This is a genomic window from Kribbella sp. NPDC050820, from assembly GCF_040653975.1.
GTDB lineage: Bacteria > Actinomycetota > Actinomycetes > Propionibacteriales > Kribbellaceae > Kribbella.
The window spans coordinates 55068-96527 of the sequence record NZ_JBFAHB010000030.1; the positions used below are offsets into that span (position 1 = coordinate 55068).

Below are 41460 nucleotides of genomic sequence, written 5' to 3' on the forward strand. Positions count from 1 at the left end.
CTGGCCGCGACCGTCGGCTGCGGGTTCACCGCCCAGCTCGGCGCGATGCGGATCAGCGAGGAGATCGACGCCCTCGAGGTGATGGCGATCCCGTCGCTGCCGTTCCTGGTCACCACCCGGATCATCGCCGGCCTGGTCGCGGTGATCCCCCTGTACGTGGTCGGCCTGCTCGCCTCGTACTTCGCCACCCGGCTCACCGTGACCATGTTCTACGGCCAGAGCACCGGCACCTACGACCACTACTTCCATCTCTTCCTGCCACCCGGGGACGTGCTGTGGTCGTTCGGGAAGGTGCTCGTCTTCGCCGTCCTGGTGATCCTGGTGCACTGCTACCACGGCTACCACGCGACCGGCGGCCCGGCCGGTGTGGGTGTCGCCGTCGGCCGCGCCGTACGGACCTCCATCGTCGTGATCAACGTCGTCGATCTGCTGCTGTCGATGGCGATCTGGGGTACGACGACCACCGTCAGGCTGGCGGGGTGACGTCATGACCAGACTGGTGTCCCACAAGGTGCTCGGTGTCGCGTTCATCGGCGTGCTGTGCTTCCTGCTCTGGCTGACGTACGCGTTCTACGCCAAGGTCTTCACCGACACCGTCGAGGTGGAGCTGAAGACCAGCCACATCGGCCTGCAGCTGAACAAGCACGCCGATGTGAAGCTGCGCGGCATCATCGTCGGCGAGGTCCGCAGCGTGTCCACCGACGGCGACGAGGCGACCGTCGAGCTGTCCCTCAAGCCGGAGGAGATCGACGAGATCTCCAGCGCGGTCAGCGCCCGGATCCTGCCGAAGACGCTGTTCGGCGAGAAGTACGTTGCGTTGGTCCCGCCGACCGGCGCGCAGGGCCGGCACATCAAGGCCGGTGACGTGATCGCGCGGGACAAGACCGCGGTCGGCATCGAGATCGAGAAGGTGCTGAACGACGCCCTGCCGCTGCTGCAGGCGGTCGACCCGGCCGACCTGAACGCCACCCTGAACACCCTCGCGACCGCGCTCGAGGGCCGCGGCACCGAGATCGCCGGCACGCTGACCCAGCTGGACGCGTACCTGAAGAAGCTGAACCCGAACGTCCCGAAGCTGATGGCGGCGCTGACCAAGCTCACCCAGGTCTCCCAGCTGTACGGTGACGCCACGCCGGACCTCGTCCGCGCGCTGCGCAACCTGACCGTCACCGGGAACACCGTGGTGGAGAAGCAGGTCCAGCTGCAGCAGTTCTTCGTCGACGTCCAGCGGCTGTCCTCGACCGGGAACACCTTCCTGAAGGAGAACGAGGACCGCGTGATCCGGCTCGGCGAGGTGAGCCGGCCGGTGCTGGACCTGCTGGAGCGGTACTCGCCGGAGTTCCCGTGCTTCCTCGAGGTGATGACCGACACCGCGCCGATCCTGAACGACACGTTCCGGGACGGCAGGCTGAACATCAACCTGGAGATCATCACCAACCAGCCGACGCCGTACGAGCCGAACGAGCTCCCGGCGTACGACGACCACCGGGGGCCGACCTGCGTCGGGAAGAACTACAGCCACCCGGGGGAGAAGCCGGGTCCGTACACCCAGGAGAACCCGGCGCCGTACATCACCGGTGAGGACGGCGTGATCGGCGACCACAACAAGAACCAGCGCTTCCCGCTCAATCTCCAGCTGAACCGCGCGATGCCGGGCTTCGCGATGGACACCCAGGGCGTCGGCACCCCGGCTGAGCAGAAGGTCATCGACTCGGTCGTCGGCCCGGAGCTGGGCGTCGCGCCGGAGGACGTGCCGGACCTGACCACGCTGATGGTCGGGCCCCTGCTGCGCGGAGGCCAGGTGAACCTGAAGTGAAGATCCTGGACCGGAAGACCACCTTCGACACCGTGCGGCTGGCGATCTTCGTCGTCGTCACCACGATCGCGACCGCGCTGCTGGCGGTGACGATCGGGAACATCAGCTTCAACCCGACCACGAAGTACCGGGCCGTGTTCACCGACGCGGTCGGGCTGAACAAGGGCGACGACATCCGGATCGCGGGCGTGAAGGTCGGCCAGGTCGACAAGATCGCCCTCTATCAGGACACCTTGGCGATGGTGACGTTCAGCGTCGACTCCGACCAGGTCCTGGACGCCTCCACGCACGCGACGCTGCGGTACCGGAACCTGGTCGGCAACCGTTACATCGCGCTGACCGACGGCGTCGGCGGCGGTGAGCGGCTGAAGTCGAACGGCGTCATCCCGAAGGAGCGGACCACGCCGGCGCTGGACCTGTCGGTGCTGTTCAACGGGTTCAAGCCGCTGTTCACCGCGCTCACCCCGGCGGATGTGAACCAGTTCGCCTTCGAGGTGATCAAGGTGCTGCAGGGCGAGGGCGGCACGATCGAGTCGCTGCTGGCCAGGACCGCCTCGCTGACCACCACGCTGGCCGACGCCGACCAGGTGATCGGCGACCTGATCACCAACCTGACCTCGACGCTGCAGATCGTCTCGCAACGGCAGCAGAACTTCTCCCAGCTGCTGGTGAACCTGCAGCAGTTCATCACCGGCCTGAGCCAGGACATCAACCCGATCCTGAACTCGGTCGGCTCGATCAACTCGCTGAACACCAAGACGGCCGGCCTGCTGCAGCAGACCCGGGTGCCGCTCAAGGCCGACCTGGACCGGCTCCGCACCGTCGCGTCCACGCTCGACGACACCCAGTCGATCTGGGTGAAGACGCTGCAGAACATGCCGGAGAAGCTGAACACGATGACCCGGACCGCGTCGTACGGCTCCTGGTTCAACTTCTACCTGTGCAACTTCGACGGCAACGTCACGCTGCCGACCGGCACCCGCATCCCGGTTGCCTACGACAACAACTCGGCGAGGTGCCAGAAGCCGTGAAGCCCTTCCGCGAACAGAACCAGGTGACCGTCGGCGTCATCGGCCTGACCGTGCTCGGGCTGATCATGCTGGCCGCGTTCAAGGCGCAGGACCTGCCGCTGATCGGCGGCGGGACCAAGTACTCCGCACAGTTCTCCGAGGCCGGCGGCCTGAAGCCGAACGACGAGATCCGGGTGGCCGGGGTCCGGGTCGGGCAGGTCCGCAAGGTCGAGCTGGAGGGCACGCACGTCCGGGTCGACTTCGTGGTGGACAAGGGCGTCAGGCTCGGCGACCAGACCGGCGCGGAGATGAAGATCAAGACGCTGCTCGGGCAGAAGTACCTCAAGCTGACTCCGGCCGGCGACGGTCAGCTGAAGGCCGGCGCCGAGATCCCGCTGGCCCGGACCATCTCGGCGTACGACGTCGTGGATGCCTTCAGCGACCTCGCGAACACCACCGAGCGGATCGACACCGCCCAGCTGGCCCGGGCCCTGGACACGCTGTCGACGACCTTCCAGAACACACCCGAAGAGGTGCAGGCGTCGCTGACCGGCCTGTCCCGGCTGTCCCGGAACGTGGCCAAGCGCGACGAGCAGCTGAAGCTGCTGCTGCAGCACTCGAACGTGGTCACCAAGGTCCTTGCCGACCGCAACCAGCAGCTGATCAAGCTGATGAAGGACGGCAACACCGTGTTCCAGGCCGTGCAGGCCCGGCGGGCGCTGATCCACCAGCTGCTGGTGTCGACCCAGAAGCTGTCCGCGCAGATCACCGCGCTGGTCCGGGAGAACCGCAACGACCTGGCGCCGACGTTGCAGAAGGTGAACGCCGTACTGGCAGTGCTGCTGAAGAACCAGAACGACCTGGACGCCAGCATCAAGGGCCTGGCGCCGTTCGTCCGGGTCTTCACCAACACGCTCGGCACCGGGCCGTGGTTCGACGTCTACCTGCAGAACCTGGTCCCGGTCCCGGAGATCCCGGCGCCGGCGGTCCCGATTCCCGGGCTGCCGCCGATCCTGGGAGGTGGCGGCTGATGAAGATCCAGTCGTTGTCCCGGCTGGTCGCGATCGCGGTGGTCCTGGTGATCGTCGCGGTCAGCGTGATCTCGCTCTGGCCGAACCCCGAGCGGGTGAGCGCGACGGCGTACTTCCCGCGGGCGGTGTCGGTCTATCCCGGCTCCGACGTGCGGATCCTGGGCATCAAGGTCGGCGAGGTGGAGAGCGTCACCCCGGCCGGGCGGACCGTGCGGGTGAAGTTCTGGTGGGAGGCCAAGCACAAGGTGCCGGCCACCGCGAAGGCCGTGATCGCGGCGCCGTCGATTGTCGCCGACCGGTACCTGCAGCTCACGCCGGCGTACTCCAAGGGCGACGTGATGGCCGACGGCGCGGAGATCCCGATCGACCGGACCGCCGTACCGCTGGAGCTGGACCAGATCTACCAGAGCCTGAACGACCTGTCCGTGGCGCTAGGCCCGAAGGGCGCGAACGACCAGGGCGCACTGTCGCGGCTGCTCGACGTCTCGGCGAAGAACCTGAACGGCCAGGGCGCCAAGCTGAACCAGACCATCACCGACGTGTCCAAGCTGACCGGCACACTGGCGGGCAACTCGCAGAGCCTGTTCGCCACGATCCGCCAGCTGCAGACATTCGTGTCCGCGCTGGCCGCGAACGATCAGTTGGTCCGGCAGTTCAACACCAACTTCGCCGCCACCTCGACCACGCTGGCCGGTGAACGCCAGGACCTGGCCAAGGCGCTGTCGCTGCTGGCGACGGCCCTCGGCGAGGTCGCCACGTTCGTGAAGGACAACCGGGCGCTGCTGAAGACGACGATCTCCAGCGCCACCGACCTGTCGCAGATCCTGGTCAAGGAGAAGGCCGCGATCGCGGAGGTGCTGGACACTGCACCGCTCGGCCTCGGCAACCTGGCCCGGGTCTACAACCCGCAGTACGGGACGCTGGACCAGCGGCTGAACATGGCCCAGCTCGACGACCCGGCGGACTTCATCTGTTCGCTCCTGCGCCAGGTGAACCGGCCGATGTCGACCTGTACGGCGCTGAAGCCGGTCTTCGACGCCCTCGCCAAGCTGCCGTTGCTGAGCCAGCTCAGCGGCGGCGCCCCGGCCAGCGGTGGCCCGGCCGGTACGCCGTGGGCCGCACCGCCGGCCCCGAAGCTGTCGAGCCCAGACCCGGTCGACCCGACCCTGGGAGGCCTGGTCCGATGAGAGGCCGTACGACGCAAGTGCCCCACGCCGGCCGTGCTTCGGCGCTTCTGGCGCCCAGGCACGCACCTCGCGGCAGCGGAGGAAAGGCCACGATGAAACCACATCGAGGCCTCCCCTCCGCCACCGCGATGCACGCACCTGGACACCACAATCGCTCGAACCACGGCCGGCGTGGGGCACTGATCGCCGGACTGCTCGGCATGGCCATGTTGCTGACCGGGTGCGACTTCAGCGTGTACTCGTTGCCGTTGCCGGGTGGCGCCAAGATCAAGGGGCCGTCGTACACGGTCACTGTCGAGTTCGCCGACGTCCTGGACCTGGTGCCGAAGTCGACGGTGAAGGTCGACGACGTCACCGTCGGCATGGTCGAGAAGGTCTGGCTGGACGGGTACGTCGCCAAGGTCCGGATCCGGCTGCCGAAGAGTCTGGAGCTCCCGGACAACGAGCTGGCCACGATCCGGCAGACCAGCCTGCTGGGCGAGAAGTTCGTCTCGCTGTCGCCGCCGACCGGGTCGGAGCAGCCGCGCGGAAAGCTCGACAACGGCGAGGTCATCCCGCTGTCGCGGACCACCAGCAACGTCGAGGTCGAGGAAGTCCTGTCCGCGCTCTCGCTGCTGCTGAACGGCGGCGGCGTGGCCCAGCTCCAGATCATCACCCAGGAGCTGAACAAGGCGCTGACCGGCAACGAGCCGGCCATCCGCAGCGTGCTCACCCAGCTGAACACGTTCGTCGGCACCCTGGACCAGAACAAGCAGCGGATCGTCACCGCGATCGCCGCCGTCGACGCGCTGGCCAAGAAGCTGAACGCGCAGAAGGCGACGCTGGCGACCGCGATCGACTCGCTGCCGAAGTCGATCGCGACCCTGGACAAGCAGCGCGCGGCCCTGGTGAAGACGCTGCAGGCGCTGGCGACCCTGGGCAACACGGCCACCCGGGTGATCACCGCGTCGCAGAAGGACCTGGTGGCCAACCTGCAGTCGCTGTACCCGATCCTGACCAAGCTGGCCCAGGCCGGGGAGGACCTGCCGAAGTCGCTCGAGCTGCTGTTCACCTACCCGTTCCCGGACGCCGCCGCGAAGGCCGTCCAGGGTGACTTCACCAACCTGGGCATCACACTGGACGTCAACACCCAGAAGGCCCTGCAGAGCCTGCTCGGCGTGAACCTGCCGACCGTAGGGCCGACGGCCGTCCCGACTGCCGGGCTGAGCATTCCGCTGCACAACCCGACCACGGGCGGCCTGCCGTCGCTGCCGGTGCCGACGGGCGCGGGGACGACGTGTACGACGGTCCTCGGCCTGCCGGTCTGCACGCCGACACTGAACCGCTCGGGCTTCGATCCCGAGCTGGCCAAGGTGCTGATGCCGGGGGTGGCGAAGTGATCACCAGAACGGTCCGGATCCAGTTGATGGTGTTCCTGCTGATCACCGTGGTCGGCGTCGCCTACGTCGGCGGCAAGTACGCCCAGATCGACAAGCTGCTGTTCGACGACGACTACACCGTCAGCGCCAGCTTCGCCGAGTCCGGCGGCATCTTCTCCGGCGCCGAGGTGACGTACCGCGGCCAGCCGGTCGGCCGGGTCGGGGACCTCGACCTGCTGTCCGACGGCGTTCAGGTGAACCTGCAGATCGACAAGGGCGTGAAGATCCCGAACGACCTGGTCGCAGTGGTCGCGAACCGGTCCGCGATCGGCGAGCAGTACGTCGACCTGCAGCCGCGTCGCGACGGCGGCCCGTACCTGCAGGACAACTCGCGGATCGCCCGCGAGGACACCGCGGTCCCGATCGACACCACCGAGCTGCTGCTGAACCTCGACCAGCTGGTGAACTCGGTCGACAAGGAGAGCCTGCGGACCACGGTGCGCGAGCTCGGCGCGGCGCTCAAGGGCCGCGGCACCGACCTGCAGCGGATCATCGACAACTCCGGCAAGTTGATCGACGACGCGGACGCGAACATCCTGCAGACGATCAAGCTGATCAACGACGGCGACACCGTGCTCGCCACCCAGGTGGCCAGCGGCGACGCGATCAAGACCTGGGCGAAGAACCTCGCCCTGCTGTCCGACACCCTGGTCAGCTCCGACGCGAACCTGCGCCAGGTGATCGACCAGGGCTCCGGCGCGTCGACCCAGGTCACAGCGCTGATCCAGGAGAACCGTGCGGACGTCGCGGTGCTGCTCGGTAACCTCCTGACGGTGAACGAGTTGACCGCGGTCCGGCTGGACGCCGTCGAGCAGCTGCTGGTGGTGTACCCGGCGGTGTCGATGGGCGGGTACGTCGTACCGGCCAAGGACAAGGGGACCGGGCACTACGACGCGCACTTCGGCCTGGTGCTCGGCCTCGACCCGGCCGCCTGCCGGGCCGGGTACGGCGGGACCGACAAGCGGATCCCGCAGGAGACCGCGAACAAGCCGGCCAACACCAAGGCCGCCTGCACCGCGAACCCGTCGTCCGGCGTGAACGTCCGCGGTGCCCAGAACAAGCCGAGCCCGTCCTCCCGCTCGCTGAACCGGACCGGGTACGGCGTCGGGTACGACCCGGCCACCGGAGTCGCGGGCGGCTCCGGCGGAATGCCGGAACTGGTGCTCGGCTCGACCGGCGGCCAGGCCGACCTGCTCGGCAGCGACTCCTGGAAAGCCCTCATCCTCGGACCGGTGACCGGCAAGTGACTGTAAGCAACTCCAAGCGCGGCCCGTTGATCCTGGCCTGGGCGCTCAGTGTCGTGCTGGTGGTCGCGCTGGCCGCCGCCACCCTCTCGATCGTCGCGCTGAACCGGCAGAGCGAGGACAAGACCGAGCGCGAAGGCGCGATGAAGGCGGCCCGGCAGCTGGCGCTCGACTTCACGACGTACGACTACAAGACCTGGGATGCCGACACCAAGCGGGTGCTGGACGACTCCACCGGGCAGTTCAAGCAGGAGTTCCAGGCCGGGCTGAACGTGGTGAAGGCCGAGGTGCAGACCAACAAGGCGACCTCCAAGGGTGACGTGAAGGAGGCCGCGGTGGTCTCGAACGACAAGGACTCCGCCCAGGTCCTGGTGATCGTGGACGCGGTGGTCACGAACACCGCCTCGACCCAGGGCGTGCAGCGCCGGTACCGGATCAAGCTGGACCTGGTCCGCGAGCAGGACCGCTGGCTGACCGCCGACCTGCAGGCGGTGGGCTGATGCCGGACCGTCCTCGCAGCCGCCCGCGCATCGCGGGTCAGCGCCGTACCCCAGCCGTCGAGGCGCCGGCCGTCGAAGCTCCGGCTGAAGTGACAACGAAGGCCCCGGAAACCGTCGAAGAGGAAGTGACCCCGACCACACTCGAGGCCCCAGACGCCCCTGAAGAGGTGGTCGAGGACGCCGTTTCGGCTACGGAAAGTGATGAAGAGAGTCGATCGCTGGGTGGTGCGCTGTCGGCGCTGCTCGGCGTCCTCGTAGTGCTGGTGCTCACCTTCGCGGCGGTGCTCGGCGTGAAGGCGTGGCAGGGCAAGCAGGCCGAGGACGCCCGCGACCAGGCCGCCGCGGCCGGGCGCAAGGCGGCCGAGACCGCGCTCAGCTACGACTACCGTGACCTGGACAAAAGCTTCTCCGCGGCGCGGGCGACGATGACCCCGGAGTTCGCCGGGAAGTTCGACGAGACCGCCAAGGTGGCCGGCGAGTTGGCCACCAAGACCAAGGCGACGGTCCGCGCCGAGGTCCGCGAGGTCGGGGTCCGCGACGGCAACGCCGACCGGGTCACGCTGATCATCTTCGTCAACCAGACAACGACCAGTAGGATCACGGAGGGTAAGCCCCGGGTCGATCTGAACCGGACCCGGTTCACGATGGTCCGAAACGGCGATCAATGGCTGGTCCAGGAGATCGCCGGACTGTAGTCTCTTTGTGACTCCGGACAGGACGTGCCGGGCGGCTCGCGGGCAAGGATCTTCTGCAGACCCGCTGGAGAACCCGGGTCGATCCCTTGACGGAGTGGGTGGTCCGAAGGCATAGTATCGGGCCGCACTGGACAGGCTTGCCCTGATCGGGTAGCCTATTGCTTTGCGCTGCCTTTACCCCACCCTGGCTTCGGGTCTCGACTTGACTGGGGCGGTTCGGCGTGCGCTCCCAGCACCGAAGTGATTCTTTGCGAGCCCGTGGAAGGACGCCCCTTGGTCGCCTCGCGCAACCCCCAGTCCGACAGCATTTCCGACGTTTCCGGCTCCCGCCGCATCTCCTTCGCCAAGATTTCCGAGCCTCTCGAGGTTCCGGATCTGCTTGCGCTGCAGGTGGACAGTTTCGACTGGCTGGTCGGCAACGAAACCTGGCAGGCCCGGGTGGCCGCCGCCGAGGCCGAGGGCCGGTCGGACCTGTCCGGCCCCAGTGGCCTGGAAGAGATCTTCGAGGAGATCTCCCCGATCGAGGACTTCAGCGGCACCATGTCGCTGTCGTTCCGCGACCACCGCTTCGAGCCGCCGAAGAACACGGTCGACGAGTGCAAGGAGCGGGACGTCACCTACTCCGCGCCGCTGTTCGTCACGGCCGAGTTCATGAACAACGAGACCGGCGAGATCAAGAGCCAGACCGTCTTCATGGGTGACTTCCCGCTGATGACGCGCAAGGGCACCTTCGTGATCAACGGCACCGAGCGGGTCGTCGTGTCCCAGCTCGTCCGCTCGCCCGGTGTGTACTTCGAGCGCACGCCGGACAAGACCTCGGACAAGGACATCTTCACCGCCAAGGTGATCCCGTCGCGCGGCGCGTGGCTGGAGTTCGAGGTCGACAAGCGCGACATGGTCGGCGTCCGGCTCGACCGCAAGCGCAAGCAGAACGTCACCGTGCTGCTGAAGGCGCTCGGCTGGACCGACGCCCAGATCCTGGAGGAGTTCGGCGACTACGAGTCGATCCGGCTCACCCTGGAGAAGGACCACACCTCGGGCCAGGACGACGCGCTGCTCGACATCTACCGCAAGCTGCGTCCGGGCGAGCCGCCGACCCGCGAGGCCGCGCAGGCGCTGCTGGACAACTACTACTTCAACGGCAAGCGCTACGACCTGGCCAAGGTCGGCCGGTACAAGATCAACAAGAAGCTCGGCCGCGACGAGGCGCACGACACCGCGGTGCTGACGATCGACGACATCGTCGCCACGATCAAGTACCTGGTCGCGCTGCACGAGGGCAAGACCGAGCTGCCTGCCCCGACCGGTGAGATCGTGGTCGAGGAAGACGACATCGACCACTTCGGCAACCGCCGGCTGCGCACCGTCGGCGAGCTGATCCAGAACCAGCTCCGCACCGGCCTGGCCCGGATGGAGCGGGTGGTCCGGGAGCGGATGACGACCCAGGACGTCGAGGCGATCACGCCGCAGACCCTGATCAACATCCGTCCGGTGGTGGCGGCGCTGAAGGAGTTCTTCGGCACCTCCCAGCTGTCGCAGTTCATGGACCAGACCAACCCGGTCGCGGGCCTGACCCACAAGCGCCGGCTGAACGCGCTCGGCCCGGGTGGTCTGAGCCGCGAGCGGGCCGGCTTCGAGGTCCGCGACGTGCACCCGTCCCACTACGGCCGGATGTGCCCGATCGAGACCCCGGAAGGCCCGAACATCGGCCTGATCGGGTCGCTGGCCAGCTACGGCCGGGTGAACCCGTTCGGTTTCGTCGAGACGCCGTACCGCAAGGTCATCGACGGCCAGGTCACCGACCAGGTCGACTACCTGACCGCGGACGAGGAGGACCGGTTCGTCATCGCGCAGGCGAACGCCGCGCTGAACGACGAGAACCGGTTCGCCGAGGACCGGGTGCTGGTCCGCCGGCGGCACGGTGAGGTCGAGCTCGTGCTGACCGAGGACGTGGACTACATGGACGTCTCGCCGCGCCAGATGGTGTCGGTGGCGACCGCGATGATCCCGTTCCTCGAGCACGACGACGCCAACCGCGCGCTGATGGGCTCCAACATGCAGCGCCAGGCCGTTCCGCTGATCACCGCGGACGCGCCGCTGGTCGGCACCGGCATGGAGTACCGCGGTGCGGTCGACGCCGGTGACGTGGTCGTGGCCGACAAGGCCGGTGTGGTCAAGGAGGTCTCGGCCGACCTGATCGAGATCGCCGCCGACGACGGCACGTACCAGACCTACCGGCTGGCGAAGTTCCGCCGGTCGAACCAGGGCACCTGCATCAACCAGCGCCCGCTGGTCGACGCCGGGCAGCGGGTCGAGGTCAACTCGCCGCTGGCCGACGGTCCCTGCACCGACGAGGGCGAGATGGCGCTCGGCCGCAACCTGCTGGTCGCCTTCATGCCGTGGGAGGGCCACAACTACGAGGACGCGATCATCCTCAGCCAGCGCGTGGTCCAGCAGGACCTGCTGACCTCGATCCACATCGAGGAGCACGAGGTCGACGCCCGGGACACCAAGCTGGGTCCGGAGGAGATCACCCGGGACATCCCGAACGTCTCCGACGAGATGCTGGCCGACCTGGACGAGCGCGGCATCATCCGGATCGGCGCCGAGGTCACCACCGGTGACATCCTGGTCGGCAAGGTCACCCCGAAGGGCGAGACCGAGCTGACCCCGGAGGAGCGGCTGCTGCGCGCGATCTTCGGTGAGAAGGCCCGTGAGGTCCGCGACACCTCGCTGAAGGTTCCGCACGGCGAGAACGGCACCGTCATCGGCGTCCGCGTCTTCGACCGCGACAACGGCGACGAGCTGCCGCCGGGCGTGAACCAGCTGGTCCGCGTGTACGTCGCCCAGAAGCGGAAGATCTCGGTCGGCGACAAGCTGGCCGGCCGGCACGGCAACAAGGGCGTCATCTCCAAGATCCTGCCGGTCGAGGACATGCCGTTCCTCGAGGACGGCACCCAGGTCGACATCATCCTGAACCCGCTGGGCGTGCCCGGCCGGATGAACGTCGGCCAGGTGCTCGAGACCCACCTCGGCTGGGTCGCCAGCCGCGGCTGGGAGATCGACGGGGAGAACCAGGAGGAGTGGGCCCAGCGGCTGATCAAGATCGGCGCCGGCTCCGCCGCCCCAATGACGAATGTCGCCACCCCGGTCTTCGACGGCGCCAAGGAGGAGGAGGTCACCGGCCTGCTCGGCTCCACGCTGCCGAACCGCGACGGCGTCCGGATGGTCGACAGCACCGGCAAGGCCCGGCTGTTCGACGGCCGTTCGGGTGAGCCGTTCCCGGAGCCGATCGGTGTCGGCTACATGTACATGCTGAAGCTGCACCACCTGGTCGACGACAAGATCCACGCGCGTTCGACCGGTCCGTACTCGATGATCACCCAGCAGCCGCTGGGTGGTAAGGCCCAGTTCGGCGGTCAGCGGTTCGGCGAGATGGAGGTGTGGGCCCTGGAGGCCTACGGTGCCGCCTTCGCGCTGCAGGAACTGCTGACGATCAAGTCCGACGACGTGGTCGGCCGGGTCAAGGTGTACGAGGCGATCGTCAAGGGCGAGAACATCCCGGAGCCGGGTATCCCGGAGTCCTTCAAGGTTCTGGTCAAGGAAATGCAGTCCCTGTGTCTGAACGTGGAAGTGCTCTCGTCCGACGGAAGCCGGGTCGAGATGCGCGACAGCGAGGAGGACGTCTTCCGTGCCGCGGAGGAACTGGGCATCGACCTGTCCCGGCGCGAGCCGAACAGCGTTGAAGAGGTCTGAGCGGGTTGCCGCTTGAGATCAACACACAACTCACTCAGACCATCTTTACTATCGGGAGATAACACATCGTGCTCGACGTGAACTTCTTCGACGAGCTTCGGATCGGCCTGGCCACCGCGGACGAGATCCGTCAGTGGTCGCACGGCGAGGTCAAGAAGCCCGAGACGATCAACTACCGGACCCTCAAGCCCGAGCGTGACGGTCTGTTCTGCGAGAAGATCTTCGGTCCCACCCGGGACTGGGAGTGCTACTGCGGTAAGTACAAGCGCGTTCGCTTCAAGGGCATCATCTGCGAGCGGTGTGGCGTCGAGGTCACCCGCTCCAAGGTGCGCCGCGAGCGGATGGGCCACATCGAGCTGGCCGCGCCGGTCACCCACATCTGGTACTTCAAGGGTGTCCCGTCGCGGCTCGGCTACCTGCTCGACCTCGCCCCGAAGGACCTCGAGAAGGTCATCTACTTCGCGGCGTACATGATCACCGACGTCGACGAGGAGGCGCGGCACCGCGACCTGACCTCGCTCGAGGGCCGGGTGGACGTGGAGCGCAAGCAGCTCGAGAACCGTCGTGACAACGACATCGAGCAGCGGATGAAGAAGCTCGAGGAGGACCTGGCGCAGCTCGAGGCCGAGGGCGCCAAGGCCGACGTCCGCCGCAAGGTGAAGGAAGGCGCCGAGCGCGAGGTCAAGCAGCTGCGTGACCGCGCCCAGCGGGAGATCGACCGCCTCGACGAGGTCTGGACCCGGTTCAAGAACCTGAAGGTCCAGGACCTGGAGGGCGACGAGATCCTCTACCGCGCCATGAAGGAGCGGTTCGGCAAGTACTTCGAGGGCGCGATGGGCGCCGCCGCGATCCAGCGCCGGCTGGAGACCTTCGACCTGAAGGCCGAGGCGGACAACCTGCGCGAGACGATCAAGACCGGCAAGGGCCAGCGCAAGACCCGCGCCCTGAAGCGGCTCAAGGTCGTCACCGCGTTCCTGCAGACCAACAACAGCCCGATGGGCATGGTGCTGGACTGCGTCCCGGTGATCCCGCCGGACCTGCGCCCGATGGTCCAGCTCGACGGTGGCCGGTTCGCCACCTCGGACCTGAACGACCTGTACCGCCGGGTGATCAACCGGAACAACCGGCTCAAGCGTCTGCTCGACCTGGGCGCGCCGGAGATCATCGTCAACAACGAGAAGCGGATGCTGCAGGAGGCCGTCGACGCGCTGTTCGACAACGGCCGCCGTGGCCGTCCGGTCACCGGCCCGGGCAACCGGCCGCTGAAGTCGCTGTCCGACATGCTCAAGGGCAAGCAGGGCCGCTTCCGGCAGAACCTGCTCGGCAAGCGCGTCGACTACTCCGGTCGTTCGGTGATCGTCGTCGGCCCGCAGCTGAAGCTGCACCAGTGCGGTCTGCCGAAGGCGATGGCGCTGGAGCTGTTCAAGCCGTTCGTGATGAAGCGGCTGGTCGACCTCAACCACGCGCAGAACATCAAGTCCGCCAAGCGGATGGTCGAGCGCCAGCGCGCCCAGGTCTGGGACGTGCTGGAAGAGGTCATCACCGAGCACCCGGTGCTGCTGAACCGCGCGCCCACCCTGCACCGGCTGGGTATCCAGGCGTTCGAGCCGCAGCTGATCGAGGGCAAGGCGATCCAGATCCACCCGCTCGTCTGCTCCGCGTTCAACGCGGACTTCGACGGTGACCAGATGGCGGTGCACCTGCCGCTGTCGGCCGAGGCGCAGGCCGAGGCCCGGATCCTGATGCTGTCGACGAACAACATCCTGAAGCCGGCCGACGGCCGTCCGGTCACGATGCCGACCCAGGACATGATCATCGGCATCTACTTCCTGACCATGCTGAAGGAGGGCGCGCTGGGCGAGGGCCGGGCGTTCAGCTCGGTGGCCGAGGCGCTGATGGCGTTCGACCGCAACGAGCTGTCGTTGCAGGCCAAGATCACGCTGCGCCTGGACGAGGCCGCGCTGCCGGCCGGTGCGACCGAGCTGGACGGCGGTGGGTTCTCGCTGGAGACCACGCTGGGCCGGGCGCTGTTCAACGAGACGCTGCCGGCGGACTACCCGTTCGTCGACGTCGAGGTGGGCAAGAAGCAGCTGGGCGGGATCGTCAACGACCTGGCCGAGCGGTACTCCAAGGTCCAGGTGGCCAACTGCCTGGACGCGCTGAAGGACCTCGGTTTCCGCTGGGCCACCCGGTCCGGTGTCACCGTGTCGATCGACGACTTCAGCACGCCGCCGTCCAAGCCGGAGATCATGGCCCGGTACGAGTCGCAGGCCGAGAAGGTCCAGAAGCAGTTCGAGCGAGGCCTGATCACCTCGTCCGAGCGGCGGCAGGAGCTGATCGAGATCTGGACCGGCGCCAACGCCGAGGTCGGCAAGGCGATGGAGGAGAACTTCGAGAAGGCCAACCCGATCTGGATGATGGTCCACTCGGGCGCCCGGGGCAACATGATGCAGATCCGGCAGATCGCCGGTATGCGTGGCCTGGTGGCCAACCCGAAGGGTGAGATCATCGCCCGGCCGATCAAGTCCAACTTCCGTGAGGGCCTGTCGGTGGTCGAGTACTTCATCGCCACCCACGGCGCCCGGAAGGGTCTGGCCGACACCGCGCTGCGGACCGCCGACTCGGGGTACCTGACCCGTCGTCTGGTGGACGTCTCGCAGGACGTGATCATCCGCGAGGAGGACTGCGGCACCGAGCGGGGCCTGCCGAAGAAGATCGGCGAGCCCGGTCCGGACGGCAAGGTCGTGCACGCGGAGAACGTCGAGACCAGCGCGTACGCACGGACGCTGGCGACCGACGCGATCGGTCCGGACGGCAACGTCGTACTCGAGGCAGGCAGCGACCTGGGCGACGTCTCGATCGCCGTACTGGTCGAGGCCGGGCTGCAGGAGGTCAAGGTCCGCTCCGTGCTGACCTGCGACGCCAAGACCGGGACCTGCGCGAAGTGCTACGGCCGTTCGCTGGCGACCGGCAAGCCGGTCGACATCGGCGAGGCGGTCGGCATCATCGCGGCCCAGTCCATCGGTGAGCCGGGTACGCAGCTGACCATGCGTACCTTCCACACCGGTGGTGTCGCGGGTGATGACATCACCCACGGTCTGCCGCGTGTCGTCGAGCTGTTCGAGGCCCGGCAGCCCAAGGGCAAGGCGCCGATCTCCGAGGCGGCCGGCCGGATCTCGATCGAGGACACCGACAAGACCCGCAAGCTGGTGCTCACCCCGGACGACGGGTCCGAGGAGGTCGCCTACCCGGTGTCGAAGCGTGGCCGCCTGCTGATCGAGGAAGGTCAGCACGTCGAGGTCGGCCAGCAGCTGACGCAGGGTACGCCGGACCCGCAGGAGGTACTGCGGATCCTCGGTGTGCGCAAGGCGCAGGAGCACCTGGTGGACGAGGTCCAGGAGGTGTACCGGTCGCAGGGTGTGGCCATCCACGACAAGCACATCGAGATCATCGTCCGGCAGATGCTGCGCCGGGTCACGGTGATCGAGTCGGGCGACGCCCAGCTGCTGCCGGGTGAGCTCGCGGACCGCATCATGTTCGAGGCGGAGAACCGCCGGGTGGTCGCCGAGGGCGGCACGCCGGCCTCGGGCCGTCCGGTGCTGATGGGGATCACCAAGGCCTCGCTGGCGACCGAGTCGTGGCTGTCGGCCGCCTCCTTCCAGGAGACGACCCGCGTCCTCACCGAGGCCGCGATCCACGGCAAGTCCGACTCGCTGGTCGGTCTGAAGGAGAACGTCATCATCGGCAAGCTGATCCCGGCAGGCACCGGCATGGACCGGTACCGCAACATCCGGGTGGAGCCCACCGAGGAGGCGAAGGCCGCGATGTACTCGATGGTCGGCTACGAGTCGTACGACTACGACTTCGGCCCGTCCACCGGTCAGTCGGTCCCGCTCGACGACTTCGACCTCGGTTCGTACCAGAACTGATTCGAGTCATTCCGCCAAGGGCGGCACTCCTGCCGGAGTGCCGCCCTTCGGCGTTTCCGGGGCCGGTACGACCGGTGCCGGAAAAGACACTCGGGGTGGCGGCTGAAAGTGTCCCTGTGATGCGCCAAGATTGGTCCATGACGGATCTCCCGGCCCACCTGCGGCCCTTCGTCCTGGGGGTGCTGGACGGCCCCGGCGTCCGGGTCGACCGGCTCGGCGAGATCGACTTCTACCGCCCGGCCGGAACCGCCCGGACCGGCGCGATTCTCTTTGTGCACGGGGGTCCTGGGCCGGCCGGCCTCGAGGTGCTGCCTCGCGAGTGGCCGGTGTACCGGGGTTATGCGACCGCTGCCGCCCGGCGTGGCGTGGTGGCCGCTGTCGTCGACCACAGCCTGATCCACGGCTTCGACCAGCTGGTCACCGCCGCGGACGAGGTGGAGGCTGCGATCGGCGTACTGCGATCCGACCCACGGGTCGACCCCGATCGGGTCGCCCTGTGGTTCTTCTCCGGCGCCGGACTGCTGGCAGGGGAGTGGCTGGACAGCCGCCCCGACTGGCTGCGTTGCGTCGCCCTGACCTATCCCCTGCTCGCCACCCCGCCCGGTGTCGAAGAACTGGTCAACGCCGCCGAAGTGATCGGCAAACACGACCGGGGCGGTGGGGTGGGGAAAGAATTAAGCAGAGACCTGCCGGTGTTGCTTAGCAGAGCTGGACTCGAGCTGGAGGAGCTCGCAGGTCCGGTCGCGGAGTTCGTCTCCGCCGGTGGCACCGCGCTGGACATCATCGACGTACCGAAAGGGCACCACGGGTTCGACATGCTCGACCACACCGAAGAATCACGCGCCGCCGTCACCAAGGCCCTGGACTGGGCGATCGCCCACCTGGGTGAGGAGCCGGACGGCCAGGACAAGCTCCTCGTTCCTCCTCCTCCCGCCAAGCGGACCACCCGGCGTACGACGTCCGCCGCCAAGCCCACCGTGACCGCCAAGGCGGCCAAGGCGCCCGCTGACCCCGCCAGTCAGCCGAAGCCCAGCCCTGCACCGGCCCCGGCAGCCCCCACGGCGGCTCCTGTCGCACCCCCGACTCCCGAGCCCACTCCCAGCCCAGCCGCCGCACCTGCGGCCACACCGCTGGCCAGCGTCGCCGCCGCCACCGTCGCGGCTGCCACGGTGGACACTCCCGCAGCTCGCGCGGTCGCCCGCGAGCACTCCGCCTACGCCGCCCATGACCTGGAGGCGTTCCTGGCGATGTACTCGCCGACCGCGCGGATCGAGCTGGCCGACGGCAGCGAGCTGAAGGGCCGGCGGTTCCTCCGCGAGTACTACCGGCCACGCTTCGACGCCGGCCGGGCCAAGACGGAGGTGGTGCACAAGCTGATGCTCGGCGAGTGGGTGGTCGAGCACGTCCTGGCCTACGACTCCGGCGAGCCGATCCCGATGATCGCGATGTACCGCGTGACCGACGGGCTGATCGCCGAAGTCCAGTTCCGGATCTGAACCGTTGTCCATGCCCATCGACCACCTGGCCGAGTTCGAGCGGACGGCCGCGGAGCTCGCGGCCGTCCTGGACAGCGTCGACCCGGCTGCGGCCGTGCCCGGTTGCCCTGGCTGGACGCTGGCCGACCTGGCGTTGCATGTCGGTTCCGGCCAGCGCTGGGCCGCGTCCATCCTGCTGAGCGGCACCCGGCAGAAGGTCCCGGAGGTGCTCCGTACGACGGTCTCCTGGGCTGACTGGTATGCCGGCACCACCGCTGCGCTGGCCGCCGCGATCCGGGCCGTCGACCCGGACGAGCCGTGCTGGAACTTCGCACCGGTCGAGCAGCGCGCCGGATTCTGGTCGCGCCGGCGAATGCATGAGACGGTCATCCACCTCGTGGACGCCGTTCAGGCCGGCGCGGCTCCGGACCAGCGAGCGGTCAGTGGTCTTACCGCCGTACCTGCGGAGCTCGCGGCCGACGGGGTGGACGAGGTGTTCGGGGTGTTCCTGCCCCGGATGCTGGCCCGTGGATTCGATCCGGCGGTCACCCGGCAGGTCGGCGTCCGGGCGACCGACACGGGTGACGAATGGACGCTGAGCCCTGTCCCACAAGGGGATCGGCCGCAGGTCGAGCGGGGCAAGGCGACCGGCGAAGCAGTCCTCTCCGGGACCGCGGCCGAACTCGACCTGTGCCTGTGGAAACGCTTGCCGGGCAGCGTTCTGACGGTCGAGGGAGACCCTGCGGTGGCAGCCGCTTTCCTCTCCGGCAAGGCCACTCCGTAGACCCTGTAAACTGGAGGAGCGGAAGGGCCTCGGTACGGGGCGGTTGCTCATTTTGACCGTGCTTGAGGCAGCCGCTAGTCTTAACGATCGTGCCCGGGTCATCCTGGGCCGTCATGCGTGCCCCTCGTCGAACGGGTCTGCGCGCGTGGCACGGGACTCCTGCCGACAGTCTGGAAGATCAGGCTTTCGGTGCGCCCGTGAACACGCGACACACCCGACCGCGGGGGTCAGGCGAACGCAGCAGAAGAAAGCCGGACGACAGAAAGAGACCTACGCGGTGCCCACCATTCAGCAGCTGGTCCGCAAGGGCCGCCAGGACAAGGTGTCCAAGAACAAGACGCCGGCCCTGAAGGGTTCCCCTCAGCGTCGCGGTGTGTGCACGCGCGTCTACACCACCACGCCGAAGAAGCCGAACTCGGCCCTTCGCAAGGTCGCGCGTGTCCGCCTGACCAGCGGCATCGAGGTCACCGCGTACATCCCCGGCGTCGGCCACAACCTGCAGGAGCACTCGATCGTGCTCGTGCGTGGCGGTCGTGTGAAGGACCTGCCGGGTGTTCGGTACAAGATCATCCGCGGTTCGCTCGACACCCAGGGTGTGAAGAACCGGAAGCAGGCCCGCAGCCGTTACGGCGCGAAGAAGGAGAAGAGCTAATGCCGCGCAAGGGTCCCGCCCCGAAGCGGCCGGTCATCATCGACCCGGTCTACAGTTCGCCGCTCGTCACCCAGTTGATCTCCAAGATCCTGGTCGACGGCAAGAAGCAGATCGCGCAGAGCATCGTCTACAGCGCGCTCGAGGGCACCCGCACGAAGACCGGCACCGACCCGGTCATCACGCTGAAGCGTGCGCTCGACAACGTGAAGCCGAGCATCGAGGTGAAGAGCCGCCGGGTCGGTGGCGCCACCTACCAGGTGCCGATCGAGGTCAAGCCGGGCCGCTCCACCACGCTGGCGCTGCGCTGGCTGACGACGTACTCCCGGGCCCGTCGCGAGAAGACGATGGCCGAGCGCCTGATGAACGAGATCCTGGACGCCTCCAACGGCCTGGGAGCCTCGGTCAAGCGCCGCGAGGACACGCACAAGATGGCCGAAGCCAACAAGGCTTTCGCCCACTACCGCTGGTGATCCGGGGTCCGATCCGGACCCCAGCGCTCACTCTTTTGACGCAGTACAGAATCGAGAGGTAGACCACCGAGGTGGCCGTACAAATCACCACCGACCTGGCCAAGGTCCGCAACATCGGGATCATGGCTCACATCGACGCCGGTAAGACGACGACGACCGAGCGGATCCTCTTCTACACCGGTATCACCTACAAGATCGGTGAGGTCCACGAGGGCGCCGCCACGATGGACTGGATGGAGCAGGAGCAGGAGCGCGGCATCACGATCACGTCCGCCGCGACGACCTGCACCTGGAAAGACCACACCATCAACATCATCGACACCCCGGGCCACGTCGACTTCACCGTCGAGGTGGAGCGTTCGCTGCGCGTGCTCGACGGCGCTGTCGCGGTCTTCGACGGTGTCGCCGGTGTGGAGCCGCAGTCCGAGACCGTCTGGCGCCAGGCGGACCGGTACGGCGTGCCCCGGATCTGCTTCGTCAACAAGCTGGACCGGACCGGCGCGGAGTTCATGCGCTGCGTCGACATGATCAAGGACCGCCTCGCCGCGGTGCCGCTGGTCATGCAGCTGCCGATCGGCGCCGAGGCCGACTTCATCGGTGTCATCGACCTGGTCGAGATGCGCGCGCTGACCTGGCGCGGCGAGACCAAGATCGGTGAGGACTACACGGTCGAGGAGATCCCGGCCACCCACACCGAGCTGGCCGCCGAGTGGCGCGACAAGCTGATCGAGACGGTCGCCGAGGCCGACGACGAGGTCATGGAGCTGTACCTGGAGGGCGAGGAGCCCACCAAGGAGCAGCTGAAGGCCGCCATCCGGCGGGCCACCCTGGCCAGCAAGCTGACCCCGGTCCTGACCGGCACCGCGTTCAAGAACAAGGGCGTCCAGCCGCTGCTCGACGCGGTCAACGACTACCTGCCGAGCCCGATCGACGTCCCGGCCATCGAGGGCCACGACGTCAAGGACGCCGAGCAGGTGGTGCTGCGCAAGCCGGACGACAGCGAGCCGTTCTCGGCACTGGCGTTCAAGATCGCGGCGGACCCGCACCTGGGCAAGCTGACCTTCATCCGGGTGTACTCGGGCAAGCTCGAGACCGGCACCCAGGTGCTGAACCCGACCAAGGGCCGCAAGGAGCGGATCGGCAAGATCTACCGGATGCACGCGAACAAGCGTGAGGAGATCGCGTCGATCGGCGCCGGCCACATCGTCGCCGTGATGGGTCTGAAGGACACCACCACCGGTGAGACCCTGGCCGACCCGTCGAACCCGGTCGTGCTGGAGTCGATGCAGTTCCCGGCCCCGGTCATCTCGGTCGCCATCGAGCCCAAGTCGAAGGCCGACCAGGAGAAGCTGGGCGTCGCGATCCAGCGGCTCGCCGAGGAGGACCCGACCTTCCAGGTCCGGACCGACGAGGACACCGGCCAGACCATCATCGCCGGTATGGGCGAGCTGCACCTCGAGGTGCTGGTCGACCGGATGAAGCGTGAGTTCCGGGTCGAGGCGAACGTCGGCAAGCCGCAGGTCGCCTACCGCGAGACCATCACCAAGAAGGTCGAGAAGGTCGACTACACGCACAAGAAGCAGACCGGTGGTTCGGGTCAGTTCGGTCGCGTGATCATCGACATCGAGCCGACCTCCGTCGAGGCCGGCGGCGAGGGCGGCTACGAGTTCGTCAACGCCGTCACCGGTGGCCGCATCCCGCGGGAGTACATCCCGTCGGTGGACGAGGGCTGCCAGGAGGCGATGGAGTTCGGCGTGCTCGCGGGCTACCCGATGGTGGACGTCAAGGTCACGCTGCAGGACGGCGCGTACCACGACGTCGACTCCTCCGAGCTCGCGTTCAAGATCGCCGGTTCGATGGCGTTCAAGGATGCCGCCCGCAAGGCCGGACCGGTCATCCTGGAGCCGATGTTCGCCGTCGAGGTCACCACGCCCGAGGACTACATGGGCGACGTGATCGGCGACCTCAACTCCCGCCGTGGCCAGATCCAGTCGATGGACGAGGGCCCCGGTGGCAGCCGGGTCGTCAAGGCCCTGGTGCCGCTGTCGGAGATGTTCGGGTATGTCGGTGACCTGCGTTCCAAGACGCAGGGCCGCGCGTCCTACTCGATGCAGTTCGATTCCTACGCCGAGGTTCCGAAGAACGTGGCGGAAGAGATCATCAAGAAGGCCCGGGGCGAGTAGTCTCTCGCTCCTGACCACCACACCCCAAGCGCGTCGGCGTACGGCGTAGTCAACATTTATCTAGGAGGGCCCCAGTGGCGAAGGCGAAGTTCGAGCGGACTAAGCCGCACGTCAACATCGGCACCATCGGTCACATCGACCACGGTAAGACCACTCTTACCGCGGCGATCACCAAGGTGCTGCACGACAAGTACCCGAACCTCAACGAGGCGTCGGCCTTCGATCAGATCGACAAGGCGCCCGAAGAGCGTCAGCGCGGTATCACCATCTCGATCGCGCACGTCGAGTACCAGACCGAGGCCCGGCACTACGCCCACGTCGACTGCCCGGGTCACGCGGACTACATCAAGAACATGATCACCGGTGCGGCCCAGATGGACGGCGCGATCCTGGTCGTCGCCGCCACCGACGGCCCGATGCCGCAGACGCGTGAGCACGTGCTGCTCGCCCGTCAGGTCGGCGTGCCGGCCATGGTCGTCGCGCTGAACAAGTGCGACATGGTCGACGACGAGGAGATCCTGGAGCTCGTCGAGCTCGAGGTCCGCGAGCTGCTCTCGGAGCAGGAGTTCGACGGCGACAACGCGCCGATCGTCCGGGTCGCCGCTCACCCGGCGCTGCAGGGCGACGCCAAGTGGGGCGAGTCGATCGTCGAGCTGATGGACGCGGTCGACTCCTACATCCCGCAGCCGGAGCGCGAGGTCGACAAGCCGTTCCTGATGCCGGTGGAGGACGTCTTCACCATCACGGGTCGCGGCACGGTCATCACCGGCCGGATCGAGCGCGGTGTCGTCAAGATCAACGAGACCGTCGACATCGTCGGCATCCGTCCGGAGAAGCAGACCACCACGGTCACCGGCATCGAGATGTTCCGCAAGCTGCTGGACGAGGGCCAGGCCGGTGAGAACGTCGGTCTGCTGCTTCGTGGCACGAAGCGCGAGGACGTCGAGCGCGGCATGGTCGTCATCAAGCCGGGCACCACGACCCCGCACACCAACTTCGACGCGTCGGTCTACATCCTGTCGAAGGAGGAGGGCGGCCGTCACACGCCGTTCTTCCAGAACTACCGGCCCCAGTTCTACTTCCGCACCACGGACGTCACCGGCGTCGTCACGCTGCCCGAGGGCACCGAGATGGTCATGCCGGGCGACAACACCGACATGTCGGTCGAGCTGATCCAGCCGATCGCCATGGAAGAGGGTCTGAAGTTCGCGATCCGCGAAGGTGGCCGCACCGTCGGCGCCGGCCGGGTCACCAAGATCATCAAGTGATCTCACGAGGTCCGCGAGGGCTCGCACGCTGAGCCCCCGCGGACCTCTGCTTTGCGCCCGATCCGGCTGCGGCCGTGACTTCCGGTGGGCCGGATCAGGCGTGAGGCCACCCGATTGGCGTTCCGGCGCCGATCTCTGGCACAATATTCAGGTTGCTCAGGCGAGGCCGCCGGGGTGCGCCACGGACTCTCTCGGGTCTGGCGGGTGCGCCGGACCGGAGACCATGCCGAGGTTCCGGTCCGAGACCGGGCCCCGATCTCCATCCCAGGTCGAAGAAGCGGTGAGTCACGCGCGCGCCGCGTCCGCGACACACCCGACCGCGGGGGTCGGAGCAACACAGACGTTGACGATAGAGAAGGACGAAGCGAAGCGATGGCGGGACAGAAGATCCGCATCCGGCTGAAGGCCTACGACCACGAGGTCATCGACAGCTCGGCGCGCAAGATTGTCGACACGGTGACGCGTACTGGTGCGAAGGTTGCTGGCCCGGTGCCGTTGCCGACGGAAAAGAACGTGTTCTGCGTCATCCGCTCGCCGCACAAGTACAAGGACAGCCGCGAGCACTTCGAGATGCGCACCCACAAGCGGCTCATCGACATCATCGACCCCACGCCGAAGACCGTCGACTCGCTGATGCGGCTCGACCTGCCGGCCGGTGTCGACATCGAGATCAAGCTCTGAGGGACGCGAACAACCAATGAGCAAGCACAAGAACACGCGCGGTCTGCTGGGCACCAAGCTCGGCATGACCCAGACCTGGGACGAGAACAACCGCGTCGTCCCCGTCACCGTGATCCAGGCCGGCCCCTGCGTCGTGACCGAGGTTCGCACCTCGGACAGCCACGGCTACGACGGTGTCCAGATCGCCTTCGGCGACATCGACCCGCGCAAGGTGACCAGCCCCATGCGTGGCCACTTCGACAAGGCCGGCGTGACGCCGCGGCGCCACCTGCTGGAGCTGCGCACCGCTGACGCCAGCGAGTACACGCTGGGCCAGGAGATCAAGGCCGAGGCGTTCGAGGCCGGTGAGCTGGTCGACGTCTCCGCCACCAGCAAGGGCAAGGGCTTCGCCGGTGTGATGAAGCGGCACGGCTTCGGTGGTCTGCGGGCCACCCACGGTGTGCACAAGAAGCACCGCTCGCCGGGCTCCATCGGCGGCTGCGCCACCCCCGGCCGGGTCTTCAAGGGCCTGCGGATGGCCGGCCGGATGGGCAACGAGAAGGTCACCACGCAGAACGTGTCGGTCCACGCGATCGACGCCGACCGCGGCCTGATCCTGCTGAAGGGCGCCGTCCCCGGCCCCAAGGGCGGCCTCGTGCTGATCCGCAACGCCGCGAAGGGAGCTGCCAAGTGAGCACCGTCGACGTCGTCGTCGTGAAGGGCGACAAGGTCAGCAAGAAGGGCTCCGCCGAGCTTCCGGCCGAGCTGTTCGACGTCCAGGTCAACATCCCGCTGATCCACCAGGTCGTGGTGGCGCAGCTGGCCGCGGCCCGCCAGGGCACGCACAAGGCCAAGACCCGCGGTGAGGTCTCCGGTGGCGGCGCGAAGCCGTACCGGCAGAAGGGCACCGGTCGCGCCCGCCAGGGCTCGACCCGCGCGCCGCAGTTCACCGGCGGTGGCGTCGTCCACGGCCCGGTGCCGCGGGACTACAGCCAGCGGACCCCGAAGAAGATGATCGCCGCCGCGCTCCGCGGTGCGCTCTCGGACCGGGCCCGTGACGGCCGCGTGCACGTGGTCGAGCAGTTCGTGGACGGCGACAAGCCGTCGACGAAGTCCGCGCTGAAGGTGCTGTCCGAGGTCACCGACCCGGGCAAGGCGCTGGTCGTGGTCGAGCGTGCCGACGAGCTCACCTGGCTGAGCCTGCGCAACGTGCAGCACGTGCACCTGATCGCCGCCGACCAGCTGAACGCGTACGACGTACTGGTCAGTGACGCGGTCGTGTTCACCAAGGGTGCGCTGGACGCGTTCGTCGCCGGCACCCCGAAGGGCAAGTCCGTGAAGGCTGTCGCGACGTCGACCGAAGCCGAGGAGGTAGAAGCATGAGCCACGGAGTCAACAAGGACCCGCGGGACGTGCTGCTGCGGCCGGTCGTGAGCGAGAAGAGCTACGGCCTGCTGGACGAGCAGAAGTACACGTTCGAGGTCGACCCGAACGCCAACAAGACCGAGATCAAGCTCGCGGTCGAGAAGGTCTTCAAGGTCAAGGTCAGCGACGTCAACACCATCAACCGCAAGGGCAAGCGCCGCCGGACGCGGTCCGGCTGGGGCAAGCGCCCGGACACCAAGCGGGCGATCGTGACCCTCAAGGGTGACGACCGCATCGACATCTTCGGAGGCCAGTCGTAATGGGAATCCGCAAGTACAAGCCGACGACGCCGGGCCGCCGTGGCTCGAGCGTGGCCGACTTCGTCGAGCTCACCCGTTCGACCCCCGAGAAGTCGCTGCTGCGTCCGCTGCCGAAGAAGGGCGGCCGGAACAACTCCGGCAAGATCACCACCCGGCACCAGGGCGGCGGTCACAAGCGGGCGTACCGGCTGATCGACTTCAAGCGGTACGACAAGGACGGCGTCCCGGCGAAGGTTGCCGAGATCGAGTACGACCCGAACCGCACCGCGCGGATCGCGCTGCTGCACTACGTCGACGGCGAGAAGCGCTACATCCTCGCTCCGTCGAACCTGAAGCAGGGCACGATCGTCGAGAACGGCCCGGCCGCCGACATCAAGATCGGCAACAACCTGCCGCTGCGCAACATCCCGGTCGGCTCCACGGTGCACGCCGTCGAGCTGCGCCCGGGCGGCGGCGCCAAGATGGGCCGCTCGGCCGGCGCCAGCATTCAGCTGGTCGCGAAGGAGGGCCGGATGGCCACCCTGCGGATGCCGTCCGGCGAGGTCCGGATGGTCGACGTGCGCTGCCGCGCCACCCTCGGTGAGGTCGGCAACGGCGAGCAGTCGAACATCAACTGGGGCAAGGCCGGCCGGATGCGCTGGAAGGGTAAGCGCCCGACCGTCCGCGGTGTCGCGATGAACCCGGTCGACCACCCGCACGGTGGTGGTGAGGGCAAGACCTCGGGTGGTCGCCACCCGGTGTCCCCGTGGGGCAAGCCCGAGGGGCGCACCCGCACCCGCAAGGAAAGCGACCGCATGATCGTCCGGCGCCGCAAGGCCGGCAAGAAGCGCTGATAGGGAGCCGGCCAGATGCCACGCAGCCTCAAGAAGGGCCCGTTCGTCGACCACCACCTGATGAAGAAGGTGGAGGTGCAGAACGAGAAGGGCACCAAGAACGTCATCAAGACCTGGTCCCGCCGATCGATGATCGTGCCGGACATGATCGGCCACACGCTGGCGGTGCACGACGGCCGCAAGCACGTGCCCGTGTTCGTGACGGACGCGATGGTCGGGCACAAGCTCGGCGAGTTCGCGCCGACCCGGACGTTCAAGGGTCACGAGAAGGACGACCGGAAGTCACGGCGTCGCTGACCCCTGGTCAGTGACTTTAGCGTTAGCAACCTACGGAGAGATTCGAACATCATGAGCGTTCAAGAGCGTAGGGCGATCAGCGCCCGTCGCGAGAGCCTGCTGGGCGACGAGCCCGGGGCCTTCGCGGTCGCGCGCTTCGTCCGCGTGACGCCGATGAAGGCGCGCCGCGTGGTCGACCTGGTGCGCGGTCTGGGCGTCGACGACGCACTCGCCACTCTGAAGTTCGCCCCGCAGGCCGCTGCCGCGACCGTGTACAAGGTCGTCGACAGCGCCGCGGCGAACGCCGAGGGCACCGAGCACCTGAGCCGGGCCGACCTGGTCGTGGCGAAGGCCTTCGTGGACGAGGGCCCGACGCTGAAGCGTCACCGCCCGCGGGCCCAGGGCCGCGCCACCCGGATCGACAAGCGGACCAGCCACATCACCGTCGTGGTCGCCCCGCGGGTCGAGGAGGAGCCGGTCGAGAAGGCCCCCGCCAAGAAGTCGGCCAAGAAGGCCGACACGGCCAAGAAGGCTCCGGCCAAGAAGGCCGCGGCCGACCAGGCCGAGGCCGCGGAGAAGCCGGCCAAGAAGGCGACCGCCAAGAAGTCGGCCGCCAAGAAGGCCACCGCTGAGAAGAAGGAGTCCTGACTGTGGGACAGAAGGTAAACCCGCACGGGTTCCGTCTCGGCATCAGCACCGACCACAAGAGCCGCTGGTACGCCGACAAGCTCTACAAGGACTACGTGGGCGAGGACGTCAAGATCCGCCGCCTGCTGAGCAAGGGCATGGAGCGCGCCGGCATCTCCCGCGTGGAGATCGAGCGCACCCGTGACCGGGTCCGCGTGGACATCCACACCGCCCGTCCGGGCATCGTCATCGGTCGCCGTGGCGCCGAGGCGGACCGGATCCGGGGCAGCCTGGAGGAGCTCACCGGCAAGCAGGTGCAGCTGAACATCCTCGAGGTGAAGAACTCCGAGGTCGACGCCCAGCTGGTCGCGCAGGGCGTGGCCGAGCAGCTGTCCGGCCGCGTGGCGTTCCGCCGCGCGATGCGCAAGGCGATGCAGACCACCATGCGTGGCGGCGCCCTGGGCATCCGGATCCAGTGCTCCGGCCGCCTCGGTGGCGCGGAGATGTCGCGGTCGGAGTTCTACCGCGAGGGCCGGGTGCCGCTGCACACGCTCCGTGCGGACATCGACTACGGCTTCTACGAGGCCCGCACGACCTTCGGCCGGATCGGCGTGAAGGTCTGGATCTACAAGGGTGACGTCGCCGGCTCCCGCGCCGAGCGCGAGGCGCAGGCCGCGGCCCGGGCCGCCACTCAGCAGCGCCGTCCGGCCCGTCGCGACGACCGTGGCGGTCGTGGTGGCGACCGCGGTGGCCGCGGTGGCGACCGTCGGGACGACCGTCGGGGACAGCGCGACGAGGCCCCCCGGGCCGAGGCGCCGGCTGCTGCCGACAAGCCCGCCGAGACGACCGGAACGGAGAGCTGACCGATGCTCATCCCCCGCAAGGTCAAGCACCGCAAGCAGCACCACCCGAAGCGCTCCGGCGCTGCCAAGGGTGGCACCACGCTGGCCTTCGGTGACTTCGGCATCCAGGCGCTGGAGAGCCACTACGTCACCAACCGGCAGATCGAGTCCGCGCGTATCGCGATGACCCGGCACATCAAGCGTGGCGGAAAGGTGTGGATCAACATCTACCCCGACCGCCCGCTGACCAAGAAGCCGGCCGAGACCCGGATGGGTTCCGGTAAGGGTTCGCCGGAGTGGTGGATCGCCAACGTGAAGGCCGGTCGCGTGATGTTCGAGCTGTCCGGTGTTCCGGAGGATATCGCTCGCGAGGCCATGCGCCGCGCGATTCACAAGTTGCCGATGAAGTGCCGCTTCATCACCCGAGAGGCAGGTGAGAACTGATGGCTACCCTGACCGCCGCCGAGCTGCGGAACCTGGGCCGGGACGAGCTGCTGACGAAGCTCGGTGAAGCCAAGGAGGAGCTGTTCAACCTCCGGTTCCAGGCTGCCACGGGTCAGCTGGAGTCCCACGGCCGGCTGCGTGCCGTCCGCAAGGACATCGCCCGCATCTACACGGTGCTGACCGAGCGCGCGCTCGGCATCACCGAGGACGTCGACGCCGCTCCGGCGGCCGAGACCGAGGTCGAGGCTGACGCCGAGGCCGAGGCGGACGACAGCGAGAAGGCCGGGAGCAAGGCATGACCGAGAACGCGAAGGACGAGACCGTGAGCACGACCACCACCGAGGCGCGAGGCCGCCGGAAGACCCGCGAGGGCCTGGTGCTGAGCGACAAGATGGACAAGACCGTCGTGGTCCAGGTCGAGGACCGGGTCAAGCACCACCTCTACGGCAAGGTCATCCGCCGTACCAGCAAGCTGAAGGCGCATGACGAGCAGAACGCCGCCGGCATCGGCGACCGGGTGCTGCTGATGGAGACCCGGCCGCTGTCGGCGACCAAGCGCTGGCGCGTCGTCGAGGTCCTCGAGAAGGCCAAGTAGTTCCCGGCCCGGCGCCTCGGCGCCGACCGGCAACCAATCGAAATCATTCGTTCCGCAAGGCTCACGGACGTGAGAACCAGCGAGACAACCAGGAGATCAACAGATGATCCAGCAGGAGTCGCGACTGAAGGTCGCCGACAACACGGGTGCCAAGGAGATCCTTTGCATCCGCGTGCTCGGTGGCTCCGGTCGGCGCTACGCCGGTGTCGGTGACACGATCGTCGCCACCGTCAAGGACGCGATCCCGGGCGGTGGTGTGAAGAAGGGTGACGTCGTCAAGGCGGTCGTCGTGCGGACCGTGAAGGAGCGCCGGCGTCCGGACGGCTCCTACATCCGCTTCGACGAGAACGCCGCCGTCATCCTGAAGGCCGACGGCGAGCCCCGCGGTACCCGCATCTTCGGGCCGGTCGGCCGGGAGCTGCGCGAGAAGCGCTTCATGAAGATCATCTCGCTCGCTCCGGAGGTGCTCTGAGATGGCGCAGAAGAAGCTGCACGTGAAGAAGGGTGATCTCGTCCGCGTGATCGCCGGCAAGTCCAAGGGCCTCGAGGGCAAGATCATCCAGGTCTTCCCCGACGACGAGAGCATCATCGTCGAGGGCGTCAACCGGGTGAAGAAGCACACCAAGGTGCAGCAGGCCCAGCGCGGCGGCACCACCGGTGGCATCGTCACCCAGGAGGCCCCGATCCACGTGTCCAACGTGGCGCTGCTGGTCGAGGTCGAGAAGGACGGCAAGAAGCAGAAGGTGACCACCCGCGTCGGCTACAACCGCGTCGAGGTGCAGAAGCGCCGTCCCGACGGTTCGACGTACACCGGTTTCCGGAGCGTCCGGATCGCGCGGCGTACCGGCGAGGAGATCTGATGACCACCGCAGTTACCGAGACCAAGGTCCAGCCGCGGCTGAAGACGAAGTACCGCGAGGAGATCGTCGGCAAGCTGCAGGACCAGTTCCAGTTCGAGAACGTCATGCAGGTGCCCGGCCTCACCAAGATCGTGGTGAACATGGGCGTCGGCGAGGCGGCTCGCGACTCGAAGCTGATCGACGGCGCGGTGAAGGACCTGGCCGCGATCACCGGCCAGAAGCCGCAGATCACCAAGGCCCGCAAGTCGATCGCGCAGTTCAAGCTGCGCGAGGGGATGCCGATCGGCGCCCACGTGACGCTGCGCGGCGACCGGATGTGGGAGTTCCTGGACCGGCTGCTGGCGCTCGCGCTGCCGCGGATCCGTGACTTCCGCGGCCTGTCCGCGAAGCAGTTCGACGGCACCGGGAACTACACCTTCGGCCTGACCGAGCAGGTGATGTTCCACGAGATCAACCAGGACCGCATCGACCGGGTCCGCGGGATGGACATCACCGTGGTGACCACCGCGAAGAACGACGACGAGGGCCGGGCGCTGCTGCGCGCGCTGGGCTTCCCGTTCAAGGAGAACTGACGTGGCGAAGACAGCACTCAAGGTCAAGCAGGCCCGGAAGCCGAAGTTCGCGGTGCGCGGTTACACCCGCTGCCAGCGCTGCGGCCGGCCGAAGGCGGTCTTCCGCAAGTTCGGCCTGTGCCGGATCTGCCTGCGGGAGATGGCGCACCGGGGCGAGCTGCCCGGTGTGACCAAGTCCAGCTGGTGACCGTCTCCACCTCCGATCTTCTCCCTACTCACCATCTAGTCACCGTAGGTCGCCGAGTGGCGAAACCACGGCGGGAAAGAGGCCCCAGGCCATGACGATGACCGACCCGATCGCAGACATGCTGACGCGTCTGCGCAACGCCAACCAGGCGTACCACGAGTCGACCTCGATGCCGTACAGCAAGATCAAGCAGGGCATCGCCGACATCCTCCAGCAGGAGGGCTACATCTCCTCCTACAAGGTGGAGGAGCCCCAGGAGGGAGCCGTCGGCAAGACCCTGATCGTCGACCTCAAGTTCGGCCCCAGCCGGGAGCGCTCCATCGCGGGCGTCCGGCGGATCAGCAAGCCGGGCCTGCGGGTCTACGCGAAGTCGACCAACCTGCCCAAGGTTCTCGGTGGCCTGGGCGTCGCGATCATCTCGACGTCCCAGGGGCTGCTGACGGACCGCCAGGCCAAGAACAAGGGCGTCGGCGGGGAAGTCCTCGCCTACGTCTGGTGACGAAGAACCGGAAGGAGGACCACTCTCATGTCTCGCATCGGTAAGCTCCCGATCTCGGTCCCGTCCGGCGTCGACGTCACGATCGACGGCCAGACGGTCACCGTGAAGGGTCCCAAGGGTCAGCTCTCGCACGTCGTCGCTGAGCCCATCGCGGTCAACCGGGACGAGGACGGCACGATCGCCGTCAGCCGCCCGGACGACCAGCGCAAGAGCAAGGAACTGCACGGCCTGTCCCGCACCCTGATCGCCAACCTGGTGACCGGTGTGACGGAGGGCTACGAGAAGAAGCTCGAGATCGTCGGCGTCGGGTACCGCGTCCTGTCCAAGGGACCGACCCAGCTGGAGTTCTCGCTCGGGTACAGCCACACCATCACGGTGGACGCGCCGGAAGGCATCACGTTCAACGTCGAGGCCCCGACCCGCTTCTCGGTGCAGGGAATCGACAAGCAGTCCGTCGGCGAGGTTGCCGCCAACATCCGCAAGCTGCGCAAGCCCGAGCCGTACAAGGGCAAGGGTGTGCGGTACGCCGGCGAGCAGGTGCGCCGCAAGGTCGGAAAGGCTGGTAAGTAACCATGGCGATCGGACTGCGTCCGCACAAGCACTCCGCGAAGAAGACGGCATCCCGGCTTCGTCGCCAGATCCGGGTCCGGAAGAAGATCAACGGCACGGCCGACCGGCCGCGGCTGGTGGTCACCAAGTCCTCGAAGCACCTGTTCGTCCAGGTCATCGACGACGTGGCCGGCAAGACGCTGGTGTCCGCCTCCACCATGGAGGCCGACCTGCGCGGCGCGGAGGCGAACAAGACCGACAAGGCCAAGACCGTCGGCGGCCTGATCGCCGACCGGGCCAAGGCCGCCGGCATCGACTCGGTCGTCTTCGACCGGGCCGGGAACAAGTACCACGGCCGCATCGCGGCTCTGGCCGACGCCGCCCGTGAGGGCGGCCTCGGGTTCTGACATGGCGACATACAAGGAAGAAGGTAGTTCGAAATGAGCGGAGGCCAGCAGCGTCGCGGAGGCGGCGCCGGTGGTGAGCGCCGTGGTCGCGACGGTGGTCGCGGTCAGGCAGCTGACAAGACCGCCTACATCGAGCGCGTGGTAGCCATCAACCGTGTCGCCAAGGTCGTGAAGGGTGGTCGTCGCTTCAGCTTCACCGCCCTCGTGGTCGTCGGCGACGGTGAGGGCACCGTCGGTGTGGGTTACGGCAAGGCCAAGGAGGTGCCCGCGGCGATCGCCAAGGGTGTCGAGGAGGCCAAGAAGGCGTTCTTCAAGGTGCCGAGGATTCAGGGCACTATCCCGCACCCGGTCCAGGGCGAGAAGGCCGCCGGCGTGGTGCTGCTGCGCCCGGCCGCTCCCGGTACCGGTGTCATCGCGGGTGGCTCGGCGCGCGCCGTGCTGGAGTGCGCCGGGATCCACGACGTGCTGAGCAAGTCGCTGGGTTCGGCGAACGCCATCAACGTGGTGCACGCCACGGTCGAGGCGTTGCGGAGCCTGGAGACCCCGGAGGCCGTGGCGGCGCGTCGTGGCCTGCCGGTCGAGGACGTCGCTCCGGCGGCGCTGCTGAAGGCCCGGGCGGAGGTGTCGTCCTGATGGCACGCCTGAAGGTGACCCAGACCCGTTCCGGCATCGGTGGCAAGCAGAACCAGCGCGACACGCTGCGCACCCTGGGCGTCAAGCGGATCGGCGACACCGCCGTCCACGAAGACCGCCCCGAGGTCCGCGGCATGGTCCGCACGGTTCGCCACCTCATCACCGTCGAGGAGGTCGACTGACATGGCGCTGAAGGTTCACCACCTGCGTCCGGCGCCCGGTGCCAAGACCGCCAAGACCCGCGTGGGTCGTGGTGAGGGCAGCAAGGGCAAGACCGCCGGCCGCGGTACCAAGGGCAGCAAGGCGCGCAACAACATCCCCGAGTACTTCGAGGGTGGCCAGATGCCGCTGCACATGCGGCTGCCGAAGCTGAAGGGTTTCAAGAGCAGGAACCGGGTGGAGTTCCAGGTCGTTAACCTGGACAAGCTCGGACAACTGTTCCCCGAGGGTGGCGAGGTCGGCGTGGCCGACCTGGTCGCCAAGGGCGCGGTCCGTCGCGGTCAGCCGGTGAAGGTGCTGGGTGACGGCGAGCTGACCGTGGCACTGCAGGTTTCGGTGCACAAGTTCTCCAAGTCCGCCCAGGAGAAGATCCAGGCGGCCGGGGGGACCACCACCGAGGTGTGATGTCCAGGGCTCGTGCGAGCCGGCGCCTGATATCGTGCGCTGGAGTTCGGACGAGCCCTGGTTCGTCTCTTGCCAAGCTGCTTTGCTAGGCCCCTGCCCTGACCGGGCAGAGGAAACATGTGTGGGAGGACAGGGTGTTAGGCGCCTTTGCCAACGCGTTCAAGACTCCGGACCTGCGCCGGAAGATCTTTTTCGTGCTCTTCATCATCGTGATCTTCCGGATCGGTTCGGTCGTCCCGACCCCGGGCGTCAACGTCAACTCGCTCGACATCTGCCTGAAGGGCGCTCAGCAGGGTGCGAACGCGAACCTGTACAACCTGATCAATCTGTTCTCCGGCGGCGCGCTGCTGCAGCTCGCGATCTTCGCGCTCGGCATCATGCCGTACATCACCGCCAGCATCATCCTGCAGCTGCTCACCGTGGTGATCCCGCGGCTGGAGTCGCTGAAGAAGGAAGGTCAGGCGGGGCAGGCCAAGATCACGCAGTACACCCGGTTCCTCACGGTCGGCCTGGCGATCCTGCAGGCGACCGCGTTCGTCGCGCTGGCGCGCACCCCCGGCCGGCTCTTCCAGGGCTGCCAGGAGCCGCTGCTGCACGACGACAGCTGGTTCCCGGTGGTCGTGATGGTGCTGACCATGACGGCCGGCACCGGTGTGGTGATGTGGCTGGGCGAGCTGATCACGGACCGTGGTGTCGGTAACGGCATGTCGATCCTGATCTTCACCCAGATCGTCGCCACCTTCCCGTCGCAGCTGTGGACCATCCGCAAGGAGCGCGGTCTGGCCACCTTCATGGTGGTGCTGGCGATCGGGTTGGTGATCATGGCCGCGGTCATCTTCATCGAACAGGCGCAGCGCCGGATCCCGGTGCAGTACGCCAAGCGCATGGTCGGCCGCAAGATGTTCGGCGGCACGTCCACCTACATCCCGCTGAAGGTGAACCAGGCCGGTGTCATCCCGGTCATCTTCGCCTCCAGCCTGATCTACCTGCCGGTGCTGGTCAGCCAGTTCCAGCAGGACAAGTCCTGGGCCCAGTGGATCCAGGGCAATCTGGTCAAAGGCGACCACCCGATCTACATGATCTCGTACGTCGCCCTGATCATCTTCTTCACGTACTTCTACGTCTCGATCACCTTCAACCCGAAGGAAGTCGCGGACAACATGAAGAAGTACGGCGGCTTCATCCCCGGAATCCGGGCGGGAAGGCCGACCGAGGAGTACCTGGGCTACGTGCTGTCCCGCATCACGCTGCCGGGCGCGATCTATCTCGCGGTGATCTCGATGATCCCGCTGATCGCGCTGGTGCTCCTGAACGCGAACCAGAACTTCCCGTTCGGCGGTACGTCGATCCTGATCATGGTCGGCGTCGGTCTGGACACGGTGAAGCAGATCGAGTCTCAGCTGCAGCAGCGTAACTACGAAGGGTTCTTGCGCTGATGAGAATGTTGCTGATGGGTCCGCCCGGGGCGGGCAAAGGCACGCAGGCAAAGGTGCTTGCGGAACGCCTGAATATCCCGGCCGTGTCCACCGGCGACATCTTCCGTGCGAACGTCAAGGACGAGACGCCGCTCGGGCTCGAGGCGAAGCGCTACATGGACGCCGGTGACTACGTCCCGGACGAGGTCACCAACGCGATGGTGCGGGACCGGCTGTCCGAGGCGGACGCCGGTGACGGCTTCCTCCTGGACGGCTACCCGCGCACCCTGGCCCAGGTCGGCACGCTGGACGACATCCTGGCCGAGCACGGCCACAAGCTGGACGCGGTGGTGGCGCTGATCGCCGACACCGAGGTGCTGGTGGAGCGGATGACGAAGCGGGCCCGCACCGAGGGCCGGTCGGACGACTCCGAGGAGGTCATCCGGCACCGGCAGGACGTCTACACGGCCGAGACCAAGCCGCTGTTGCGCGTCTACGCGCAGCGCGGCCTGCTGGTCGAGGTGGACGGGGTCGGCGAGATCGACGAGGTCAGCGAGCGTGTGCTGGCCGCTCTCAAGACGGTGACCGAGTAGCCGCGAGTGATGTGCTGTGATGTTTAAGGACCGCGGGATCGAGATCAAGACCCGCGAACAGATCCTTTCCATGCGTGCGGCCGGCCTGGTCGTCGGCCGCACGCTGGAACTACTCCGCGGCGAGGTCCGGGTCGGGATCACCACCGGCGAGCTGGACGCGATCGCTGAGGACCACATCCGGTCCTCCGGCGCGGTCCCTTCGTTCAAGGGCTACCACGGCTTCACCGGCTCGATCTGCGCGTCGGTGAACGACGAGATCGTGCACGGCATCCCCGGTGACCGGGTGCTGGCCGACGGCGACCTGATCTCGATCGACTGCGGCGCGATCGTCGACGGCTGGCACGGCGACGCCGCGATCACGGTCCCGGTCGGCGAGGTGACGCCGGAGCTGCTCGAGCTGGCCCGGATCTGCGAGGAGTCGATGTGGCGCGGGTTCGCCGCCGCCCGGCTCGGCGGCCGGCTGACCGACATCTCGGCCGCGATCGAGCGGCACGTCCGGGCGAGCTCGCCGTACGGGATCGTCGAGGACTTCGTCGGGCACGGGATCGGCTCGGCGATGCACCAGCCGCCGAACGTGCCGAACTTCGGCCGCCCCGGCCGCGGCCCGAAGCTGGTCGAGGGGATGGCGCTCGCGGTCGAGCCGATGCTCACGCTCGGCAAGCAGGACAACCACACCCTCGAGGACGACTGGACCGTGGTCACCGACGACGGCAAGGTCGCCGCGCACACCGAGCACACGTTCACGCTGACGCCGCAGGGCCCGTGGGTGCTGACCGCGCTCGACGGCGGCGAGGCGAAGCTGGCCGAGCTCGGCGTCAAGTTCGGCGCCCTGGCCGACTGAATACGGTACGGCGGCGTCCGCTGACTCGCCGTACCGATGGACACCCTGCGTCCACCCGTCGGGGGACGCCAAGGGCCTGCTGCTGAGGCACACTTGAGCTATGCCTCAGTACCAGCCGCACCAGCGTTTCACCGAAGCGGACCGGGACAAGATCGCCGGCCGGCTGCGGGACGCGTTCGCGGACGGCCGGCTGGACCAGCCGGAGTTCAGCTCCCGCCTCGACCGGCTCTACTCCGTGCAGACGTACGGCGAGCTGGAGCCGCTGGTACGTGATCTGCCGCCGGCGCGGACGTACCAGACGCCCGCGGTGGTGCAGGACCGCAAGCCGGCGCCGGCCCCGGGGGAGTTCCCGGAGCGGAAGAAGCAGGACGGCCCGAAGGGACTGGCGGCACTGGGCGGCGGCTTCACCCCCGTCGTCGTCGTCAACGTGGTGATCTGGTTCGTGATCGGCGTCGCGAACGGCGGGAACTGGCCGCACTTCTGGCCGGTCTGGCTGCTGATCCCGTGGACCCTGTTCGCCCTGAGCAACCGCGGGAAGCGCCGTTGACAGCGGCCCCGGTCACCCGACGCGTCACCGGCCCGCGGCTGCGGCCGGACTGGGGATGGCAGCTGCGGCAGGGGTCTGCGGTCGTCTACGTGATCTGGTTCGCGGTCGCCGTACCGCTGGCGATCGCCGGGCTGCTGCTGGAACCGCGCTGGGTCGGCTGGATGATGCTGGCCTGGTTCCTGGTGCTGATCGGGTTCACGCTCGGCGTGCGGGTCGCCGACAGCCGGCGGCGGAAGGCCTGGGGCGAGGTCGTCGAGCAGATGGGCTGGCGGCTCAGCGTCGACCGGCCGGAGTTGCGGGAGCGCTGGCCGTTCCGGCCGTTCTCGGCGGACCCGGACGCGGAGGTCTCCGACGTGACCACCGGCCGGCACCGCGGCCGGGAGTTCGCCGCCGGACGGTTCCGGCACAAGGTCGGGCGGCGCGACCTCGGCTTCGACTTCCTTGATCTGCAGGTCGATCGGCCGCTGCCGCCGCTGCAGCTGTTGCCGGCCGCGCTGGCGCCGGTGGCGGCCGCGAGCCTGCTGCCGATCAAGCTGACGGTCGACGGGCTGCCAGGGCGGTTCTGCCTGTTCAACGGCCGGGAGGACCACGCCGAGACTGTGCTGCACCCGCGGGCTGTCGAGGCGCTGGCCCAGGTGCCGGCGTTCGGGTTCAGCTGCGAGGGACGGCGCTTCGTCGCGATCCTGCCGGCGTACCGCGACTCCGCGACCGCCCTCGCACAGCTGGACGCGGCCTGTGACCTGCTCGACCTGATGCCGGAGCAGATCTGGCGCGAAGGTGAGCAGTGGGCCGCTACGCACCATCCCTGAGCAGCGGAACGAGAGCAGCCAGATCCTCGTCGCCGTGCCCGGTGGCGGCTGCCTTCCGCAGCAGGTCGCCCATCGGGACGAGCAGCGCGGGATCGACGCCTTGGTCGACCGCGGTGTCGACCAGGTTGTCGTAGGCCGCCGCCTGCATCGCCAGGTTGGAACCCGCCGGCCCCTCAGGGCCCTCGTCGAGGTCCTTGGCGATCCGCGGCAGGCTGCCGAGCATCGCCGTCAGCCAGGGCAGCAGAAAGTCCTCGGTGAATCGCACCGCGGAGACCTTCTCGCTGGCGGCCAGGGCCAGTGCATGCTGGGCGCCACCGAACATGCCGTACATCCCGCTGAGCAAGGCGATGTCGTGCAACGCGGCCAGGCCCGGGTCGCTGCCGACGTACTCAGGCCGCGCCATCGCGGCGAGGTCGGCTTCGTGGCGCTCGAAGGCGACCGGGGAGCCGCTGTAGAAGATGAACGCGGCAGGGCCGCCGATCATCGCGGGCACGGCCATGATGCCGCCGCCGAGGTACTCCGCGCCCGCCTCCTCGGCCCAGGCGGCCGTGTCCCGGTCTTGCGCCGGCGTGCCGTTGGTGAGGTTGGCGACGGTCTTTCCGGTCAGGTCGAGGCCTTCGAGGGTACTGCGCACGGTCGCGTCGACGAGGAGGCAGACGACGACGAGCGGGCTGGCGGCGACCGCTTCGGTCGTCGTGGCGGCGCGGGTGGCGCCGAGGGAGTCGAGCTCGGGGGAGCGGCCGGGGGTGCGGTTCCAGACGGTGGTCGGGTGGCCGGCGGCTAGGAAGGCCCGGGCGAGGGCGGTGCCCATCGCGCCGAGGCCGAGAACGGTGACAGGAGTCTTCATGCCGTCAACCCTGGCCGGGCGCTTTAGGATGGACAAGTACCCACTAAATAGTGCGGTACTGACCGAAAGGTAAGTGATGCTTCCGTACACCTGCGGCCTGGACGCCGCCGCGGACGTGATCGGCGGGAAGTGGAAGCCGCGGATCCTGTGGGCGCTGCACCACGGGCCGATGCGGTTCGGCGAGCTGCGCCGGGAGATCGCCGGCGTCACCGAGAAGATGCTGATCCAGCAGTTGCGCGAGCTCGAGTCCCGCGACATCGTCCACCGCGAGGTCTTCCACCAGGTGCCGCCGCGGGTGGAGTACTCGCTGACCGAGCTCGGGCAGTCACTCAACGTGGCGCTGGCGCCGCTGGATGCCTGGGGAGCGGATCATATGGCCGTGCTGGAGGGCTCCCGGGGGCGCTGAGCGGTCTCGATTGGGTTTCGCCTGGGGGAGTGGCGTACACTCTTTCCTTGGCTCTTTGTAGCCTCTGTCTCGTCGTGCCCGCGGCTGCCTGACCTCGTCAGGAGGGCGCTCAGGGACAGGACCATCATTCAGTACGTCGTCTACAGAAGTGCGAGGACATGCCCAAAAAAGAGGGAGTCATCGAACTCGAGGGCACCATCGTGGAGGCCCTGCCGAACGCGATGTTCCGTGTTGAGCTGTCCAACGGGCACAAGGTGCTCGCGCACATCAGCGGCAAGATGAGGCAGCACTACATCCGGATCCTCCCCGAGGACCGGGTCGTCGTGGAGCTGTCGCCGTACGACCTCACCCGGGGTCGGATCGTCTATCGGTACAAGTAGGACCACCACCAACACCTGTCGAAGAAAGAAGCTCGATGAAGGTCAATCCGAGCGTCAAGAAGATCTGCGACAAGTGCAAGGTGATCCGCCGTCACGGCCGGGTCATGGTGATCTGCGAGAACCCGCGGCACAAGCAGCGGCAGGGCTGACCAGCCCACTCGAGCAGTACACAGCACTTTCGCACCACAGCGCGCACGCTCGTCCAGCTCTGAGCACCACAGCTGGATGTTGCCCCCGGAACAGAGGCCGGGGCCTTGCCGGTGAAGCACTCACCGAGGCGGGCAAGGACGCGGCGCGCCCCCACACCTCTGCCGACGAAAGGAACACCGCCACATGGCACGCCTCGTAGGGGTCGACCTGCCGCGCGACAAGCGCATCGAGGTCGCTCTCACCTACATCTTCGGGGTCGGTCGCACCCGCGCCCTGGAGACGCTGAAGAGCACCGGGATCTCCGGGGACAAGCGCGTCCACGAGCTGGGCGACGAGGAGCTGGTGAAGCTCCGGGACTGGATCGAGGGCAACTACAAGATCGAAGGTGACCTCCGTCGTGAGGTGACCGCGGACATCCGCCGCAAGATCGAGATCGGGTCGTACCAGGGTCGCCGGCACCGCAGCGGCCTGCCGGTGCGTGGTCAGCGCACGCGGACCAACGCCCGCAGCCGCAAGGGTCGTCGCAAGGCGATCGCCGGCAAGAAGAAGAAGTGATGACCCGGATGACCGTCGACCACCCCAGGAGCAACTGACCTATGCCTCCCAAGAGCCGCACCGCGGCCGGCGCGAAGAAGGTGCGCCGCAAGGAGAAGAAGAACGTGGCCGCCGGCCACGCGCACATCAAGAGCACGTTCAACAACACGATCGTGACGATCACCGACCCGACCGGCGCGGTCATCTCGTGGGCTTCCGCGGGCACCGTCGGTTTCAAGGGGTCGCGCAAGTCCACTCCGTTCGCCGCGCAGATGGCCGCCGAGGCCGCCGGGCGCCGGGCGATGGAGCACGGCATGCGCAAGATCGACGTGTTCGTGAAGGGTCCCGGCTCCGGCCGTGAGACCGCGATCCGTTCGCTGGGCGCCGTCGGCCTCGAGGTCGGCACCATCCAGGACGTGACCCCGACCGCCCACAACGGCTGCCGCCCGCCCAAGCGGCGCCGGGTCTGACCTTTCGAGAGGAGCGAGAACAACCATGGCCCGTTACACCGGACCTATGACCAAGAAGTCGCGCCGTCTCGGGGTCGACCTCGTCGGTGGCGACAAGGCGTTCGAGCGTCGTCCGTACCCGCCGGGTATGCACGGCCGCGGCCGCCCGAAGGAGAGCGAGTACCTGCTCCAGCTGCGGGAGAAGCAGAAGGCCCGCTACGCCTACGGCGTGCTGGAGAAGCAGTTCAGCCGGTACTACCAGGAGGCCTCGCGGCGCTCCGGCAAGACCGGTGACAACCTGCTGATCATCCTGGAGTCCCGGCTGGACAACGTGGTGTACCGCGCCGGCCTGGCCCGGACCCGGCGGCAGGCCCGTCAGCTCGTCGTACACGGTCACTTCACCGTGAACGGCGTCAAGGTGAACATCCCGTCGTACCGGGTGGCTGCGCACGACATCATCGATGTCAAGGCGAAGTCGGCCGAGACGACCCCGTTCATCATCGCCCGGGAGACGCACTCCGAGCGCGTCGTCCCGGCCTGGCTCGAGGTGCTGCCCGAGCGGCTGCGCATCCTCGTCCACCAGCTGCCGACCCGGCAGCAGATCGACACCCAGGTCGCCGAGCACCTGATCGTCGAGCTCTACTCGAAGAACTGATCCGTCGCCGGCCGGTGGCCTCCGGGCCTGTCGTCCTCCCCGGCCCCCACGAGTGCCCGCAGCCGATCACTCGACACGATCAGCTCCGCAGCGAACCGCTCCGCCGCCCACGTCGACTTCCCC

General features: G+C 67.7%; 49 protein-coding genes and 1 pseudogene (1 of these 50 cut by a window edge). 49 read left to right on the forward strand and 1 reads right to left on the reverse strand.

The window, feature by feature from the left end:
* The 43 genes and pseudogenes from AB0H36_RS24535 to AB0H36_RS24745 form a co-directional block, all read left to right on the forward strand.
* Positions 1–483, forward strand: partial view of an ABC transporter permease gene (locus AB0H36_RS24535; protein WP_360527682.1) — the 3' portion only. Its footprint begins 348 nt before the window's first position; 483 of the gene's 831 nt are visible here — the last part of the coding sequence; the start codon falls outside the window, past its left edge; it ends in the stop codon at positions 481–483.
* A 4-nt stretch (positions 484–487) separates the two neighbouring features.
* Positions 488–1816, forward strand: coding sequence for an MCE family protein (locus AB0H36_RS24540; protein ID WP_360527684.1), 1329 nt, complete (start codon positions 488–490; stop codon positions 1814–1816).
* Entirely contained in the window at positions 1813–2847 is a 1035-nt protein-coding gene (locus AB0H36_RS24545) for an MCE family protein (RefSeq protein WP_360527686.1), read from the forward strand. The genes AB0H36_RS24540 and AB0H36_RS24545 overlap by 4 nt, the downstream gene beginning before the upstream one ends.
* Positions 2844–3857 carry an MCE family protein gene (locus AB0H36_RS24550; protein ID WP_360527689.1) on the forward strand — a complete coding sequence of 338 codons (1014 nt, stop codon included), beginning with the start codon at positions 2844–2846 and terminating at the stop codon, positions 3855–3857. Before AB0H36_RS24545 ends, AB0H36_RS24550 begins: the two co-directional genes overlap by 4 nt.
* Positions 3857–5044 (forward strand): MCE family protein, encoded by a 1188-nt coding sequence (locus AB0H36_RS24555; RefSeq protein ID WP_360527692.1) that lies wholly within the window; start codon positions 3857–3859, stop codon positions 5042–5044. The genes AB0H36_RS24550 and AB0H36_RS24555 overlap by 1 nt, the downstream gene beginning before the upstream one ends.
* 92 nt (positions 5045–5136) lie before the next feature.
* On the forward strand, positions 5137–6423 hold the full coding sequence (locus tag AB0H36_RS24560; protein WP_360527695.1) for an MCE family protein: 1287 nt from the start codon (positions 5137–5139) through the stop codon (positions 6421–6423).
* Complete coding sequence (locus AB0H36_RS24565; protein WP_360527698.1) at positions 6420–7709, forward strand: MlaD family protein; 1290 nt, start codon at positions 6420–6422, stop codon at positions 7707–7709. Before AB0H36_RS24560 ends, AB0H36_RS24565 begins: the two co-directional genes overlap by 4 nt.
* Positions 7706–8206, forward strand: coding sequence for a hypothetical protein (locus tag AB0H36_RS24570; RefSeq protein WP_360527701.1), 501 nt, complete (start codon positions 7706–7708; stop codon positions 8204–8206). The genes AB0H36_RS24565 and AB0H36_RS24570 overlap by 4 nt, the downstream gene beginning before the upstream one ends.
* Entirely contained in the window at positions 8206–8901 is a 696-nt protein-coding gene (locus AB0H36_RS24575) for a hypothetical protein (protein ID WP_360527704.1), read from the forward strand. The genes AB0H36_RS24570 and AB0H36_RS24575 overlap by 1 nt, the downstream gene beginning before the upstream one ends.
* Before the next feature lie 273 nt (positions 8902–9174).
* The gene (gene rpoB, locus AB0H36_RS24580) at positions 9175–12657 is read left to right on the forward strand and encodes a DNA-directed RNA polymerase subunit beta (protein WP_360527707.1); all 3483 of its coding nucleotides are present in this window, start codon (positions 9175–9177) and stop codon (positions 12655–12657) included.
* Between the two features lie 68 nt (positions 12658–12725).
* On the forward strand, positions 12726–16586 hold the full coding sequence (locus AB0H36_RS24585; protein WP_360527710.1) for a DNA-directed RNA polymerase subunit beta': 3861 nt from the start codon (positions 12726–12728) through the stop codon (positions 16584–16586).
* 137 nt (positions 16587–16723) lie between these two features.
* Entirely contained in the window at positions 16724–18082 is a 1359-nt protein-coding gene (locus tag AB0H36_RS24590; protein WP_360527713.1) for a nuclear transport factor 2 family protein, read from the forward strand.
* A gap of 10 nt (positions 18083–18092) precedes the next feature.
* Complete coding sequence (locus tag AB0H36_RS24595; protein ID WP_360527716.1) at positions 18093–18845, forward strand: maleylpyruvate isomerase N-terminal domain-containing protein; 753 nt, start codon at positions 18093–18095, stop codon at positions 18843–18845.
* 277 nt (positions 18846–19122) lie between these two features.
* Positions 19123–19497: a 30S ribosomal protein S12 gene (gene rpsL, locus AB0H36_RS24600; protein ID WP_012923692.1), complete on the forward strand. Its 375-nt coding sequence runs from the start codon at positions 19123–19125 to the stop codon at positions 19495–19497.
* Complete coding sequence (gene rpsG, locus AB0H36_RS24605) at positions 19497–19967, forward strand: 30S ribosomal protein S7 (protein WP_360527719.1); 471 nt, start codon at positions 19497–19499, stop codon at positions 19965–19967. The genes rpsL and rpsG overlap by 1 nt, the downstream gene beginning before the upstream one ends.
* Positions 19968–20038: 71 nt before the next feature.
* Entirely contained in the window at positions 20039–22150 is a 2112-nt protein-coding gene (fusA, locus tag AB0H36_RS24610; RefSeq protein ID WP_360527722.1) for an elongation factor G, read from the forward strand.
* 74 nt (positions 22151–22224) lie between these two features.
* Entirely contained in the window at positions 22225–23418 is a 1194-nt protein-coding gene (tuf, locus tag AB0H36_RS24615) for an elongation factor Tu (RefSeq protein WP_360527725.1), read from the forward strand.
* A 372-nt stretch (positions 23419–23790) separates the two neighbouring features.
* Positions 23791–24099, forward strand: a complete 309-nt coding sequence (gene rpsJ, locus AB0H36_RS24620) for a 30S ribosomal protein S10 (RefSeq protein ID WP_012923688.1) — start codon at positions 23791–23793, stop codon at positions 24097–24099.
* Between the two features lie 16 nt (positions 24100–24115).
* Complete coding sequence (rplC, locus tag AB0H36_RS24625; RefSeq protein ID WP_360527728.1) at positions 24116–24772, forward strand: 50S ribosomal protein L3; 657 nt, start codon at positions 24116–24118, stop codon at positions 24770–24772.
* The gene (gene rplD, locus AB0H36_RS24630) at positions 24769–25461 is read left to right on the forward strand and encodes a 50S ribosomal protein L4 (protein ID WP_360527731.1); all 693 of its coding nucleotides are present in this window, start codon (positions 24769–24771) and stop codon (positions 25459–25461) included. The genes rplC and rplD overlap by 4 nt, the downstream gene beginning before the upstream one ends.
* Positions 25458–25763, forward strand: a complete 306-nt coding sequence (gene rplW, locus AB0H36_RS24635) for a 50S ribosomal protein L23 (protein WP_132147597.1) — start codon at positions 25458–25460, stop codon at positions 25761–25763. The genes rplD and rplW overlap by 4 nt, the downstream gene beginning before the upstream one ends.
* Positions 25763–26596: a 50S ribosomal protein L2 gene (gene rplB / locus AB0H36_RS24640; protein ID WP_360527735.1), complete on the forward strand. Its 834-nt coding sequence runs from the start codon at positions 25763–25765 to the stop codon at positions 26594–26596. The genes rplW and rplB overlap by 1 nt, the downstream gene beginning before the upstream one ends.
* Before the next feature lie 15 nt (positions 26597–26611).
* The gene (gene rpsS, locus AB0H36_RS24645; RefSeq protein ID WP_131361012.1) at positions 26612–26893 is read left to right on the forward strand and encodes a 30S ribosomal protein S19; all 282 of its coding nucleotides are present in this window, start codon (positions 26612–26614) and stop codon (positions 26891–26893) included.
* A gap of 51 nt (positions 26894–26944) precedes the next feature.
* Positions 26945–27379, forward strand: a pseudogene (rplV, locus tag AB0H36_RS24650) (50S ribosomal protein L22); the annotation flags it as partial.
* A 143-nt stretch (positions 27380–27522) separates the two neighbouring features.
* Positions 27523–28362: a 30S ribosomal protein S3 gene (rpsC, locus tag AB0H36_RS24655; protein WP_360527738.1), complete on the forward strand. Its 840-nt coding sequence runs from the start codon at positions 27523–27525 to the stop codon at positions 28360–28362.
* Between the two features lie 3 nt (positions 28363–28365).
* Complete coding sequence (gene rplP / locus AB0H36_RS24660) at positions 28366–28785, forward strand: 50S ribosomal protein L16 (RefSeq protein ID WP_132216203.1); 420 nt, start codon at positions 28366–28368, stop codon at positions 28783–28785.
* Positions 28785–29084 (forward strand): 50S ribosomal protein L29, encoded by a 300-nt coding sequence (gene rpmC / locus AB0H36_RS24665; protein WP_360527741.1) that lies wholly within the window; start codon positions 28785–28787, stop codon positions 29082–29084. The genes rplP and rpmC overlap by 1 nt, the downstream gene beginning before the upstream one ends.
* The gene (gene rpsQ, locus AB0H36_RS24670) at positions 29081–29380 is read left to right on the forward strand and encodes a 30S ribosomal protein S17 (protein ID WP_360527744.1); all 300 of its coding nucleotides are present in this window, start codon (positions 29081–29083) and stop codon (positions 29378–29380) included. Before rpmC ends, rpsQ begins: the two co-directional genes overlap by 4 nt.
* Before the next feature lie 103 nt (positions 29381–29483).
* Complete coding sequence (rplN, locus tag AB0H36_RS24675; RefSeq protein WP_012923677.1) at positions 29484–29852, forward strand: 50S ribosomal protein L14; 369 nt, start codon at positions 29484–29486, stop codon at positions 29850–29852.
* Between the two features lies 1 nt (position 29853).
* A complete protein-coding gene (gene rplX / locus AB0H36_RS24680; RefSeq protein WP_360527747.1) occupies positions 29854–30240 on the forward strand; it encodes a 50S ribosomal protein L24 in 387 nt (128 codons plus the stop codon).
* Positions 30240–30812: a 50S ribosomal protein L5 gene (rplE, locus tag AB0H36_RS24685; protein WP_360527750.1), complete on the forward strand. Its 573-nt coding sequence runs from the start codon at positions 30240–30242 to the stop codon at positions 30810–30812. The genes rplX and rplE overlap by 1 nt, the downstream gene beginning before the upstream one ends.
* Before the next feature lies 1 nt (position 30813).
* Positions 30814–30999 carry a type Z 30S ribosomal protein S14 gene (locus AB0H36_RS24690; RefSeq protein WP_012923674.1) on the forward strand — a complete coding sequence of 62 codons (186 nt, stop codon included), beginning with the start codon at positions 30814–30816 and terminating at the stop codon, positions 30997–30999.
* Between the two features lie 91 nt (positions 31000–31090).
* The gene (gene rpsH / locus AB0H36_RS24695) at positions 31091–31498 is read left to right on the forward strand and encodes a 30S ribosomal protein S8 (protein ID WP_360527753.1); all 408 of its coding nucleotides are present in this window, start codon (positions 31091–31093) and stop codon (positions 31496–31498) included.
* A gap of 27 nt (positions 31499–31525) precedes the next feature.
* Complete coding sequence (gene rplF, locus AB0H36_RS24700; protein ID WP_360527756.1) at positions 31526–32068, forward strand: 50S ribosomal protein L6; 543 nt, start codon at positions 31526–31528, stop codon at positions 32066–32068.
* Between the two features lie 2 nt (positions 32069–32070).
* Positions 32071–32454 (forward strand): 50S ribosomal protein L18, encoded by a 384-nt coding sequence (rplR, locus tag AB0H36_RS24705; protein ID WP_132318727.1) that lies wholly within the window; start codon positions 32071–32073, stop codon positions 32452–32454.
* A 33-nt stretch (positions 32455–32487) separates the two neighbouring features.
* Positions 32488–33087: a 30S ribosomal protein S5 gene (rpsE, locus tag AB0H36_RS24710; protein ID WP_360527759.1), complete on the forward strand. Its 600-nt coding sequence runs from the start codon at positions 32488–32490 to the stop codon at positions 33085–33087.
* Entirely contained in the window at positions 33087–33269 is a 183-nt protein-coding gene (gene rpmD, locus AB0H36_RS24715; protein ID WP_360527762.1) for a 50S ribosomal protein L30, read from the forward strand. The genes rpsE and rpmD overlap by 1 nt, the downstream gene beginning before the upstream one ends.
* Before the next feature lies 1 nt (position 33270).
* Positions 33271–33711, forward strand: coding sequence for a 50S ribosomal protein L15 (gene rplO, locus AB0H36_RS24720; RefSeq protein ID WP_360527766.1), 441 nt, complete (start codon positions 33271–33273; stop codon positions 33709–33711).
* A gap of 134 nt (positions 33712–33845) precedes the next feature.
* Complete coding sequence (gene secY / locus AB0H36_RS24725) at positions 33846–35147, forward strand: preprotein translocase subunit SecY (RefSeq protein ID WP_360527769.1); 1302 nt, start codon at positions 33846–33848, stop codon at positions 35145–35147.
* Entirely contained in the window at positions 35147–35719 is a 573-nt protein-coding gene (locus AB0H36_RS24730; RefSeq protein WP_360527773.1) for an adenylate kinase, read from the forward strand. Before secY ends, AB0H36_RS24730 begins: the two co-directional genes overlap by 1 nt.
* Positions 35720–35738: 19 nt before the next feature.
* On the forward strand, positions 35739–36560 hold the full coding sequence (gene map / locus AB0H36_RS24735; RefSeq protein WP_360527776.1) for a type I methionyl aminopeptidase: 822 nt from the start codon (positions 35739–35741) through the stop codon (positions 36558–36560).
* A gap of 100 nt (positions 36561–36660) precedes the next feature.
* A complete protein-coding gene (locus tag AB0H36_RS24740) occupies positions 36661–37107 on the forward strand; it encodes a DUF1707 domain-containing protein (protein WP_360527779.1) in 447 nt (148 codons plus the stop codon).
* Entirely contained in the window at positions 37104–37916 is an 813-nt protein-coding gene (locus AB0H36_RS24745; protein ID WP_360527782.1) for a hypothetical protein, read from the forward strand. The genes AB0H36_RS24740 and AB0H36_RS24745 overlap by 4 nt, the downstream gene beginning before the upstream one ends.
* Here AB0H36_RS24745 and AB0H36_RS24750 read toward each other — a convergent pair.
* On the reverse strand, positions 37900–38763 hold the full coding sequence (locus AB0H36_RS24750; protein WP_360527785.1) for an NAD(P)-binding domain-containing protein: 864 nt from the start codon (positions 38761–38763) through the stop codon (positions 37900–37902). The two genes, AB0H36_RS24745 and AB0H36_RS24750, sit on opposite strands and share 17 nt — an antisense overlap.
* A 76-nt stretch (positions 38764–38839) precedes the next feature.
* On the opposite strand from AB0H36_RS24750, the gene AB0H36_RS24755 reads away from it, so the two are divergent.
* The 6 genes from AB0H36_RS24755 to rpsD all read left to right on the forward strand — a co-directional run bounded on the left by AB0H36_RS24755 (position 38840) and on the right by rpsD (position 41337).
* On the forward strand, positions 38840–39169 hold the full coding sequence (locus AB0H36_RS24755; protein ID WP_360527788.1) for a helix-turn-helix domain-containing protein: 330 nt from the start codon (positions 38840–38842) through the stop codon (positions 39167–39169).
* A gap of 158 nt (positions 39170–39327) precedes the next feature.
* Positions 39328–39549, forward strand: coding sequence for a translation initiation factor IF-1 (gene infA / locus AB0H36_RS24760; protein WP_012923661.1), 222 nt, complete (start codon positions 39328–39330; stop codon positions 39547–39549).
* 35 nt (positions 39550–39584) lie between these two features.
* Positions 39585–39698, forward strand: a complete 114-nt coding sequence (gene rpmJ, locus AB0H36_RS24765) for a 50S ribosomal protein L36 (protein WP_008361054.1) — start codon at positions 39585–39587, stop codon at positions 39696–39698.
* Positions 39699–39882: 184 nt separating this feature from the next.
* On the forward strand, positions 39883–40254 hold the full coding sequence (gene rpsM, locus AB0H36_RS24770; RefSeq protein ID WP_360527791.1) for a 30S ribosomal protein S13: 372 nt from the start codon (positions 39883–39885) through the stop codon (positions 40252–40254).
* Between the two features lie 41 nt (positions 40255–40295).
* Positions 40296–40703 carry a 30S ribosomal protein S11 gene (rpsK, locus tag AB0H36_RS24775; RefSeq protein ID WP_012923659.1) on the forward strand — a complete coding sequence of 136 codons (408 nt, stop codon included), beginning with the start codon at positions 40296–40298 and terminating at the stop codon, positions 40701–40703.
* A gap of 25 nt (positions 40704–40728) precedes the next feature.
* Entirely contained in the window at positions 40729–41337 is a 609-nt protein-coding gene (gene rpsD, locus AB0H36_RS24780; protein WP_360527794.1) for a 30S ribosomal protein S4, read from the forward strand.
* The last annotated feature ends 123 nt before the right edge of the window (positions 41338–41460 follow it).

Excerpts from the sequence above, each read along its gene's own strand:
- AB0H36_RS24540 (WP_360527684.1), top strand. The coding sequence starts at position 488 with ATGACCAGACTGGTGTCCCACAAGGTGCTCGGTGTCGCGTTCATCGGC.
- AB0H36_RS24555 (WP_360527692.1), top strand. The coding sequence starts at position 3,857 with ATGAAGATCCAGTCGTTGTCCCGGCTGGTCGCGATCGCGGTGGTCCTG.
- AB0H36_RS24560 (WP_360527695.1), top strand. The coding sequence starts at position 5,137 with ATGAAACCACATCGAGGCCTCCCCTCCGCCACCGCGATGCACGCACCT.
- AB0H36_RS24575 (WP_360527704.1), top strand. The coding sequence starts at position 8,206 with ATGCCGGACCGTCCTCGCAGCCGCCCGCGCATCGCGGGTCAGCGCCGT.
- AB0H36_RS24590 (WP_360527713.1), top strand. The coding sequence starts at position 16,724 with ATGACGGATCTCCCGGCCCACCTGCGGCCCTTCGTCCTGGGGGTGCTG.
- AB0H36_RS24595 (WP_360527716.1), top strand. The coding sequence starts at position 18,093 with ATGCCCATCGACCACCTGGCCGAGTTCGAGCGGACGGCCGCGGAGCTC.
- rpsG (WP_360527719.1), top strand. The coding sequence starts at position 19,497 with ATGCCGCGCAAGGGTCCCGCCCCGAAGCGGCCGGTCATCATCGACCCG.
- rpsJ (WP_012923688.1), top strand. The coding sequence starts at position 23,791 with ATGGCGGGACAGAAGATCCGCATCCGGCTGAAGGCCTACGACCACGAG.
- rplC (WP_360527728.1), top strand. The coding sequence starts at position 24,116 with ATGAGCAAGCACAAGAACACGCGCGGTCTGCTGGGCACCAAGCTCGGC.
- rplW (WP_132147597.1), top strand. The coding sequence starts at position 25,458 with ATGAGCCACGGAGTCAACAAGGACCCGCGGGACGTGCTGCTGCGGCCG.
- rplB (WP_360527735.1), top strand. The coding sequence starts at position 25,763 with ATGGGAATCCGCAAGTACAAGCCGACGACGCCGGGCCGCCGTGGCTCG.
- rpsS (WP_131361012.1), top strand. The coding sequence starts at position 26,612 with ATGCCACGCAGCCTCAAGAAGGGCCCGTTCGTCGACCACCACCTGATG.
- rplP (WP_132216203.1), top strand. The coding sequence starts at position 28,366 with ATGCTCATCCCCCGCAAGGTCAAGCACCGCAAGCAGCACCACCCGAAG.
- rpmC (WP_360527741.1), top strand. The coding sequence starts at position 28,785 with ATGGCTACCCTGACCGCCGCCGAGCTGCGGAACCTGGGCCGGGACGAG.
- rpsQ (WP_360527744.1), top strand. The coding sequence starts at position 29,081 with ATGACCGAGAACGCGAAGGACGAGACCGTGAGCACGACCACCACCGAG.
- rplN (WP_012923677.1), top strand. The coding sequence starts at position 29,484 with ATGATCCAGCAGGAGTCGCGACTGAAGGTCGCCGACAACACGGGTGCC.
- rplX (WP_360527747.1), top strand. The coding sequence starts at position 29,854 with ATGGCGCAGAAGAAGCTGCACGTGAAGAAGGGTGATCTCGTCCGCGTG.
- rplE (WP_360527750.1), top strand. The coding sequence starts at position 30,240 with ATGACCACCGCAGTTACCGAGACCAAGGTCCAGCCGCGGCTGAAGACG.
- rpsH (WP_360527753.1), top strand. The coding sequence starts at position 31,091 with ATGACGATGACCGACCCGATCGCAGACATGCTGACGCGTCTGCGCAAC.
- rplF (WP_360527756.1), top strand. The coding sequence starts at position 31,526 with ATGTCTCGCATCGGTAAGCTCCCGATCTCGGTCCCGTCCGGCGTCGAC.
- rplR (WP_132318727.1), top strand. The coding sequence starts at position 32,071 with ATGGCGATCGGACTGCGTCCGCACAAGCACTCCGCGAAGAAGACGGCA.
- rpsE (WP_360527759.1), top strand. The coding sequence starts at position 32,488 with ATGAGCGGAGGCCAGCAGCGTCGCGGAGGCGGCGCCGGTGGTGAGCGC.
- rpmD (WP_360527762.1), top strand. The coding sequence starts at position 33,087 with ATGGCACGCCTGAAGGTGACCCAGACCCGTTCCGGCATCGGTGGCAAG.
- rplO (WP_360527766.1), top strand. The coding sequence starts at position 33,271 with ATGGCGCTGAAGGTTCACCACCTGCGTCCGGCGCCCGGTGCCAAGACC.
- AB0H36_RS24730 (WP_360527773.1), top strand. The coding sequence starts at position 35,147 with ATGAGAATGTTGCTGATGGGTCCGCCCGGGGCGGGCAAAGGCACGCAG.
- map (WP_360527776.1), top strand. The coding sequence starts at position 35,739 with ATGTTTAAGGACCGCGGGATCGAGATCAAGACCCGCGAACAGATCCTT.
- AB0H36_RS24740 (WP_360527779.1), top strand. The coding sequence starts at position 36,661 with ATGCCTCAGTACCAGCCGCACCAGCGTTTCACCGAAGCGGACCGGGAC.
- AB0H36_RS24750 (WP_360527785.1), bottom strand. The coding sequence starts at position 38,763 with ATGAAGACTCCTGTCACCGTTCTCGGCCTCGGCGCGATGGGCACCGCC.
- AB0H36_RS24755 (WP_360527788.1), top strand. The coding sequence starts at position 38,840 with ATGCTTCCGTACACCTGCGGCCTGGACGCCGCCGCGGACGTGATCGGC.
- infA (WP_012923661.1), top strand. The coding sequence starts at position 39,328 with ATGCCCAAAAAAGAGGGAGTCATCGAACTCGAGGGCACCATCGTGGAG.
- rpmJ (WP_008361054.1), top strand. The coding sequence starts at position 39,585 with ATGAAGGTCAATCCGAGCGTCAAGAAGATCTGCGACAAGTGCAAGGTG.
- rpsM (WP_360527791.1), top strand. The coding sequence starts at position 39,883 with ATGGCACGCCTCGTAGGGGTCGACCTGCCGCGCGACAAGCGCATCGAG.
- rpsK (WP_012923659.1), top strand. The coding sequence starts at position 40,296 with ATGCCTCCCAAGAGCCGCACCGCGGCCGGCGCGAAGAAGGTGCGCCGC.
- rpsD (WP_360527794.1), top strand. The coding sequence starts at position 40,729 with ATGGCCCGTTACACCGGACCTATGACCAAGAAGTCGCGCCGTCTCGGG.